The sequence below is a fragment of the Microbacterium sp. NPDC056057 genome (assembly GCF_042266945.1).
Taxonomy (GTDB): Bacteria; Actinomycetota; Actinomycetes; order Actinomycetales; family Microbacteriaceae; genus Microbacterium; species Microbacterium trichothecenolyticum_C.
In genome coordinates, this window is record NZ_JBHJWS010000003.1 from 1 (window position 1) to 56,487 (window position 56,487).

Here is a 56,487-nt window from a genome sequence, read left to right on the forward strand (position 1 = left end):
ATGGTACTGCAGGGGGGACCCTGTGGGAGAGTAGGACACCGCCGGACACCCATTCACGGAATGGCCACCCACACAGGGTGGCCATTCCGCGTTAACGGCCCATATTCGCGCTCGGTAGACTCGAGGGATGCTGGCGCTCGACCTGTCCCTGTCTTCTGTCGAACTCACTCGCGTCATCTGCGACATTCCGAGCGTCTCCGGTGAAGAGAAGACCCTCGCTGACGCGATCTTCGCCGAGATCTCCGCGCTCGAGCATCTCGACGTCTACCGCGACGGCGACACCATGGTCGCCCGCACCCACCTGGGTCGCGCGCAGCGCGTGGTCATCGCCGGGCACATCGACACGGTCCCGATCAACGGCAACGTGCCGACGAAGGACATCGACGTCGACGGGGAGCCGTACGTCTGGGGCCGCGGCACCGTCGACATGAAGGCGGGGGTGGCGGTGCAGCTGAAGCTCGCCGCAGAGCTTTCCGACCCCCGGGTCGACATCACATGGATGTGGTACGACCACGAAGAGGTCGACGCGGATCTGAACGGACTCACGCGACTCGCGCGCACGCGCCCCGACCTGTTCGCCGGCGACTTCGCAATCCTCGGGGAGCCCTCTGACGGTGCGGTCGAGGGCGGCTGCAACGGCAACCTGCGCGCGATCGTCCGCACCCACGGGGTGCGCGCGCACAGCGCGCGTGCCTGGATCGGCGAGAACGCGATCCACAAGGCGGCGCCGATCCTCGAGCGCCTCGCCGCTTATGTCCCGCGTGACGTCGCCGTGGAGGGCCTCGTGTATCGAGAAGGGCTCAATGCGGTGCGCATCAACGGCGGTGTGGCCGGCAACGTGATCCCGGATCTGTGCGAGGTCGAGGTCAACTACCGCTTCGCCCCCAGCCGTGACGTCGCGGAGGCGGAGAGCCACGTGCGTGACGTGCTCGCCGGGTTCGAGGTGGAGGTCGTCGATGCCGCTGCCGGCGCCCGTCCGGGCCTGGACGCCCCGCTCGCGCAGGAATTCCTGGCAGCCGTCGGCGCCGAGCCGCGGCCGAAGTACGGCTGGACCGACGTCGCCCGCTTCAGCGCGCTGGGCGTGCCGGCGGTGAACTACGGGCCTGGCGATCCTCACCTGGCGCACCACGACGAGGAGCGGGTGCCCGTCGCGCAGATCGAGGCGGTCGAGCAGGGTCTGCGCGCGTGGCTGGCGACCAGCTGACGCTGTCGCCGGTAGCGCGTCCGTCCGCTGCCAGGACTGCCGTGCGGGTCGCCGCGATCTACGTCGCCGCCCGAGTCGTCACCACGTTGTTCCTGTTCGCCGCCACCGAGCTCTCCGGCTTCACGTCGAGGATGGGCGCGGACGCCCGTCTCGGTGACACCGTGGTCGCGTGGGACGGCACGTGGTACTGGCTGGTCGCGGTCTCCGGCTACCCGAGTCAGCTGCCGCTCAATGACGCCGGGCAGGTCGCTGAGAACGCCTGGGCGTTCCTTCCGATCTATCCGTGGCTCGCGCAGTGGGTCTCCCTCCCGTTCGGCCTCTGGCACACCGGCGCCCTGATCGTGTCGCTGGTCGCCGGGTACGGGGCATCCGTCGCCCTCTACTACCTGCTGCGGATGCGGCTGGACGAGTCGGCCACGCTCTGGGCGGTGGCGTTCTTCGCCAGCGGTCCGCTCGCTGCGCTCTTCCACGTCGGATATGCCGAGGCCCTCAACCTGTTCTGGCTGTTCTGCGCACTGCTCGCGGTGGCACGCCGGCGGTATGTGTGGCTGTATGCCCTGATCCCACTGATGGCGTTCACACGCCCCGGCGTCCTGGCGTTCGCCCTGTTCCTCGCACTGTTCGGCATCTGGCGCTGGTTCACGCGCGCGCGTGAACCGCTGCGGGCTCCCGAGATCGCGCACATCATCGCCGCGGGCCTGCTCGCCGCGGTCGCGGGGTTCGCGTGGCAGTTCATCGCGGGATGGGTGACGGGCAACCCGGACGCATATCTCGTCACGGAGATGGCCTGGCGGCGCAACTGGATCCTCGGTGACGCGACGTTCACGCCCTTCGAGCCGTTCCGCGCGGGAATCTCGTACTGGTTCGAGACGATGTGGCACCTCCCGCTTGCGCTCGGGTACGCCCTCGTCGGCGGGGGACTGCTTATCATCGCGGTCGCCCTGATCGCGCTGCCGCAGGTGCGCCGGCTCGGCATCGAGATCCGCCTGTGGAGTGCCAGCTACCTCGTGTACCTCCTGCTCGTCTTCTTTCCGCAGTCGAGCATCTTCCGCCTGCTGGTGCCGCTGTCGCCGCTGTGGGGCGCGTTCGCCGTTCCACGCTCTCGCGCCTGGCGCATCGGCGTGCTGATGGCGTGTCTCGTGGGGCAGTGGTGGTGGATCTTCAACATGTATGCCCTGGGAAGTACGAACTGGCAGGTCCCATGACGCCGGATGACGGATGCCGCTTTCCCCAGGCGTGCCCGGGGCGTCGGCCCTCACGATAAACTTGACGTGCAGACCATCGATGAAAAGGAGCCGCAATGGCAGCCATGAAGCCGAGAACCGGAGACGGGCCGATGGAGGCCGTGAAGGAGGGTCGACTCATCATCGTGCGCGTGCCGCTCGAGGGAGGCGGTCGTCTGGTCGTCTCGGTGAACGACGCTGAGGCCAAGGAGCTCTACGACGTCCTGGGGGGCGTCGTCAACGCCGCGTAGTCGCTCGTTGCACGAACGGCCGGTCCGATCGGACCGGCCGTTCGCGTCTGCGTGCGGAGAAGTCAGGACGTGGAGACGGTGGTGAGCTGCAGCAGTCCTTCGCCCGTGATCGACAGTGCGCCGATGACAGCGGGGGAGGCCTGCGTCTCCTGGATGAGCGAGCGATACGCCGTGGTGACCGGGTCGCGGCGCACCGGGTCGGCGACGGCGCCACCGGCCAGCACGCGGGGGACGAGCACCGTCCCGCCGGCCCTGACCAGTCGCAGGCCGTGCTCGACGTACTCGATGACACCCTCGGGGTCGGCATCCACGAGCACGATGTCGTAGGACGCCTCGTTCATGCGCGGCAGCACTTCCGAGGCGCGGCCGGTGATGAAGCGGGCGCGAGCCGGAGGAATCCGGGCCTCGGCGAAGGCCTGGCGGGCGGCGCCGAGATGCTCGGGCTCTTTGTCGATCGTGGTGAGGGTCGCGCGAGGGGAGCCATGCAGCAGCCAGAGCCCGGAGACTCCGGCACCCGTGCCGATCTCGACGATGTTGAGCGCCTGCGACACCGCGGCGATGACCGCGCACTGGGCGCCGATCGCCGGGCTGATCGGTGCGGCCCCGAGCTCGAGCGCATGCGCGCGGGCACGCGCGATGTGCTCCGGCTCGCTCGTCGCCTCGTCGACGAACCGCTGGTTCGCGTTCTGCTCTCCCATCGGAATCCTCCGCCCGCCAGCCTACGCGGCCTCGCGGCGCTGGCCGCACAGGCACGGCGGTAATCTGAAGGCATGATCTTCGGCCTCACGATCGAGAAGCTCCTGCTGATCGGACTCGTCGCGGCACTCATCCTCGGACCCGAGCGGCTGCCCCGCTATGCGGAGGCCCTTGCCGGCCTGACCAAGCGGGCGCGGACCTGGGTGACGACCGCGCGGACGCGCGTGCGCGACGAGATGGGCGAGGACTTCGACGACGTCGACTGGCGCACGCTCGACCCTCGCCAGTACGACCCGCGTCGCATCATCCGTGAGGCGCTCCTCGACGACGCTCCGGTCGCGAGCATCGCGGCCCCCCCAGCGCCGTCCGCCCCTATGCCGCCGACGGAGCCGGTGCGGTCGCCCTACCGCAGCCCGATCGACGGCCCCACGCCCTACGACAGCGAAGCGACCTGACTCCGGCGCCGGTCAGCGCGGGCGGAACGGGAGCGAGCGGCCCGACAGTCCGCGCGGCGTCTGAGCCAGCGTCTCGGCGATGCCGGCGATGGCCCGCGCCGCAGGGTCGTCGGGGTGGACGATGACCGCCGGGGTCCCGGCATCCGCATCTGTCCGCAGCGTCGGGCTGAGCGGCACAGAGGCCAGCAGCGGCACCTCGGCGTCCGGCTGCGAGAGCGATTCCGCGACCGCGGCGCCGCCGCCCGCGCCGAACACATCGACCGTCGTGCCGTCGGGAAGCGTCATGGCGGCCATGTTCTCGACCACCCCGATGACACGCTGGCCGGTCTGACGTGCGACGACACCGCTGCGCACAGCGACGTCGGCCGCCGCCGCCTGCGGCGTCGTGACGACGAGCACCTCGGCGTTGGGCAGCAGCTGCCCCACCGAGATCGCGACGTCGCCGGTGCCGGGCGGCATGTCGAGCAGGAGCACGTCGAGGTCGCCGAAGTACACGTCGGTGAGGAACTGCTGCACGGTGCGATGCAGCATCGGTCCGCGCCACGCGACGGCGCCGACCGGCGCGTCGCCCTCGGCGCGGCGCAGGAACATGCCGATCGAGATCACCTTCACGCCGTAGGCGACGGGCGGCAGCATGAGGTCGTCGACGCGCGTCGGCTGCGGCACGGTGCCGTCCGCCGCGACGAGCCCGAGCTGGCCGGGGATCGAGAAGCCGTGCACGTCCGCGTCGATGAGCCCGACGGCGAGTCCGCGTGCGGCCAGCGCGGCGGCGAGGTTGGCGGTGACCGTCGACTTGCCGACGCCGCCCTTGCCGCTCGTGACGGCGATCACGCGCGTGAGCGTGCCGGGACCGAACGGCATCTCGCGCGCGCGTCCGCCGCGCAGCCGCTCGGTGAGCGCGTGCCGCTCGGCCGTCGTCATGACACCCACCTCGAGCGCGACGTCCGTGATCCCGGGAACGGATGCTGCGGCCGCGCGCACGTCGGAGGCGATCCGGTCCGCCGCGGGGCACCCCACGATCGTGAGGGCGATCCCGACGTGCGCGACGCCGTCGTCCACCGAGATGTCACGGACCATGTCGAGCTCGCCGATGGGGCGACGCAGCTCGGGATCGGAGACAGCGCCGACGGCGGCGCGGACCGCGTCCGCGGTGACGGCGCTCATCGTGCGGCGCCGTCCTCGGCCTCGGAGGAGTTCTCGAGCTTCTCGAGGAGGGCGCGCAGCTCGCTGCGGAGCACGTCGCGCGTGACGACCTGGTCGGCGAAGTCGTTGACCGCCATCCGCAGGGCGACGACCTCGCGGGCGAGGTACTCCGTGTCGGCGAGGTTGCGCTCGGCGCGCTGACGGTCCTGCTCGATCTGCACGCGGTCGCGATCGTCCTGCCGGTTCTGCGCGAGCAGGATGAGGGGCGCGGCGTACGACGCCTGCAGCGACAGGATGAGCGTCAGCAGTGTGAAGTTGGTCGCCGCCGGGTCGAACTGGAGTTGCGGCGGCATGAAGATGTTCCACGCCAGCCATACGGCGACGAAGATCGTCATGCCGATCAGGAAGCCCGAGGTGCCCATCGCGCGCGCGAAGGCCTCCGAGAAGCGACCGAAGCGGTCGCTGGAGGGCTGGGGGGAACGCTGCAGCATGCCCGAACGGCCACGGGGAGCGTCGAGCGACGGCTGGCGGGTGTTGCGTGCCATCATCATCGCCTCCTCGGAATGCTCGCGGTCGTGGTCGGGACGGACTCGGATGCCGGGCGTTCATCCTCCTCGGCATCGTGCGATCTCCAGTCCTCGGGGAGGAGATAGTCGAGCACGTCGTCGACGCTGACCGCGCCGACCAGCCGATGGGCGGGATCGACGACGGGGAGCGAGACCAGGTTGTACGACGCGAGCAGACGAGCGACTTCGGCGGCCGACGCGGTCGCCGGCACCGGGTCGAGCGTGTCGTCGATGATCGCGCCCAGGCGCTCGTGCGGCGGGTAGCGCAGCATGCGCTGGAAGTGCACGGTTCCGAGCAGGCGCCCCGTGGGGGTCTCGTACGGAGGAAGGGTCACGAAGACGGCGGCCGCGAGCGCGGGGTGCAGCTCGTGACGACGGATGAGCGCCAGGGCCTCGGCGATCGTCGCGTCGGCGGAGAGCACGATGGGCTCACTCGTCATGAGGCCGCCCGCGGTGTCGGGGCCGTACTTGAGAAGGGCGCGGACGTCTTCCGCCTCTTCGGGCTCCATGAGCTCGAGGAGCTCTTCGCGCTGGTCCTCGGGCAGCTGCCCGAGGACGTCGGCCGCGTCATCGGGCTCCATGGCGTCGAGGATGTCGGCGGCACGCTCGTCGTCGAGGGCCTCGAGGATGTGGACCTGCTCCTCTTCGGGCATCTCCTCGAGAGCGTCCGCGAGACGGTCGTCGGGAAGCTCGTCGACGACCTCGAGCAGCCGCTCCTCGGGCAGGTCGAGCAGCGTATTCGCGAGGTCGGCGGGTCGCAGCTCGGAGTACGTCGCCACCAGCTGCTCGGCGGACTGCGCCTCGCCGGGCACCTGGCTCTCGCGCACCGCGTCCCAGTTCGCGAACGTGGTGGGACCCTTGGCGAAGGGGGAGGCACTCGTCTTCGGCTTGCGCAGGAAGAGCTGACCGACGTCCCACTCGCCGAGGCGGTTGCGCTCGATCGCCACGTCTTCGATCACCGCGGTTCCGGAGCCGTCCGCGAAGAACACCTTGCGGCCGAGGAGCTCGGCCATGACGCGCACCTCGCCGCCGCGCTGCTGGAAGCGTCGGACGTTGATGAGTCCGGTGGTGATGACCTGGCCGGTCGCGATCGAGGTGACGCGGCCGATCGACACGAACACGTTCCGCCGGCCGGGGATCTCGACCATGAGCCCGATCACACGGGGCGGATCGTCTTTGCGGTAGATGACGACGACGTCGCGGACCTTGCCGAGACGGTCGCCGGCGGGGTCGAAGACCGAGCACCCGGAAAGGCGCGCGACGAAAACCCTCTGCGTGCTCACACGTCCCAGCGTAGTCCGCGTGCCGTGGGAGGATGGGGAGATGACCATGATGGGAGGGCGCTCTCCGCAGAGTTCCGATGCGGTCGGACAGACCGTCGCGAGCTTCCCCACGTACGAGGCGGCGCAGAAGGCGGTGTCGTCCCTCATCGCGGCCGACATCCCGGCACGCGACATCGCGATCGTGGGGCAGGGACTCCGCTCGATCGAGCGCATCACCGGCCGTCTGGGTTACGCGTCGGCCGCGCGGTCGGGCGCGGTGAACGGTCTCCTCCTCGGCCTCCTCTTCTCGGCGATCCTGGTGATCGGCTCGCCGTCCGTGCCGATCCAGGCATTCGTCGGCGTGCTGTTCGTCGGCATCGCGATCGGAATGCTGCTGAGCATCGTGGCGTACTCGTTCGTGCGTCGGCGCCGCGACTACGCATCCGTGATGCAGGTCGTCGCGGACCACTACGAGGTCACCGTCACCGACAACAGCGTCGGCCGCGCGCGTCAGGTGCTCGGCCCTCAGACCGCCGTCACGCCCGCGGCTCCCGCCGCTCCGGTCGCGCCGGCGGCGCCGGTCGCCCCAGACTCCGCGGTTTCGTCCGTCGAGCCGCCCAAGTACGGCGAGCGGGTCCCGCCGAAGCCGGATGCCGAGGGCGAGCCCGGCGATGAGACCGCTCCCGAAGCGCGTACCGTGCGTCCCGAACCGGCCCAGCGCCTCGGGGAGTCGACCGAGCCTCAGCCGTCGACCGACGCCGAGCAGGAGCACCTCGACGCGCCGCACGTGGACGACAGCAAGCGCGCATGAACGCAGACGGGGATTCCTCGCGGATCGCCGTCGCGCTCCCGAACGGGAGCGCCGAGGTATCGGCCGACCTCGTGATGCCGTCGTCGGCATGGGCGTTCGCGGCCGTGGCGCACGGTGCGGGCGCGGGGTATCGGCATCCGTTCCTCACCGGATTCGCCGACGCCCTCGCTCGAGAGGGCGTCGCCACGCTGCGGTTCAACTTCCCGTACGCGGAGGCGGGAAGACGGATGCCGGGACCCGCGGCCCACGCGATCGCGACGTGGGCGGCGGTCCACGCCGAGCTGGCAGAGCGCGCGGCGGGTGCACCGGTGTTCGCGATGGGCAAGTCGTACGGCGGACGCATGGCGTCGATGGCGGCGGCGGAGGGTGTGATCGCTCCTGCGGGCCTCGTGTACCTCGGCTATCCGCTCCATCCGCCGGGGAGCCCTGACAAGGCCCGCACCGCGCACCTGCCCGACATACCTCAGCCGCAGCTCTTCGTCGAAGGCGCGAACGACCCCTTCATCGACCCCCACGAACAGCTCGAAGAGGCCGTCGCGTCGTGCCAGGTCGCCGAGATCGCCTGGATCGACGGCGGTGGGCACTCCTTCGAAGTGAAGGGGCGCAAGCGTGCGCCGGCCGAGATCGCGGCCGACCTCGCACCGATGGTCGCGGAGTGGCTGCGCCGGACTCACTCCGGAGCAGGACCCACGTAGCGCCCGCGCGGTCGCAGGCGCATCGGGCGTTCGTCGTACTCGTCCACCGCGTGCGAGATCCAGCCGACGATGCGCCCGATCGCGAAGATCACCGACCCGGCGTCATCGGACATGTCGGCCCACAGGGTGAGGGCAGCCAGCGCGAGGTCGAGGTTCGGACGCACGTCCGCCCGGCGCCCCACCTCGTCGGCGACGGCGTCCACGGAGGCGAGGACATCCGCACCGTGCGGCGCGTCCCGCAGCAGCTCGAGGAGCACGCTCGCGCGCATGTCGCCCGCGGCATAGAGCGGCTGCCCGAACCCGGGGATGCCGCGACCTCCGTCGCGCACGGCGCGCGCGATCGCTGTCGACGGTGCCTCGCCGTCGCGGACGGCCCGCAGCAGCTGCGCGGCGGCCCGGCTCGCGGTGCCGTGCAGGGGTGCGTCGAACGCACCGAGCGCGGCGGTGACGACGGCGTATCCGGAGGCGCGGGCCGACGCCGCGACACGCGCGGCGAGGGTGGAGAGGGCGAGATCGTGGTCGATCACGAGCACCAGTGCCGCGTCGAGCAGGCGGGGTCCGCCGGGGAGATCGTGCGGAGCGAGTGCGCGCCACAGCGTCTGCGCGACGTCGGGATTCTGACCGGCGGGTGTGAGCGCAGCGGGCAGGCCCGTGACGAGTCGCGCTCCCACGCGCACCAGCTGCGACGCATCGGGGTCGTCGCGCAGGGGGTCGGTGGCCGCGAGCGCCGCCACCGCGACGATCAGCCGGTCGACGGGCGGCGCCGTCGGACCCATCGCCTCGATCGTGCGCCGGGCGACGGCGAGGTCGGCAGACGACGGGGAGCGGAGCACGGGCACGTCCCACAGCCAGGTCACGACCGCCTCGAACGACGACTCGCGGGCGAGCCGCGCCGCCGACCGCTCGCGATAGTGCAGTTCGTCGTCGTCGATGTGAGCGAGTCTCGTGTCGAGCACCATGAGCGGGGTGCCCGGAGCCGGCGAGCCGGGGACGGCGCTCGGGGAGCGCCGGCGCCGGCGCGCGAACGCCTCCACCTCCAGCGGATCGAACGACGAGCCCGCGGCATCGCGCTCTCGCGACAGCAGTCCCCGCGACACGTACGCGTACAGGGACTCCGGCTTGACGCCGAGACGAGCCGCCGCCTCAGCCGCGGTCAGGCGGGGAAGGTCGCTCACGATATTGATCCGATCAAGATTGACGAAAGCATGATCAAGTTCCGACACTGACTGTAGCGGGAACGATCGCCCAGGGGGTGGTCGACCTCCCGGAGACCTCGAGCAAGGAGCCGACATGACGACGACACGCCTCACCCCGATCGACGCGCCGCGGGGCCTCGCCGGCGTGATCGTCGCGGAGACCACCGTGAGCGACGTCCGCGGGGCGGAGGGCTTCTACCAGTACCGGGATCGGTCGGCGATCGAGCTGGCGGAGACGGCGAGCTTCGAAGACGCGTGGCAGCTCCTCGTCACCGGACAGGACGCGACGGATGCCTCCCGCCCGGGGTTCGCGGCCCGCGTCGCCGATGCCACCACCGGGCGGCACGGCGACCTCGGCCCCGTCGTCGACGCGGTGTCGGCGGCGACGCCGGACGTGCTCGCCGGGCTCGCGGCCGCCTGGCCGCTGCTCGGCGCGAGGCGCGGCATCCATCCGCTCTACGATCTCGACGAGGACGGACGTCTCGCCGATGCGATCGCCCTCGCCGCCGCGACTCCGGTGATCGTCGGTGCCCTCTGGCGGCGCGGTCGCGGAGAGCGCGAGCTGCCCGTGCTCGAGGACCGGGGCGTCGTCGCGAACTACCTCCGGCAGGTCACCGGGCTCGTTCCGGACGAGGCGACCGAGAGGGCTCTGACCGCCTACCTGATCGCCGTCATGGATCACGGCTTCAACGCCTCCACCTTCACCGCCCGGGTCATCGCCTCGACCGGGGCGGATGCCGCAGCCTGCCTCGTCGGCGCGCTCGGGGCACTCACCGGACCGCTTCACGGCGGCGCGCCGTCCCGTGCGCTCGACGGACTCGACGCCGTGGGCACCGACGACCGCATCGAGCCGTGGATCCGTGGCGAGCTCGCGGCCGGCCGGCGCCTGATGGGGTTCGGGCATGCGGTGTACCGCACCGCGGACCCGCGCGCCGAGCTGATGAAGCGCGTCGCGCTTCGCACGGGCGGGCCGCGGGTCGACCTCGCCCTGCACTTCCAGCAGAGCGCCGAGCGGCTGCTGGCAGATGCGAAGCCCGGCCGTGAGCTCCACGCGAACGTCGAGTTCTGGGCCGCACTCGTGATGGAGCAGTGCGGGATCCCGCGCTCGATGTTCACGCCGACCTTCGCGGTCGCGCGCACGATCGGGTGGACGGCGCACATCCTCGAACAGGCGCGCGACCCGAAGATCATCCGCCCGTCCGCGCGCTACGTAGGGCCCTCGGTGCGGGTGGCGGCGGCCTGAGCGGGACTATCGTCCGGCGGCGTACCCCTGCATCCCGCGCGGGTTCGCCGCACCCCACAGGACGCCGGTGCCGGCATCCCGTCCGACGGCCGATACGCGGCCGAGCGCCCAGTCGCCCGCCCGCGTGACGCGGTGGCCGCGGCGCTCGAGCCCCTCGATCAGCGCCTCGCCCAGCCGGTTCTCGACCACGGCGCCGGCGGGCGTCCAGGTGCGGGGCCAGAAGGACTCGGGCATCGACGTGGTGTGCAGCGCGGGGGCATCGATCGCCTGCTGCGGAGTGTGGCCGCCGACGATGATGCGCAGCAGGGCCAGCAGCTGCCACTGGTCCTGCTGATCGCCGCCGGGGGAGCCGATCGCGAACTCCGGTGTGCCGTCCCGAAGCACCAGCGTGGGGGTGAGGGTCGTGCGCGGGCGCCTCCCGGGAACGAGCGACGACGGATGCCCCGGCTCGAGCCACGTCATCTGCAGACGAGTGCCGAGGCAGAACCCGAGCGCCGGGACGGTCGGCGAGGACTGCAGCCACCCACCCGAGGGGGTCGCCGAGACGATGTTGCCCCATCGGTCGATGACGTCGAGGTGGCAGGTGTCTCCGCGCGTCTCGCCGGTCTTCGCGACCGTCGGCTCACCCGTGCCGACGGCGGGCGCGTCGTAGGTCGTGCGCAGCGGGGGACGGAACGGCGTCCGCCCGGGGAGCGCACCAGGGCGGAACTCGGCCGAGGCGTCCGAGGTGATCAGCGAACGACGCTCGTCGAGGTAGTCGGCCGACAGCAGCGTGTCGAGGTCGACGTCGTCGTCCCCGAACCAGGCGTCGCGGTCGGCGTACGCCAGCTTCTGCGCCTCGAGGACCGTGTGCGCGCCCGCCTCCTGTGACGGGTCGAGCAGGTCGTCGGCGAGGGGCTCGAGCAGGCCCAGCGTCTGCAGCAGCGCGGGGCCCTGCGTCCACGCACCCGCCTTGGCGATCGTACGGCCGCGGAACTCGCTGGTGACGGCAGGCTCGTAGCCGGCGTCGAAGCCGGCGAAGTCCTCTGCCGTGATCACCGCTGCGTGCATGCCGCCGCCGGAGTGCCGGTGCGGCTGCGACAGGAAGGCGGAGGCTTCGTGGGCGACGATCCCGGTCTTCCACTCGCGCCGCGCAGCGTCGATGCGGGCCGCGCGTCCGACCGGCCCGTCGTCGCGCACGGTGCACGACGCGTGGACCAGCGAGTCGAGCACATCGGCGTAGGCCGGGTTCCGCACGACCTGACCGGCGACCGGTAGGTCGCCCTCGGGCATCCACAGGTCGGCCGACGACGTCCAGTCGTCGCGGAAGAGCTCGGCGACGCGCGCGATCGTGGCGGCGGCGCCCGCCACGAGCGGGTGCCCGTCGCGCGCGTAGCCGATGGCGTACGCGAGGACGTCGGTGAGCTCCCACGTCCCGTGGTCGCGCAACAGCAGGAGCCATGCGTCCACGGCGCCGGGCACCGCGGCCGCCAGGCCTCCGGCGCCGGGCGTGAGGTCGAGACCCTCGCCGCGGTAGTGCTCGATCGTGGCGCCGGCGGGAGCAGGCCCCTGGCCCATGAGCACGGTCGGGGCCTCAGCATCCACCGGCTGGAAGATCGCCACGAGATCGCCGCCGGGTCCGTTGAGATGGGGCTCGACGACGTGGAGCACGAAGGCCGCGGCGACCGACGCGTCGAAGGCGTTGCCGCCCCGCTCGAGCACGGCCTGTGCGGTGGCCGTCGCGAGCCAGTGCGTGGACGCGGACATGCCGAACGTGCCCGTCAGCGTCGGTCGCGTCGTGAAGGACGACGGGGCGGTGTAGGCCACGGGTTCAGCGGCCGCCGCGGGCGATCCAGGCCTCGACCTCGTCGGCGGTGCGCGGGATCGCGGCGGACAGGTTGACCGGCCCGTCGGCGGTCATGAGGATGTCGTCCTCGATGCGCACGCCGATGCCGCGGTACTCCTCGGGGACCGTGATGTCGTCGATCTGGAAGTACAGTCCGGGCTCGATCGTGAAGACCATGCCCGCCTCCAGGATGCCGTCGTAGTACATGTCGCGGCGCGCCTGCGCGCAGTCGTGAACGTCGATGCCGAGGTGGTGGCTCGTGCCGTGCACCATGTAGCGACGGTGGTGGCCGCCCCTCTCGGCGTCGAGCGCCTCCTCGGCGGTGACGGGGAGGAGACCCCATTCGGCGACGCGCGTCGCGATGACCTGCATCGCAGCCTCGTGGATCGAGCGGAACTTCACGCCCGGCTTCGCCACGGCGAACGCGGCGTCGGCCGCCTCGCGCACGGTCTCATAGACCTTGCGCTGCACGTCCGTGAAGCGGCCGCTCACCGGAAGCGTACGCGTGATGTCGGCGGTGTAGAGGCTGTCGACCTCGACGCCGGCGTCGATCAGGATGAGGTCGCCGGGGACGACGGCGCCGTCGTTGCGCGTCCAGTGCAGGTAGCACGCGTGGGGCCCGGATGCGGCGATCGTGTCGTAGCCGACCGCGTTTCCGTCACTGCGCGCACGCTGGTGGAAGACACCCTCGACGACCCGCTCGCCGCGGGGGTGCTCGACGATCGCGGGGAGGTTCGCGACGATGTCGTCGAAACCGGATGCGGTAACCTGGACCGCGAGCTCCATCTGGCCGATCTCGTACGCGTCCTTCACGAGGCGCAGCTCCGAGACGAACCGGGTGAGGTCGTCGTCCTCGTCGAGCACGAGGTCCCCGTCGCCCGCCTCGAAGTCGTCGATGTGCGCCGTCTCGAGGCCGAGGTCGGAGGCGACGCCGGCCAGTGCGGGCCGCGGACCGATCCAGAACTCGCCGATCGAGGCATCCGAGTAGAACTCGCTCGTCGTGCGGTCGGCGCGCTCGCGGAAGTACAGCGTGACATCGTGGCCGTTCGACGAGCGGGGCTCGAAGACCAGCATGGCGCCGGGCTCGGCGTCCGAGGCCCACCCCGTCAGGTGCGAGAAGGCGGAGTGCGCACGGAACGGGTAGTCGGTGTCGTTGCTGCGCTGCTTGAGCTCGCCCGCCGGGATCACGAGGCGCTTGCCCGGGAAGGCCGCCGAGACGGCGTCGCGACGCGCCGCCGTGAACGCGGCCTGAGGGCGTGCCGGCGGAGCGGACTCGGGGCGTTCGGCCCATCCGGTCGAGATCGTGTCGAGGAAGCCCTGTCCGTACGGCTGACGGCGGTTCGTGCTGGTCGAGGTCGAGGTCGGGGTCGAGGTCTCGGTGGTGCTCGTGGCGCCGGGGGACTGCTCGCTGGCTGCGCTGCTCATGCCTCCCAGTCTCGCACGCGCGTGGGAGCGCGGACAGTTCAGCCGGCGGGGTCGTACTGGACGATGAGCGGGCGGTGGTCGGAGCCGGAATCATCGAGCGAGCGCAGCACGAGCGAGCCCGTCGCCCGCCACTGCGGCGTCGCCATCACGTGGTCGATCGGGGCGCCGAGGATGGCCGGCATGTCAGCCGACCAGGTGCCCAGCGCGCCGTTGCCGGTCTCGGTCGCGGCATCGGTGCAGTGGCCGAGCGTGGCGCCGTCGAGCCCGAGACCCGACATATGGTCGACAGTCGCGTTGAAGTCGCCGGCCATGATCACGTTGCCGTCGCCGCACTGATCGGCCAGCCACTGGAGGTCGTCGCGCCAGCTCTGCATGTAGCTCGGGCGCGGGGCGACGGCGTGCACCGCGACGACGGTGGGTCCGTCGCCCGAAACCGGCATGGCCACCGCGCTGGGCACGGTCGAGGTGTTGCTGCTGCCGTCGAGCGAGGACTCGATCACGGCGTAGTCACCGAGCTCGGGCGAGATCAGGAGCGTCGTCGAGCCGGCGTCCCATTCCGTCGAGGGGTCGGAGGCGTGATGCGCCCACATGCGGTGGCCGAGGTCGCGCATCGCGATGGCGACGCTCTCCCCGGTCTCGATGGTCGTCTCCGGCAAGGCGACGATGTCGGCGTCCATCGCGACCGCGATCTTCGCGATCGTCTCGGGCGGTGTCGCCGCGCCGGCGGTGTTCCACGTCATGACGCGGACGGACGCCTCGGTCTTCGCCGGGAGCGGGTCGCTGCCCAGGCCGCCGCGCGAGGACAGCACGGCGACGTTCGCGACGGTCGCGAGGCCCGCGACCACGGCGATCGAGAAGGCGAATGCGCGGATCGGGCGGGCGATCGCGAGGAGGAGCGCCAGCAGCGCTGCGGCGGCGAAGGCCAGCGCGAGGATGCCCCGGAACGACACGATCTGGGCGATGGGATAGAAGCGCTCGACGCGGAAGAAACCCGGGAAGGTCAGCACCGCGGCGGCGATGGCGCACAGCACGGTGAAGAGGATCCCGAGCAGGCGAAGCACGACGGCGACTCTATGCGAGCAGGCTGTGAGATCCGTCAGCGCGCGCGGGCGTCGCGCGATTCACGCGCGCTACGCTCAGAGGATGCCCAGGCCCCAACGGTTCGAAGGGCCGAGCGACCTGCATCTGCACTCGGCGAACTCCGACGGCACGCAGCCGCCCGCCGAGGTCATGGCGTCCGCCCACCGGCATGGCGTGCGGACGGCGGCGCTCACAGATCACGACACCACGTCGGGCTGGGCCGAGGCCGCCGAGGCCGCGACCTCCCTCGGCATGACGTTCATCCCGGGGATGGAGCTGTCGGCGCGGCACGAGTGGCGCAGCGTCCACGTGCTGGCGTACCTGCCCGACCCCGACGAGCCGGCACTGCGCGCCGAGACCGCGCGCATCCGGTCCTCGCGGCTGGATCGCGCCCGTCTGATGGCCGACCGCATCGCGCGCGACTACGACCTCGTGTGGGACGACATCCTCGAGCAGACCACCGACGGCGCGACCGTCGGCCGGCCGCACATCGCCGACGCGCTCGTGGCGCGGGGGCTCGTCCGCGATCGCGCCGAGGCCTTCGCGGGCATCCTGAGTCCGCGCGGCGACTACTACGTCGCGCTCTACGCGCCGGACCCGGTGACCGCGGTGGGACTCGTCGCGGGCGCCGGGGGAGTGGCCGTCATCGCGCATCCGGCCGGGCGTGCAGGCCTGCTTCCGATGCGCCTGATGGAACGGATGCTGGACGCCGGCCTCGCGGGCTTCGAACTGGGTCATCGCGAGAACCGCGACCCGGCTCTCACGACCCTGCGCGACCTGTGCCGTGAGCGCGATCTCGTGGTCACGGGATCCAGCGACTACCACGGTCTGGGCAAGCCGAATCAGCCGGGCGAGAACACCACCACCGACGAGATGGTGGCGCGCATCATCGCCCGCGCAACGGGAAGCGCCCCCGTCTACCCGTGAAGGGAGGACGAGGGCGCTTCGGACCGCGGATGCCGCGGGTCAGATGATGACGATCAGCCCAGGGCCTTGGCCTTGAGCGCGTCGTACTCGGCCTGTGTGATCGTGCCGGCGTCGAGGAGACCCTTCGCCTTGGCGATCTCGTCGGCCGGGCTGGCGCCTGCACCCGCGACGGACTTGATGTAGGCGTCCTGGGCGCTCTGCAGCTGCGAAGCCTCCTTGGCGCTGCGCTTGGCCATGCCGTTTCCGCGCGCGATCAGGTAGACCAGCAGCGTCAGGAAGGGCACGAAGATCAGGAAGATGATCCAGACGGCCTTCCACCAGCCGTTCAGCTTGTGGTCGCGGAACAGGTCGGCGATCACGGCGAACAGCGCGAACAGGTACGCCATGAAGAAGAAGATCCAGAGGAACCACCAGATGATGTCCCAGAAGGACCCCCAGAAGCCCTGGTACTCATAACCGGTGGTGACGGCCTCGATGATGCGCATCGTGTGCCTTTCGTGAATGCAAGGTACCGGCGCCCAGTGCGCCGTCTGCGCTCACCATAGCGCTGTCGCGGCGCCGGATGACGGCGCCGCGACAGGAGAAGGACGGATTCAGGCGCCGACGGTGGCGCCGCCCGCGGGGGCGGACCCGCCACCGCTGCCGCCGCGGCGGCGACGGCGGCGCCGCGGCGCGGGCTTGCCGTCGTGGTGCTCCTTGCCCCCGCCGTCGTGGGTCCCGCCCCCGTCGGTGGAGCGGTCGCCGTCGGCGCTCGCCGGCGCGCCGTGCTCCGCCGATCCGGCGGCACCCGCGTCGGCGGTCTGGAACGTGGAGCCGACCCGCTCGGACGAGCCCGACCGGCGACGGCGACGCCGGCTTCGCGGAGCCTGGCCGTTCGTCTCGACCTCGGCGGCAGCATCCGCCGCGCTCTCGGGCTGGACCCGGACCGCCTGGGTCTTCGGGGCCGTCACGATGCGGCCCTTCGTGCCCGCGGGGATGTCGAGGTCGGAGAACAGGTGCGGGCTCGACGAGTAGGTCTCGACGGGGTCGGGCTGGCCGAACTCGAGGGCGCGGTTGATGAGGGCCCACTTGTGCAGGTCCTCCCAGTCGACGAAGGTGACTGCGATGCCGGTCTTGCCTGCGCGGCCGGTGCGGCCGGCGCGGTGCAGGTACGTCTTCTCGTCGTCGGGGATCGTGTGGTTGATGACGTGCGTGACGTCGTCGACGTCGATGCCGCGGGCCGCGACGTCCGTGGCGATGAGGACGTCCTTCTTGCCGGCCTTGAATCCCGCCATCGAGCGCTCGCGCGACTCCTGGCTCATGTCGCCGTGCACGGCGCCGGCGTTGAACCCGCGGTCGTTGAGCTCGTCGACGAGCTTCTGCGCGGCGCGCTTGGTGCGCGTGAAGATCACGGTCTTGCCCCGGGCCTCGGCCTGCAGGATGCGCGCGATGACCTCGTCCTTGTCGAGCGAGTGCGCCCGGTAGACGAGGTGCTTGATGTTCGCCTGGGTGAGACCCTCATCCGGATCCGTCGCGCGGATGTGGATCGGATTCGTCATGAACCGCCGCGCGAGGGCGACGATCGGGCCGGGCATCGTCGCCGAGAACAGCTGGGTGTGGCGGATCGCCGGCACCTTGGAGAAGATCTTCTCGATATCGGGGAGGAAGCCGAGGTCCAGCATCTTGTCGGCCTCGTCGAGCACGACCTCGGTCGCGTGCGACAGGTCGAGCAGTCGCTGGTTGTTGAGGTCGATCAGGCGGCCGGGCGTGCCGACGACGATCTGCGCGCCTGCCTTGAGCTGGTCGATCTGGCCCTCGTACGCCTTGCCGCCGTAGATCGCGACGACGCTGGTCGAGCGGCCCGAGGTCAGCATGTCCATGTCTTCGTAGACCTGCACGCAGAGCTCGCGGGTGGGGACGACGATGAGCGCCTTGACCCCGTGAGCGGGGTCGGCGCCGAGACGCTGGACGACGGGGATGCCGAAGCCGAACGTCTTGCCGGTGCCGGTCTTGGCCTGGCCGATGATGTCCTGGCCGGGCAGGCCGAGGGGGATGGTCTGCTCCTGGATGGGGAACGCGTCGACGATGCCCTTTGCGGAGAGAGCGTCGACGATGTCCTGATCAACGCCGAGTTCGGCGAAGGTCGTCACGATGTGTGCCTGTCCGGCAGTGGGATGCTGCCTGGGTTCATGCCCTGGCGCGTGATCCGGCCTCTGATGAGGTCGCCGCGCGGGCGGAAAAGCGATCCACGCCCTTCTTTCCCACAGGCGCGGGCGCCCCGATCCGACGCCGGGGCCGACACCCACGATACCGGAGGACCCCGGCGCGAGCGTGGAGGCGGTGTCCCCTCGTAGGCTTTCGTCCATGGTGAAGTGGTTCTGGCAGCGTCGCGACACGGGGCGCAAGCTGCAGCTGCGCTCGCGTGACGAGCTGAGCGGCGGCAATCGCGTCGACTTCGAGGAGCTCGCGCCGGACATCGACACGTTCCTCGGCCAGGTGGCTTACCTGCAGCTCGGGTACTTCGAGACGCTCACCGAGCTGATCCAGTCGATCCCCGAGCTGGGCGAGAAAGAGGCGGTGTCCCGCGCCGCCGGTGCGGCCCTCACCAAGCACGAGGCGCTCGTCGCGCTGATCCGCGAGCGCGGTGACGACCCCACCGAGATCATGCGTCCGTTCCGCGAGCCGCTGGACGCCTTCCGGGCGGCCACGCACGGCGTGCGCACGCAGGAGACGATGCTCTCGGTGCACATCACGGCGGGCATGCTCGACGACTTCTACCTGGCCCTGTCGGCGAGCTACGGCGAGACGGGCGACCGCGTGGCGCACATCCTGCAAGCCGATGACGACCGCCAGGCCATCGTCGAGCTGATCTCCCAGGCCATCGCGAGCGACCCGGAGTGGAAGTCTCTGCTGGCGCTCTGGGGACGCCGCCTGGTCGGCGACACGCTGCTCATCGCGCGCGCCGCGCTGCGGCCGACCGACCTCGGCCCCGCGGCCGAAGAGAAGGTGGAGCCCGTCTTCACCGAGCTCATGGCCGCGCACTCGCGCCGCATGGACGCCATGGGCCTGGCGGCCTGACGCGCCGAGGGGATGCTGCGGCTGCGGGTCGCGGCGGTGTTCGGGGTGGCTCAGCCGGCGTGATCAGCCGATGCCGAGGCGTGCCTTCTCGCGCGCGTCGTGGGCGACGCGCGCACGCGACATGAGGGTGATCGCCGGGTAGGTGACGACCATCGGCACGACGAGCGCCGCGAGCCACGGCCACGGCGTGTCGATCCCGATCCCGAGCCACGTCAGGATCGACCACGCGGCACCGGCCGACACGGCGCCGATCATGGGCGCCAGGACGACCCCGCGCGTCAGGCGCTGGTGCAGCTGGAAATGGATGCCGATGCCGACGACCGCGCCGACGATGAACGCGATGAGGATCTGCATGTCCCGGGTCCGCTCAGGCGACGAAACCGACGCGGCGCGACTCCTCGGAGCCGAGCTCGATGTACGCGAGTCCCGCGGTGGGGACGATGTACGAGTTGCCCTTCGCGTCGGCGAAGGTGACGTGCGTGGCGCCGGCGTCGAGCGCCGCGGCGACGGACTTCTTCACGTCTGCCGCCGGCTCGTTGGTCTCGAAGTTGAGCTCGCGGCCGGTGTTCGCGATGCCGATGCGGATCTCCACGTGACTGACCTCCTGCGCGGGGCGATAGTTGTGTGCCAGATGGCTGAGGGCTCCTCCTGGCGGAAAGGCTGAGGGCTCCCCGGACGCATGGCAACTCTACGACACCGCGCAGGGGCATCCGCCCGCCGCCGGAACGCTCTGGGCGAACGGCCGATGTCGCGCCCTCGCGCTAGCGTCGGAGGGTGACTTCGGGCAGGACGGATCGTGCGGCGTGGACCCCGGACGCGGCGCAGCAGACGGTGCTGGCGCTGCCGCCGGAGGCGTCGGGGGTCGTGGTGGGCGCACCCGGCACCGGCAAGACCGAGACGCTCATCGCGCGCGTCGCCGCCGTGATCCAGGCCGGTGCGGATCCCGATGCCGTGCTCGTGCTCACCCCGTCGCGTCAGACCGCGACGGCGCTTCGCGACCGCCTGGGCCTCGCGGTCGGGGTCGCGACGACGGGGCCGCTCGCGCGGTCGGTCGCCTCGTACGCCTTCCAGGTCGTGCGGGCGCACGCCGTCGCGGCGGATGCCGATCCGCCGCAGCTCCTCACCGGCGGCGACGAGGACCAGATCATCCGCGATCTGCTCGAGGGCGACGACGAGGACGAGGCGGCCGGCGCCGTCCGCTGGCCGGACTGGCTGGGCCCGGCGATCCGCGGCACGGCAGGCTTTCGCACCGAGGTGCGCACGTTCCTCGCCGAGTGCACCACCCTCGGCATCGAGCCGCGCCGTCTTCGCGAGCTCGGCGAGCGCCATGAGCTGCCCGCCTGGGTGTCGCTGTCGTCGTTCTTCGGCGAGTACCTGCAGGTGCGGGGCGCCATGCGCGGGGCGCACCGGGACGCCGCGGGTCTCGTCCGCGAAGCGGTCGGGCTGCTGCGCACGGCACCGGCCGGAAGCCCTGCCGTCGACCGGGTGCGCGTCGTCATGGTCGACGATGCGCAGGAGCTCACCCTCGGCGGCGTCGAGCTGCTCGAGGCGGTGCGCGCCCGGGGCGCCGCCGTGCTCGCCTTCGGCGACCCCGATGTCGGGTCGGGATCGTTCCGCGGCGCGACGCCCGAGAACTTCGCCCGCCTCGCGGCGTCACTGGGTGGCGTGCACGTGCTCACCGCAGGGCATCGCGGGAGCGCGTGGCAGCGCGAGCTGGTCGGTCGCGTCACGCAGCGCATCGGCGCGGTCGGCGTCGTGGCCCACCGCGGTGCGGCGTCGGGCGCCGAGGCCGACGACTCCGTGCAGGTGCTGACTCTGCGCTCCGCGGCCGAGGAGTACGACGCCGTCGCGCGGGTGCTCCGCGAGCGCCACGTGCACGACGGCGTGCCGTGGAGCGGCTGTGCGGTCATCGCGCACGACACCCGGCAGGTCGCGGCGCTCGAGGCGGAGCTGTCGGCGCGAGAGGTGCCGGCGCGCTCGAGCGGCCCGGGGCGCGCCCTCGGCGCGGTGCGGCCGGTCGCCGACCTGCTGCGGCTCATCGAGCTCGCGTCGCGCGACGAGTGGACGTTCGAAGAGGTTTCGGCGGCGCTCGTCGGCACGTACGGACGACTCGACGTCATCGAGCTCCGCCGGCTGCGATCGGCACTGCGGCACGCCGAGCTGCGCCGGATCTTCGAGAGCGCGGCGGACGCCTCGGACACCCCGGCTGCCCGCGAGAGCGACGAGGGCGAGGGCGTCGCCGAGCGCTCGGGTCGCGACCTCGTGCTCTCGGCGATGCGCCGGCCGCTCGAGTTCGACCTGCTCGACACGCGTGAGGCCCGGCGCGCGGCATCGCTGGCGCGCACGCTCGAGGTGCTCCGCGAAGACCTCGACCGCGGTGCCACGGCGCACGAGCTGCTCTGGACCGCGTGGGATCGCAGCGGACTCGAGCGCACATGGGGCGAGCTCGCTCGCGGCAACGGTCCGCTGGCAGAGCAGGCGCACCGCGACCTCGACGCCCTCGTCGCGCTGTTCCAGGCCGCGAAGCGATTCGTCGAGCGCTCGCTCGACGCCGATCCGCGCGTGTTCGCGCGGTCGATCCTCGACAGCGGCGTCGCCGAGGACCGTCTCGAGGCGCCGACGCGCGACGACAGCGTGCGAGTCATGACGCCTGCCGGAGCACTCGGGCTCGAGTTCGACACCGTGGTCGTGGCCGGCGTGCAGGACGGTGTCTGGCCGAACACGAGAGTGCGCGGCAGCCTTCTCGACACGTGGCGTCTCGCAGACGCGGCCACCCGTGCCGACGGTGAGACGCTCGGCGCGTTCGACCGCCGCCGCGGGGCGATGCACGACGAGCTCCGCCTGCTCGCTCGCGCGTTGTCGCGGGCGACGGCCCGCGTGATCGTGACGGCCGTCGACGACGACGACACGGGCCCGAGCGTGTTCTTCGAGCTGCTGCCCGACCCCGAGCCCTTCGAGCTCGACCACCCGGTGTCCCTTCGCGGACTCGTGGCACGGCATCGGCGCACCCTGACGGCCGCCGGTCCACGGGCGGCCGCCGCCGGGTCGCTCGCCGCGCCAGCGGCGCGCGCCGCAGAACAGCTCGCGCTGCTGGCGGATGCCGGGGTGCCGGGCGCGTCGCCGCGCGAATGGTACGGCGTCGCCGGGCCGACATCGACCGGCCCGCTGCGCGACCTCTCGAAAGAGGACGTCCGCGTCTCGCCTTCCCGGCTGCACGCCCTGGAGGAGTGCGAGCTCAACTGGGTCATCGCCGATCTCGGCGGCGACCCCGGCGGCACCACCGCCGGCCTCGGCACGATCATCCACGCGGCGCTCGAGCACGCTGCCGGCCACGATGAAGCGGCGCTGTGGGCCGAGGTCGAGTCCCGCTGGGGCGAGCTGACGTTCGAGGCGGCGTGGCGCGACCGCGCCGAGCTGACCCGTGCACGCGATCTGGTGCGGCGCCTGCACCTCTACCTGCGCCGCTTCGACGACGCGGGCGGCACGCTCATCGGTGCCGAGCCGCACTTCGAGGTCGTGATCCCGCTGGCGGACGAGACTCCGACGGCCGCGACCGAGGCTTCCGAGCACCGCGTCATCCTGTCGGGCTACATCGATCGCGTCGAGCTCACGCCGGAGGGAACCGTCGTCATCATGGATCTCAAGACCGGCAAGCGGGAGCCGCAGACCGACGCCAAGGTGCTCGACAACCCCCAGCTGGGTGCGTACCAGCTGGCCTTCGAGTCGGGCGCGATCGCCGAGGCGAACGGCCATGCGCCCGGTGGCGCGAAGCTCCTCGTGCTGCGGCCGACCGCGACCAGGTCCGACTACGTCACCCCGTGGCAGCCGCCGTTCGACGACGAGCGCCGTGACGCGTTCGTCGGCCGGATCCGCACAGCCGTCGCCGTCATGCGCGGCGAGAGCTTCACCGCACCGTTCGAGGAGCACTGCCGCGACGAGCACTCCTACGGGCTGTGCCGGATCCACACCGTGGGCGCGGTGAGCGCCTCGTGACCATCGTGCAGGGAGCGAGTCCGCAGCCTGTGGCGCCGGCATCCGTGTCCCCGACTCCGCGGCTGTCGGCGCGCGTGATCGCGTCCGCACTCGGGCAGTTCCCGCCGACCGACGAGCAGATCGCGGTGATCGAGGCGCCCCTGACGCCCGCCCTCGTCGTCGCCGGGGCCGGCAGCGGCAAGACCGAGACGATGGCGGCACGGGTCGTGTGGCTCGTGGCGAACGGCATCGTCCGCCGCGACGAGGTGCTCGGCCTCACGTTCACACGCAAGGCCGCAGGCGAGCTCGCGGAGCGCATCCAGAAGCGCCTCGGACGCCTGGCGGAGTTCGAGCGCCGCGGCCTCCTGCCGGCGCTGCCCGCGTTCGCGGGTGAGGGGCGGCTCGACGTGTTCGGCGAGCTCGAGCGGTCCGGCGCCGACGGCGCGCGGGCGACCGCGGAGCGCCACCGCCTGCTCGACGCGCTCGCGCAGACGGTCGGCGCCGTCCCGCAGGATTCCGTCGACGACGCGCTGCTGCACCGGCCGAGCGTCGCGACCTACAACAGCTTCGCCGACCAGATCGTGCGCGAGCATGCGCTCCGGATCGGACGCGATGCCGAGGCCGCCGTCCTCTCGGAGTCCGCGGCCTGGCTCCTCATGCGTCGCGTCGTGTTCGCCTCCGACGACCCGCGCCTCGAGGACCGCGGCGAGGCGGTGCGCACGATCGTCGACGCGGCCCTGCGGATCGCGCGGGACGGCGTCGACAACCTCGTCGACTTCGACGCGCTGGCCGCCTTCCCCGAGCGCTTCCGCACCGTGCGGGAGCTGCCGTCGACGAATCGGCGCACTACGGTGTACGCCGACGTCGCCGATGCCGCCGACCGCGTCGATGCGCTCGCGCTGCTCGCCGACCTCGCGCGCGAGTACGCCGCGGAGAAGCTCCGTCTCGGGGTCATCGACTTCTCCGATCAGGTCGCCGGCGCGCTGGAGGTGGTCGCGAGCCACCGCGCGGTCGCCGAAGAGCTGCGCGACCGCTACCGCGTCGTCCTGCTCGACGAGTACCAGGACACCTCCGTGGTGCAGACCGACCTGCTGGCCACCCTTTTCGCCGGCACCGGGGTGATGGCGGTCGGCGATCCGCACCAGGCGATCTACGGCTGGCGCGGTGCCAGCGCCGGAAACCTCGGCGGCTTCTCAGCGGCCTTCGCACCGGGCGCGGCATGCGCGCAGTATTCGCTCCTGACGAGCTGGCGCAACAGCGCCGCAGTGCTCACGGCGGCGAACGCGGTGCTCGCGCCGCTCGCCGCATCCGCCTCCGTCGCGGTCGGCGAGCTGCAGCCACGGCCGGGAGCACCCGCGGGCATGGTCGAGCTCGGCTTCGACGGAGACCTCGACACCGAGGCCGACCGCGTCGCGGAGTGGTTCGCACGGGTGCGCGCCGAGCGCGCCGACGACGGACGGTCGACCACGGGGGCGATCCTCTTCCGCAGCAAGAAGCACATGGTGCGCTTCGGCGACGCGCTCGGGCGCCGCGGCATCCCGCACCGCATCCTCGGACTCGGCGGCCTGCTGTCGACGCCCGAGGTGGTCGACGTCGTCTGCACGCTGCGCGTCATCAGCGACCCATCTGCCGGATCCGCGCTCATCCGGCTGCTGTCGGGGCCGCGGTGGGCGATCGGGCTCCCCGACCTGCGCGAGCTCGCGGCGCTGTCCCGCCGCCTGGCACGCCACGACACCGCGCTGCAGCCCCTCTCACCAGAAGTGGTCGAGCGCATCCGGGGCAGCGCAGGCGACGACGACGGGTCGCTCGTCGATGCCCTCGACTTCGTGCTGCGCCAGAAGCCGGATCACGGCTGGCTCGAGGGCTTCACACCCGGGGCGCGCGAGCGGCTGCGGGACGCGGCATCCGTCTTCGCGGGACTCCGTCAGGCGAGCGGCATGCCGATCCCCGAGCTGGTGCGGCTGATCGAGCTCGAGTTGCGGCTCGACATCGAGCTCGCGGCGAACGAGTCACGCGGCCCCGCGCGCGTCGCGTCGGCGCAGCTGCGGGCGTTCGTCGACGAGGTGCACGCGTTCCTCGCCGCCGACGAGACCGGGTCGCTGTCGAGCCTGCTCGCGTGGCTCGACCACGCCGAGCAGCTGGACGAGTTCGCGCCGCGCACCGAGCCGCCCGAGGACGACGTCGTGCAGCTGCTGACGATCCACGGATCCAAGGGCCTCGAGTGGGACGCCGTCGCCGTCGTTCGGCTCGTCAAGGACGAGCTGCCCAGCGCACCCCGTGACACGAAGGCGTGGCTGGGCTTCGGCGTCCTGCCGTACGCGTTCCGCGGTGATGCGGCCTGGCTGCCGGCTCTCGGCTGGCAGTCGGCCGAGACGCAGCAGGATCTCAAAGAGGCGATCGAGACGTTCGTCGAGGCGAATCGGGCCCGGCAGCTCGAAGAGGACCGCCGTCTGGCGTATGTCGCCGTCACCCGCGCCCGCGATCACCTGCTGCTCACCGGTGCGACGTGGTCGGGCACCAAACGCCCCCGCACCCGCAGCACGTTCTTCGCCGAGATCGCCGAGGCACTCGAGGTGCCGCTCGCCGACGACGAACCCGGCGACGATCCGTACCAGGGGGAGCGACGCGTGCTCCAGTGGCCGATCGATCCGCTGGGTGCCCGCAGGGCGGCGGTGGCCGGTGCTGCGGCCACGGTCGAAGCCGCGCTGGGCGCACCGCGTGCCGAGATCGATCCCCAGGCGGCGCTGCTGCTCGCCGAGCGCGAGGCGCGCCGTGCGCGCCCGGTGCACACGGCGCCGACGCGCATCGCGGCGTCGCGCTACAAGGAGTACGTGGCGGACCTCGAGGGCACCCTCGCGGGTATCGCCCGGCCGATGCCCGAGCGACCCTTCCGCCAGACCCGCCTCGGCACGCTGTTCCACGCCTGGGTCGAACAGCGCTCGGGCCGCGCGGGACTCGGCGGCTCGCTCGACGACGCGCTGTGGGAGACCGACGAGGACCTTCCCGGGACGGAGGCCTCGGTCGAGGACGCCGCCGCGCTCGCGGCCCTGCGGGAACGCTTCCTCGCGTCGGAGTGGGCGGCGCTGCAGCCGATCGAGGTCGAGACCGAGATCGACTTCACCACCATCGGTCCCGACGGTCTGCCGCACATCGTGATCTGCAAGCTCGACGCCGTGTACCGGCGCGACGACCGCGGCGGGCGCATCGAGATCGTCGACTGGAAGACCGGCGTGGCGCCGCGCACCCCGGCCGAGAAGGACGAGCGGATGCTGCAGCTCGAGCTGTACCGACAGGCCTATCACTCGAAGCACGGCGTGCCGCTCGACGAGATCGATGTCGCGCTCTACTACGTCGCCGAGGACGTCATCCTCCGAAGCTGAGTCCCCGATGCGGGGCCCGGTCGGGGCCGCGCAATGTCGCGGCGTCGCGTCAGTCGGCCAGCCAGCGGCGCAGCGCCGCCTCGGATGCGCGCTCCGCTTCGGCTGCGGCATCCAGACCGCCGTCGCGGTCGTCGTCTCGGGAACCGGACCCGTTCGCGGCGGCGCCCGTCGGCAGCGTGATGGGCGCGGTGGAGAGGTCGTCGTCCGGGTGGATCGCGGGCAGTTCCACCGCGGCCGGATCGAGATCGACGGGCCGGAAGGCGGCGAGCTCCTCGGCGGTGATCTCCTGCGTGTCGAAGGACTCCGGCGCGGGTGGCACCGGCCCCGTCTCGCGTCGCGCGTCGTCCTCGTCGGCGACCCACTGCGCCAGCTCCTCGGGGTCGTACGCATCGGTCTGCATCGACGTGTCGATGGTCGGCGCGCCCGCGCCGGGCGTGCGCTCGAGCAGGGCGATCGCGTCGTCGACGTCGAGTGCGGCCGACGAGAGGATGTCGTCGCCGGCGACCCCGCCGGCGAGGGATTCGAGCAGTTCGACGGCGTCGGCGACGATGTCGTCGCGGTCGGCGTCGTGGCCGTGCACGAGCCACTTCGCGAACTCGAGCTCGGCGTAGAGGCGTGCGCGCTCGCGCGACCGGGCGTCGGGAGCGCGGCCGCTGCCGGCGACGTAGGCGGCGTAGACGTCATCGGCGGCGTCGGGGGCCGACGCGAGCCACTGCAGGTCGGTCGCGGGGTCACCGATCGACAGCCCGTGCCACTCGAGCAGTCCGGTCACGGTCGGAACGCCGTCGAGGTCCTCGAACAGGAACGAGGCGGCTCCCGCGCCGCCGAGCACGACGGCGGACTCGAAGCGCCACAGCTCGTCGGCGTCGACGGCCCGGTGCCAGCGCTCGGCGAGGCTCACCGGCAGTCGGCGGGTCGCGACGGCGCGTTCGATCATTCGCGTGACGTCGGCGCGCACCTGCTGCGGGGTGCGCGCCGGCAGGCCCTCGCTCTTGACGATCGAATGCGGGAGCGCGTGCAGCGCCGCGAGCGCGGCACCGAGCGAGGTCGCCGCGCCGCGTCCGGGCGGCAGGTGCGCCGCATCGACGCGGTAGCCGGGAAGGAAGTCGACGACGACGACACGCGTGTCGCCGAGGCCCGCCTCGCCGAGGAGTTCGGGCGCGCGGAAGGGGAGGAGGCCCCTCACACCGGGGGTCAGCGCGCGCAGCGCGCGCACTTCCGCGGCGAGTTCAGGAGCGGACGAGGCGTCGGCAGGGACACGTACGACCACCCGCCGCCCATCGTCGAGATCGGCGACCGCCGCGTCGAATCGGCCGGCCGCTCCCTCGGTGAGGGTGCCGACTCCGACGACGCCGACCCGCGGGAGAGCCGACGTGACCGACGCGGCTAGAGTGAGGGGTGAGCGTGCCATGTGCCCAGGGTAGGTCGGTCGCGCTCGTCCGTCCCCGCGCCACGCCCGGCCCTGAACGACGAAGCGGAGCATGTTCGATGACGGCGCACGACAGCACCAGCCTCAATCCGCTGGCGCACCCCGGACTCGATCGCGCGGCCGATGAGAGGCTGATTCCGGACCTCCTCGAGACGGCGAAGAAGGATGCTGCGTCCTGCGTCCTCGTCGTGGTCGGCGACTCCGCACCGCTCGCCGCACCCGATGCCCTCGAATGGCGCACCCCCGCGGACGTGCCCGACGGAGCCGAGTGGGCCTTCCTGGGACGTGATGACGACGGCGCGGCTCTGCTCGCCGCAGTGTTCGCGTCGCAGGACGACGACCTGTTCGCCGCCCCGGCGGGCTGGGCGGGCCTGCGGACGGTGGGGGCTCTGCTGTCGCCCCGCGACGCCGGTGCGTTCGTCGAGGCGCTGAGCCTCGGACGCTGGCTCGTCGACGCGCCGTTCTGCCCGGCGTGCGGCACCCGCACGATCCTCGGTGACGCGGGCTGGTCGCGCCGCTGCCCGAACTGCGGGCGGCAGCACTTCCCGCGCACCGATCCCGCGGTGATCGTCGCGATCACGAGCACGGCGGACCCTGATCTGCTGCTCCTCGGCTCGAACGCCCTGTGGGGTGCCGATCGGTTCTCGTGCTTCGCAGGCTTCGTCGAGGCCGGCGAGTCGCTCGAGGCGGCCGCGCGCCGCGAGGTGGCCGAGGAGTCCGGCATCGCGGTCGGCGCGGTGACCTACCGCGGGTCTCAGGCATGGCCGTACCCGCGCTCGCTCATGGTCGGCTTCCTCGCCGAGTCCCGCGACGATGCGGCGGCGCGTGCCGACGGCGAGGAGATCGCCGCGGTCCGGTGGTTCACGCGCGACGAGATCGGCCGGGCGCTCGCCGGCGAGGGCGACGTCGTGCTTCCCGGGCGGGCGTCCATCGCGCACCGGCTCATCGCCGACTGGCACGCGGAGCGGGCGTGAGCGCCCTCGCAGGGCTGGACGAGCATCAGCTCGAGGCGGCGACCGCCCTGCGCGGACCCGTTGCGGTGCTGGCCGGCGCCGGCACGGGCAAGACCCGCGTCATCACGCACCGTATCGCCCACGGCGTCGACACCGGCGCGTACTCGCCCGGACGCGTCATGGCGGTGACCTTCACGACCAAGGCCGCCGGTGAGATGCGAGGGCGTCTGCGCGCGATGGGCGTCGGCGGGGTGTCGGCCCGTACGTTCCACGCGGCCGCGCTCGCGCAGCTCAACTTCTTCTGGCCGACGCTCGCGGGGGACACCGCTCCGGGCATCGTCGACAACAAGGTGAGGATGCTCGCTCACGCGGCCGACGGAATCGGGCTCGCGCCCGACGTGGCGACGCTGCGCGACGTCGCCTCCGAGATCGAGTGGCGCAAGGTCTCAATGCTGAGCGTCGACGCGTACGCGGCGGCCCGCCCGAACGGCGTCGGTCGCCTCGGGGTCGAGCGCGTGGTGGCGCTGCAGCACGCCTACGAGAAGCTGAAGGACGAACGCCGCCAGCTCGATTTCGAGGACGTGCTGCTCGCCTGCGCCGGCATGCTCGAGGCCGAGCCCCAGGTCGCCAAGGCCGTTCGCGAGCAGTACCGCCACTTCACGGTCGACGAGTTCCAGGACGTCTCGCCCCTGCAGAACCGCCTGCTCGAGCTGTGGCTGGGGGACCGCCGCGACCTCTGCGTCGTCGGCGACGCGAGCCAGACCATCTACTCGTTCGCCGGCGCCGATGCGGCTTACCTCCTCGATTTCCCCTCGCGCTTCGAAGGCGCCCGCGTGGTGCGTCTCGAGACGAACTATCGATCGGATGCCCCGATCCTGGCAGTCGCGAACGAGCTGATGCGCGGTCGTCCCGGGGCGCTGCACCTCTCAGCGGCCGCCGATCGCGACGCCGACATCGAGTCGGCCCCCGTTCCGACGGTGACCGCATTCGAGGACGACCGCGACGAGGCGCGCGCCGTGGCGGCGCGGATCACCGCACAGATCGCCGACGGCGCGGACCCGCGCCACATCGCCGTGCTCTACCGCGCTCATGCGCAGTCCGCAGAGCTCGTCGCCGCCCTCTCCGACGCGGGGATCGCGACCACGGTCCTCGGCGGCCGCCGCTTCTTCGACATGCCCGAGGTGCGGCAGGCGGTGATGGAGCTCCGTGCGGCCTCGGTGGCACCCATCGAGAGCGGCTTGGTCGACACCGTGCGCGACATCCTGCGCTCGCGAGGCCTCACGGACGAGCCGCCGGAGGCGGGCGGCGCTCTCCGCGACGCGTGGGAGGCTCGAGCGGCTCTGCTGCGTCTCGCCCAGGAGGCGCCCGAGGGGACCACCCTCCGGGCGTTCGCAGACGAACTCACCGCCCGGGCAAAGGCGCACGACGAGCCTGCGATGCGGACGGTGACGCTGGCGACATTGCACGCTGCCAAAGGCCTGGAGTGGGAGCACGTGCACCTCATCGGCGTCGCGGAAGGCCTTCTTCCGATCTCGTACGCCACGACGTTCGAGCAGGTCGACGAGGAGCGGCGCCTCGCGTACGTCGGCATCACGCGGGCTGGGCGAACGCTGTCGCTGTCGTGGGCTCGAGGCGTACGGGAGCGGCAGCCGTCGCGGTTCCTGCGAGAGATCGGCAACGGCACTCTGCGTGCGGGAGGTGCGACCGCACGTGCCGGTGCAGCGAGCCGGCGCGCAGGGTCACCGACCGGGTCCGGTCGGCCGAGGGGTTCCGCGCGCGCTCCGCGATGAGGCGTCCGGCCACCATCCCCGCCTCCCACAGCACCGAGGGCTCACTCTCGACGGGGCGCCCGAGCAGCTGTGCAGCGACAGCCGGCCACGAGGGATCGCTGTCGCGACGGTGAGCCGCGACGCAGGCGACGCACGCGCTGCGGCCGGGCTCCACGACGGGTCCGACCTCCGCGCCCGAGCCGGTGAGTGCGATCGGCACGTGATCGACGTCGGCGGCCATGAGTGCGGCGGCCGCACCGGGCGCCACGACGCGATGCACGAGGAAGACGACGGCCGCGGCATCCGTGCCGCCGCCGATGCCGTCGAAGCGGTGAGCGGCGCGGACGTCGTACCCTTCTGCGGCGAGGCCCGCGGCGACCGCGTCACGATGGCGGTCGGGCACCTCCGCGGCGCACTGGATCGTGACGCGGGGACGTGCCGCCGCGGCATCCGTCATGAGCGCCCGGCGGATACGCGACAGGAACCGCGAAGCGGCGGCCGCGTCCGGCGCACCGAGCGCCTGCGCCAAAGGGACCGCGGCGCCGTCGGGGATGCCGCGCTCCAACTCGCGGAGGAGGCGCTGCTGCCAGGGGTGCGGATCGTCGAGGACCACGACCGGCTCGGCGCCGAACTGGATCGTCGAGTCGGTCCGCCACACCGGGGGATACGAGGGGTCGAGTCGCAGCATGCGCCCGATCCTGTCGGAAGTCCCGGGTCCGCAACGGGTATCCACAGGCCGCGAGGCGCCTTCGCTGCGCCGGGACAGCCTGGGGAGGAGCCGGCGACCCGACCCCGATCCGCCGCTTACACGGGCCGGTGGTCGTCGGGCGCGCCGCTCTCGCCGTCGTCGCCGGATCCGTCGGACTCGGAGGGGGGATCGGATGCCTCGTCCGCGGACGAGCCGCCGGGCTCCTCGCCCGCGAGGAGGCGCGCCAGGGCGTCGTCCATCTCATCGCGCACCGGCTCCTCGCCGCGGGCGCGAGCCTCCAGGCGGGCGACGAGCGCTGCGGGATCGTCGATGTCGGACGCGCTCGGCATGAGGTCGGGGTAGTCCCACAGCGCGTCGCGCGCGGCGGGGCCGACGGCATCGGTCACGGCGCGCCACATCGCGGCGGCCTCGCGCATGCGGCGCGGCCGGATCTCGAGGCCGACGAGCGAGCCCAGCGCACGCTCGGCCGGACCGCCGACGGCGCGGCGACGGCGAACGGCCTCCGAGATGCGCTGTGCCGAGGGGAGGCGCGAGGTGGCGTCCTCGGTGACGACCTCGACCCACCCTTCGACCGTCGCGAGGAGGTTCTCCAGGCGGGCGAGGGCGGCCTCCTGGGCCTCGGAGCGGGCGGGCAGCAGCGCGCCGCTCTCGATCGCACGGCGGAGCTCCTCGGGCTCGGACGGGTCGAAGCGCGTGGCGAGATCCTCCAGGGCATCCGTGTCGACGTGCACGCCCCGCGCGAAATCGGTGACCTGCGAGATCACATGCAGGCGCAGCCACCGTGCGTGACGGAAGAGGCGCGCGTGCGCGAGCTCGCGCGTCGCGACGTACAGCGCGAGCTGGTCTTCGGGCACCTCGAGGTCGCGCCCGAAGTCGGCGAAGTTCTGGGGAAGGATCGCGGCCTGGCCGTCGGGCATCAGCGGGATGCCGACATCGCCGCCGCTCACGACCTCCTTGGACAGGTTGCCGACCACCTGACCGAGCTGCGACGCGAAGAGCGAACCGCCGACCGTGCGCATGAGGCGCCCGGCGCCCTGCACGAGCCCCTGCATGTCTTCGGGCGCCTGCTCGCTCAGCGCTGACGTGAGCGCGTCGGCGATGCTCGTGGCGACCGGAGCGGCGAGCTCCTGCCAGACGGGCAGCGTCGCCTCGACCCAGGCGCCGCGCGTGAGCGTCGCCGGAGGAGCGGGCAGCTCCGCGATCGTGGTCGCCTCGCTCAGCCACAGCGTCGCCAGCGCGAACGCCTGGTCGAGGTCCGTGCGCTGACCCGCGGTCACACCCAGGCCCTCCTGGTTGGCGATGTGCAGCGCCTGGCGCTTCGCCATGTCCCACGAGATGCCGTTCTCATCGGCGCCCTCGAAGGCCCCCTGCAGCTGGCGCATGACCGCCTGCATCATCGCGGGGTCGATGTTCATGCCAGACAGCCGCGACAGCTGCTCGGGGTCGAAGTCGCCCGCCGCGCCGCCGAACAGCTGGCGGATGAGTTCCTGGAAGTCGTCCTCGGGGCTGGGGTCGCCCCCGCCAGTGACGTCGTCTGCCACTTCAGCCGCCTTTCAGCCGGTCGATGAGGTTGCGTCCTACGCTAGTCCCAGCATCCGTCGCACTTCCCGGCAAGGACCCGAACGCCTTACGCCGGTCGCGAACGACCAGGCGCATCACCGACAAGGCACGGAAGAGAGGTCCCGCGTGGCCCTGTTCGACGAGAACACGACGATCGAGCCCGCCCCACGGCCGCGGATGTCCCGCCGCACGCTGGCAGGCGTATGGGCGCTCGCCGTCGCGATGGTGGTGCTCCTCGTCATCACGTTCCTGCCGACCTCGTACGTCATCCAGCGACCGGGTCCGGTGTACAACACGCTCGGCACGGCGCAGAACGCAGACGGGGAGGAGGTGCCCCTGATCTCGGTCGAGGGCGCCGAGACCTACCCCACGGACGGTTCGCTCGACCTCCTCACCGTGCAGGTGCAGGGCAATCGCGAGCACACCCCGTCGTGGTTCGAGCTCGCCATGGCGTGGTTCGACCCGAGCCGGGCCGTCATGCCGATCGACGCGATCTTCCCGGCTGATCAGACCACCGACGAGCGCAACGAGGAGAACGCCCAGATGATGGTCGACTCCCAGCACGAGGCGACCGCCGCTGCTCTGACCGAGCTCGGCTACGACGTGGGCGGGACCCTGTCGGTCTACTCCGTCATCGACGGCGCCGCCGCGGAAGGGATCCTCGAGCAGGGTGACCTCATCCTCGAGGCGAACGGCGAGGAGCTCACGGATGTCTCGACGCTGCGCTCGGTCATCAACGAAGGGGAGGGCGCTCCTGTCGAGCTCCTCATCGAGCGCGACGGCGAGCAGCAGACGGTGGAGGTCACCCCGAAGGAGACCACCGACGAGGCGGGGAAGACGACCTGGATCCTCGGCGTCAACCTCACGACGGACTACGACTTCCCGATCGACGTCACCATCCAGCTGAACAACGTCGGCGGACCCAGCGCCGGCATGATGTTCGCGCTCGGGATCATCGACACGCTCACCCCGGGGGAGCTCAACGGCGGGCAGCAGGTCGCCGGCACGGGCACGATAACCGCCGACGGCGAGGTCGGGCCGATCGGAGGCATCCGTCAGAAGATGTGGGGTGCGCTCGATGCCGGCGCCCAGTGGTTCCTCGCTCCCGAGGCGAACTGCGACGAGGTCGTGGGTCACATCCCGGGAGATCTCCGCGTGTTCTCGGTCGAGGATCTGGACGATGCGCTGGCGGTGCTCGACGCGGTGAGCTCGGACGGCGATCTCGACGCGCTCCCGACCTGCACGCTCAAGTGACCGCGCCGATCGTGCCCGAAACGTTGCGAGTTTCTTAGAGTTCGCCCAGGGAGGACAAGGCGGGCGCCGAGAATCGCGCGCCTAGGATGGGAACGTGACCACGACCTCCGCGCCGACTCCGGCCACACCCTCCCGCACCCGACGCGTCATAGCCATCACCCTGGCGATCATCGCCGCGCTCGTGGTGGCCTTCTTCATCTTCGCCAGCCTCTACGCGGACTGGCTGTGGTACGACCAGCTCGGGTTCTCGGAGGTGCTGCTCACCCAGTGGGTCGCGCGCGTCGTGATGTTCGCGGTCGGCTTCCTCGGGATGGCGGTGCCGGTGTGGCTCTCCATCCAGCTCGCCTACCGGCTGCGCCCCGTCTACGCACGGCTGAGCTCGCAGCTCGACCGCTACCAGGAGGTCGTCGAGCCGCTGCGCAGGCTCGCGATGTGGGGCATCCCGATCTTCTTCGGCTTCTTCGCCGGCTTCGCCGCCTCGGCCCAGTGGGAGACCACGTGGCTGTGGTTCAACGGCGTCGCCACCAAGACGACCGACCCCGAGTTCGGGCTCGACACCGGCTTCTACATGTTCGCCATGCCGTTCTGGAGCTCGCTCATCGGCTTCGTCTCGGCGGTCCTCCTGATCTGCCTGCTCGTCACGGCGCTCGTCTCGTACCTCTACGGCTCGGTGCGCATCGGCCAGCGGGAGCTCCGCATCTCCAAGTCGGCGCGCATCCAGCTCGCGGTGACCGCGGGTCTGTACCTGCTGGTGCAGGGCGCGAGCCTGTGGCTCGACCGCTACAAGACCCTCGTCGAGCCCGGCGACCGCATCACCGGCCCTGGCTACACGGGCGTCAACGCGATCATCCCCGGCCAGACGATCCTCGCCTTCGCGGCGGTCATCGTCGCCATCCTGTTCTTCGTCACCGCGATCATCGGCCGCTGGCGCTACCCGCTCATCGCGACCGCACTGCTCGTCGTGTCGGCGATCGTCGTCGGGGTCGGCTACCCGTGGGTCGTCAACACCTTCCAGGTGCAGCCGAACCGTTTCGCCCTCGAAGAGGACTACTACCAGCGCAACGTCGACATGACGCACGAGGCGTACGGCGTCGACAACCTCGACCAGCAGGACTTCACGGCCGTGACCGACGTGGAGGCCGGCCAGCTGCGCGACGACGCGGCCACCACCGCCCAGGTGCGCATCATGGACCCCGCGATCATCTCGCCGAACGTGCGCCAGCTCGAGCAGTACCGGTCCTACTACCAGTTCGCCGACCCGCTGGACGTCGACCGGTACGACATCGACGGCGTCTCGCAGGACACCGTGGTCTCGGTGCGCGAGCTGAACCTCGCGCAGCTCGGCAACGCCGCCGACTGGCAGAACTCGGCGGTCGTCTACACGCACGGCTACGGCCTCGTCGCCGCGAAGGGCAACGACCGCACGAACGAGGGCGACCCCGTGTTCCTCGAGCGCGGCATCCCCGCCTCGGGGTTCCTCTCCGACCAGGAGGACTTCCAGCCGCGGGTGTACTTCGGCGAGTACTCGCCGACGTACTCCATCGTCGGGGCACCTTCCGGGGCCGAGCCGGTCGAACTCGACTACCCGTCGGGCGCGGACGGCTCCGGCGAGACCAAGACCACGTTCGACGGCGAGGGCGGCCCGAGCCTCGGCAACGTCTTCAACAGGCTGATCTACGCGCTCAAGTTCCAGGCCGAGCAGATCCTGTTCTCCGACTACGTCAACGAGGACTCGCAGATCCTCTACGACCGCAACCCGCGCGAGCGCGTCCAGAAGGTCGCGCCCTACCTGACGCTCGACAACGATGCCTACCCGAGTGTCGTCGACGGACGCATCGTGTGGATCATCGACGGCTACACGCTGAGCGCCAACTACCCGTACTCGTCGACCGTGAGCCTGACGTCGGCCATCTCGGACTCGTCGAACCCGGCTCCGCGCTTCGCCCTCGACGACATCAACTACATCCGCAACTCGGTGAAGGCGACCGTCGACGCGTACGACGGCTCGGTCACGCTGTACGCGTGGGACGAGAGCGACCCGGTGCTGGAGTCGTGGCAGAAGGTCTACCCGTCGACGATCAAGCCGATCAGCGACATGTCGGCCGACCTGATCAGCCACGTGCGGTACCCGACCGATCTGTTCAAGGTGCAGCGCACGATCCTCGGGGTCTATCACGTCGACGACGCGCGCTCGTTCTACCAGAGCGACAACCGCTGGCAGACGCCGAACGACCCGCAGGAAGAGACTGCGCTGCAGCCGCCCTACTACCTGACGATGCAGATGCCCGACCAGGATCAGCCGACATACTCGATGTTCACGTCGTTCATCCCGGCGGCGACGGCGGGCAACACCCGCAACGTCCTGATGGGCTACCTCGCGGTGGACTCGAACGCGGGAAGCGAAGCGGGCGTCAAGAGCAAAGACTACGGAAAGCTCCGGATGCTGGTGATCGACGCCGAGACGACGGTGCCCGGTCCCGGCCAGGTGCAGAACACGTTCAACTCGGATCCGCAGATCTCGGCGCAGATCAACCTGCTGAAACAGGGACAGTCCGAGGTGCTCAACGGCAACCTGCTCACCCTGCCGGTCGGTGGCGGTCTGCTGTACGTCCAGCCGGTGTTCGTGCAGTCGTCGACGGGCACGAAGCTGCCGAAGCTCCAGAAGGTGCTGGTCTCGTTCGGCGACAAGATCGCCTTCGAAGACACACTGAACGAGGCTCTCGACACCCTGTTCGGCGGTGATTCCGGCGCCGACGCGGGTGACACCGACGTGCAGCCGACGCCGGGCGCCACGCCGGCGCCGACTCCCGAGCCGACGCCGGGCGCCACGCCGGCGCCGACGCCCCAGCCGACGCCGACCGACGAGTACCAGGCGGCGCTGCAGGACGCGCAGCAGGCGATGCTCGATCGCCAGGCGGCGCTCGAGAAGGGCGACTGGGCCGCGTATGGAGCGGCCGACGAGCGCCTGACCGCCGCGGTCGAGAAGCTCATCCAGCTCGGCGAGCAGCCGTAAGCCGGTAGCACGAAGGCCGGTCCCCGCGGGGGCCGGCCTTCGGCGTTCCGGGGCTATGCCGTGAGGATCGCGTACCAGATGAGCAGCAGCGTGACTGCGAAGCCCGAGAACTGGTTGAGCCACAGGAACCGGCGCCATCCGGTGGTCGCGGCCGCCGCGTCGGCGTCGGCGATCGAGCGGTACGGCCACACCGTCACGAGGTAGGGCACCACGAGCACTGCCGCGAGCGGTCCCGGCCAGGCCGTCGCGAGCATCGCGAGCCCCGCCGCGGCGTAGCACGCGAGGGAGAAGCGCACTGTCCATCGTGCGCCGCGCGCCGTCGCGATCGATGCGATCCCCGCGTCGCGGTCGGCGACGACGTCCTGCACCGCTCCGAACGCGTGGGAGGCGATGCCCCACAGCGCGAACGCGCCGATGAGCGCCACGAGCGCAGGCGTCCACGCGGCTTCCGCCAGGACCAGCCCGTACACGGCGGGGGAGAAGAAGTGGATGCTGCTGGTCACGGAGTCCAGGAAGGGCCGCTCCTTCAGCCGCAGCGGCGGCGCGCTGTAGAACACGACGAAGAACAGGCTCGCGGCGAGGATGAGCCACGACACCGCGGACCCGATCACCACGAGATAGGCCACGAACGGCAGGCACAGGAGCGCGGAGGCCCACAGGGTCACGCGGTGCATCCGCCGATCGAGCACGGCACCGTGGGCGCCGCCCTTGCGCGGGTTGCGGAGGTCCGACTCGTAGTCGAACACGTCGTTGATGCCGTACATCGCGAGGTTGTACGGCACGAGGAAGAACAGCGTGCCCAGCACGAGGGTCAGGTCCACTTCGCGCGTGGTCATGACATACGCGGCGGCGAAAGGGTACGCGGTGTTGATCCAGCTCACGGGCCGTGAGGCGATGAGCAGCTGCCGGACGACGGTGCTCGCGCGAAGGGGCGCCGCAGTGGTCACGAGGCCACCTCCTCACGATGCGAGCGCGACGGCCCGAGCAGCGTGAAGACCGCAGGTACGAGGAACGCCGCGCACACCGGGTAGGCGAAGTCCTCGATCGGGGCGAGACCGATGCGCACCCCCGAGATCAGCGTCTCGGGGTACGTGAAGAGCCCCGCGGCGATCATGATGTTGTCGAACACGGCGGTGAGCACGACGAGGATGCCGGCGGCGATGACGGATGCCGTCATCCTGCGCCCGAACGCCGCGCGGCGGGCTGTCAGCAGCACCACGATCGCGGTGATGAGGACGAACGGCACGACGATGAGGGAGTAGGTCATCGGTTCGCCTCCGAGCGCGGGGAGGCAGCATCCGTCCTCCGCCGTTCTGTGAGGCGCAGAGCGCCGGACCAGGCGACGAGGGCCAGGTAGCTCAGGAAGGCGAGGAACACGGGCTCTTCGAGCGGGAGGTGGGGGGCGAGGTCGACGCCCAGCAGCAGGGCGCTGTCGCCCTTGACGAAGACACCGGTGGCGATACCGACGGCGTCCCACGCGAGGAAGAACGCGGTGCCGATGCCCACTGCGAGAGCCGTGCGTCCGGGCGCCTGCCACGCCGCGAGGCGCCAGCGCCGGTCGATCAGCAGCACGCCCACCGCAGAGACGAGGATGGCTGCGAGGTAGAGTCCCGGCACCGTCACACCCTCGCCGGCTCTGCGAGGGGACCGGGGGAGCGATCCCCTCGCAGACGCTTGACGACGAGCTCGGCCGAGATGAGGCACATCGGCAGGCCGATGCCCGGCAGGGTGGAGGCGCCGACGTACGACAGACCCTCGACCTCGCGCGAAGCGTTCCGGGGCCGGAAGACCGCGCTTTGACCCAGCGTGTGCGCGAGGCCCAGCGCGTTGCCGCGCCAGGCGCCGAAGTCGTCGGCGAAGTCGCCGGGGGCGACAGTGCGGCGCACCACGATGCGCTCCGCCAGGTCGGGGATGCCGCACCACTCGGCGATCTGCGCGATCACCACGTCGGCCGCCGCCTCGATCGCCGCGTCGCCTCCGCCGTCGATGCCCCCGTGCCCCAGCTGGGGGTCTGCGGGCACGGGGACGAGCACGAAGAGATTCTCGTGCTCCGGCGGCGCCACGCTGGGGTCCGTGGCGCTGGGACGGCAGATGTAGAGCGAGGCGGGGGCGGGGATGCGCGGGCGGGCGCCGAAGATGTCGGTGAAGTTCGCGCGCCACTCCCGGGCGAACAGCAGCGTATGGTGGGCGAGCTCCGGAAGCCGCCCCTCGACGCCCAGCATCACCAGCAGCGCGCCGGGGCTCGGCGTGCGCGAACGCCACCACTCCTCGGGATACGTCTGCTCGGCGCGGGGGAGCAGACGGGTCTCGGTGTGGTGCAGGTCGGCGCCCGACACCACGAGGTCGGCCGGCACGCGGTGTCCGCCGGCGAGTTCGACGCCGGTCGCGACCCCGGCCTCCGTGGTGATCGCGGTGACCCGTGCGCCGGTCTCGATCGCGACTCCGGATGCCTCGGCCAGTCGCGCGATCGCGCCCACGAGTTCGGTGAACCCGCCGCGCGGGTAGAGCACCCGATCGCCCAGGTCGAGATGGCTCATGAGGTGGTACAGACTCGGCACGCCGTAGGGCGAGCCTCCGAGGAAGACCGCGGGGTACTCGAGGATCTGACGCAGCCGCGGATCTGTGAACCGACGCTCGACATGGCGGGCGAGGCTGCGGGTCAAGAGGGGCGCGAGCCGCGGCATCCGTTTCAGCAGTGCCGGGTCTCGAAGGCCCGCGGTCGTCTCATAGGTGTCGTAGAGGAATCGCGAGACCGCGAGGTCGTACGCGTCGGCGGCGGAGTCGAGGTACGCGTCGAGGCGGGCGCCCGCGCCGGGCTCGACGCTCTCGAAGAGCGCGGCGGCCTCGGTGCGGCCGGAGCGCACGTCGAGCGGGGAGAGGCCGGTCGACGGATCCGAGTACACACGGTACGCCGGATCCAGCGGCACGAGGTCGAGTTCGCGCTCCGCCGTCGTGCCGAGCAGCCGGAAGAAGTGCTCGAACACCTCGGGCATGAGATACCAGCTGGGGCCCGTGTCGAACCGGAAGCCGTCGCGCTCCCACGACCCTGCGCGCCCGCCGAGTTCGTCGCGCGCCTCGAACACGGTCGTGTCCCAGCCTTCGGACGACAGCAGCGCCGCCGCGGCGAGCCCGCCGACGCCGCCGCCGATGACGACCGCGCGGCGCTGTCCGTCGACGAGCGTCATGCGCGCACCTCCCGCGGGGCGAAGCCCAGCAGCGCGCGGGCCGCCAGGCGCGCCTTCACGGCGTCGGGCACGCGCACCCGCTGCTCGGACCCGTCGCACGCGCGCAGGCGCACGGCGAGCTCGGCGAAGAGGTCGTGCGCGGCGGTCACCGCGCGGCGGCAGTCGGCGGGAAGCGCCGGGATGGCGCTCGCCGCGACGGCAAGATCGCCGTCGATGCGATCGAGCACCGCAGCGCGCTCCCCGTCGGAAGAGGACAGACCGAGGTAGTCGCGTCCGAGCACGGCTTCGTCGTGGTGGAGATCGCGCAGGAAGTTCACGTCCTGGAAGGCGGCGCCGAGGCGCCGGGCTCCGTCGACGAGCTCCGGAGAGGGGGCGAGCGGATGCTGCGCCCCGGCGTTGACGAACACCTGCAGGCACATCAACCCGACGACCTCCGCCGAGCCGTACACGTAGGCGTCGTGGGAGGCCGCGTCGTGACTGTGCGTGCCGAGGTCGGTGCGCATGGACGCGAAGAAGGGCCGCACGAGATCCTCGCCGATGCCGCACTCACGCGCCGTCCCGGCGAACGCGTGGACCACCAGGTTGGAGCTGAAGCCGCGCGCGATCGCCGAGAGCGTCTCGCGTTCGAGCTGGTCGAGGATCTCGCCGGCGACCTCCGGAGGCAGACCGGCCTCCTCGGCAGGACCGTCGACGATCTCGTCGGCGATGCGCACCAGGGCGTAGACGTTGCGCACATGCGGTCGCGGTCGCGGCCCGAGCAGCCGGCACGCGAGCCCGAACGACGTCGAGTACCGCGCGATCACGGTTGCCGCAGCATCCGCCGCCACCTGATCGTAGAGGGCGAGTCCCGTGGGAGTCGCGGTGCGCACGGTGCTCATGGGATCCGTCCTTCGATGCCGTCGGCGAGCGTGCGCAGGAGTGCGCCGGCCCGGTCAGGGAGCGCGGGGTCGTGCGACGCCGCCCGCACAGCGGACAGCGTCTCTTCGATGAGTCGCACCAGGCGCTGCCGCGCCCCGGTCTCCTCCAGCACGACCTGCGCCTCGCGCACGGCGACGGGGCCGGTGCGAGCGAGGGCGAGCGCCTCGTCGACGCGCGGCGCGGCGCCCGACTCACGGGCCAGTGCGACGAGCGGGGTGCGCTTGTTCTCGCGGAGATCGGGCCCGGTGTCGCGCCCCGTCTGCGCCGTGGTCCCGAACGCGCCGATGAGGTCGTCGACGAGCTGGAAGGCGAGCCCGAGGCGCCCGCCTGCCTCGCCGAGCACGCGCAGAGCGTCGCCGTCGGCGCCCCCGAGGAGCGCGCCCGCCTGGAGCGGCGCGCGGAACGTGTACACCGCGGTCTTGTTGAACGCCGTATCGAGCGTCGAGAGCCGAGACGGATGCCGCGCCGCGACGCTGTTCTCGACGTCGGCGAGTTCGCCGGCCGCCGAGATCAGGACGGCGTCGTCGAGCAGGGTCAGGAGCCGGTCCCGCGTCGCGTCCTCCGTGGGGGCCATCGCGATCAGGCGGAAGGCCTCGTGGAGCAGGATGTCGCCGGCCAGGATGGCGGCGGCGTCGCCCACCAGGGCAGCCCCGTCGGGGTCGGCGCCGTCGTCCTCTGCCCGCCGGCGGAACTCGCCGCCGATGTTGGGCACGCCGCGCCGCATCGTGTCGTGGTCGATCACGTCATCGTGCACGACGAACGCGGTGTGCAGCAGCTCGAAGGCCGCCGCGACCGAGAGGACGGCGGACGTGTCGGCGTCGCCGGTGCGGAACGCGTCGAACGATGCTGTGACCAGGGCGGGACGCAGACGCTTTCCGCCCTGCGCCGCACGGGTGATCGCGTCACCCAGGGCGCCGAACGCGGGGCCGAGCTCCGACGCGCGCTCGCGGATGCGCGCGAGCGCCCCGTCGATCGCGATCCGCAGGTCGGGGTCGGCTGCCGCGGGGATCATGACGCGCGTCTCTCGCGCGATGGCGTCTCGAACAGGTGGAGCTGCTGGGCCTGGAGCACCAGCCACGGACTGAACGCCCACGGGGTCGCCTCGAGCGAGACGGCGAGCGCCTCCGGTTCGACCCACTGCGCGTCGACGACTTCGAGCGGGTTGAGCACGGGCTCGTCGTCGGTGTAGGCGGTATAGACCGGGCACACCTCGTGCTCGACGATCCCGTTGGCATCGGTGGCGCGGTACCGGAACAGCGGGAGGGCGACGCGGAGGTCGGTCAGCGTGAGCCCGAGTTCGAAGTCCGCGTGGCGACGGACCGCCGAGAGCACCGGCTCGGCAGGGCGCGGATGTCCGCAGAACGAGTTGGTCCAGACGCCGGGCCATGTGCGCTTCGTGAGAGCCCGGCGGGTGATGAGCACCTGGCCGTCGCTGTTGACCACGTGGCAGGAGAACGCGAGATGCAGGGCGGTATCGGGGCCGTGCACGCTGGATTTCGGGGCCGTGCCGATGGCGCGGCCGTCGTCGTCGAGCAGGACGACGTGGTCGGTGTCGGGCATCCCATCATTCCTCTCAGATTGCTAGCTAAACTAGCAATACCTCTTGTGCGATGCTACAACGGGTCGGAAGGAACTTCCACGATGTCCGAACGATGGCTGCCACAGACGGAACATGAGCACGCGGTGATGCGTGTGCTCACGTCCATCCGCGCCGTCAGCGACGCCATGGAGCGCATGCACAGCGGCATGAAGGGCGACATGGACATGAACGCCTCGGATGTCGCCGCCCTTCGGCTGCTCATCATCCGCGAGCGACAAGGACGCTCGGTCAGTCCGCGCGACATCGCCCGCCACCTGCGCATCTCGACGGCATCGACCACGAAGCTGCTGGATCGACTCGTGGATTCCGGGCATGTCCAGCGCCGACCGCATCCCAGCGACGGGCGGGGGCGCGTGGTGGTGCTCACGGAGGACGCGCGCAATGCGTTCTTCCGGGTCTTCGGCGACCGGCTGCGGGCGATGCGAACCGTCGCGCTGGACTACGACGAGGCGGAACTCGCGGTGATCGCGCGGTTCCTCGACGATCTCTGCGGTGCGATGGACCCGGAGGACTGAGACGCCCTGATGAGCTCGGCGCGCACGACCGTGCCGTAACACGAAAGAAGGAAGGGCGCCCCTCGACGGGACGCCCTTCCTTCGTTTTCTGTTGCGGGGACAGGATTTGAACCTGCGACCTCTGGGTTATGAGCCCAGCGAGCTACCGAGCTGCTCCACCCCGCGGCACAAGGAATAGCCTAGCACGGGGTTTGGGGTGCTCGTGACACAGGGGCGGTCCGCTTGCCCCGATCGCAGGCGGCGGGCGAGGATGAACCCATGTCCACAGCGCGCGACGCCGGCCCTCGAGACGACCGCGTCGACGGCCGCGACGAGACGCCGGAGGAGCGCGCCGACCGCAACTGGAGCGAGGTGCTGCAGGAGGTGCGCGTCCTGCAGACGGGCACGCAGATCCTCACGGGCTTCCTGCTCGCGCTGGCCTTCCAGCCGGCCTTCGGCGAGCTCACGTCGGCTCAGCAGTCCTTCTACCTCGCGCTCGTCGTCCTCTCCGCCCTCAGCTCGATCATCGCGCTGGCTCCCGTCGCCCTGCATCGGGCACTGTTCCAGCAGCGGGCCAAGGCCGAGGTGGTGCACTACGGGCACTATGCGCTCGTGACCGCGCTCGGGACCGTCGCGGTGCTCCTCGTGGGCGTCGTGGCGTTCGTCTTCGACGTCGTCCTGGGCGGCTCGGCATTCTGGTGGGCGCTGATCCCGCTCGGACTGCTTCTCTTCGCGCTGTGGCTGGTCGTGCCCGCGATCCTTCGAGCGCGACGCCGGACGAACGGAGCACGACGATGACCGAGACCCTCCCCATCGGGGTGGCGCAGTTCGCGCCGACGGCCGACACCGCGGTGAACCTCGAGTCCATCGCGCAGCTCGTGGCCACGGCATCCGATCGCGGAGCGCGGGTCGTCGTGTTCCCCGAATACTCGAGCTACTTCGTCGACCCGTTCGACGAGTCGCTCGCCGCCAACGCCCAGGAGCTCGACGGCCCCTTCGTGCAGGCGCTCACGCGACTCGCGGCGCAGCACGACCTGACGATCGTCGCCGGACTGCTCGAGCGCGCCAGCGACGGCGAGCGCGTGCGCAACACCGCGGTCGCGGTCGATGCGACGGGCCTGATCGCGCACTATCGGAAGCTGCACCTGTATGACGCGTTCGGCCAGCGGGAGTCGGACTGGGTCGAACCCGGCGAGCCCGCTGAACCGCAGACATTCGAGCTCGGCGGACTCCGGTTCGGTCTCATGACCTGCTACGACCTCCGGTTCCCCGAAGTCGGGCGGCTGCTCGTCGACGCCGGGGCCGATGTGTTCCTGGTGCCGGCGGAATGGGTGCGCGGTCCGCTCAAGGAGCACCACTGGCGCACCCTGCTGCATGCCCGCGCGATCGAGAACACGGTGTTCGTCGCCGCTGCGGACCATCCGCCGCCCCTCGGCGTGGGCAACTCGCTCGTCGTCGACCCGCAGGGCGTGGAGCTCGCCGCCGTCGGCACGTCGACCGACGTCGCGGTCGCCCACCTCGACGTCGGCGCGATCGAGCGCGTGCGCCGTGTCAACCCCGCGCTGACGCTCCGCCGCTTCGGCGTCGGCCCGCGCTGACGCCGAGGCTCACCCGAGGCGGGCGAGGCGGGATGCCGCGTCCTCGAGCACCTCGACGCGTTTGCAGGCGGCGAAGCGCACGAGCGTCGCGTACTCCTCGCGCCGCTCCGGCGTCGCGAAGGCGGTGAGGGGGATCGCCACGACCCCGGCGCGCTCGGGGAGGGCGCGGCAGAAGGTCGCGGCATCCGTCGCTCCGAGCGGCGCGGCGTCCACGACGGTGAAATAGGATCCGGCGGGCATCGACACGTCGAACCCGGCTGCGCGCAACCCTGCGCCGAGCAGGTCGCGCTTCGCGCGCAGCGTGCCGGCGATGCCCCGGAAGAACTCATCGCCCAACCGGAGTCCGGCGGCCATCGCGGGCTGGAACGGGCTGCCGTTGACGTACGTGAGGAACTGCTTGACCGCGAGCACGGCGTCGACGAGCGGTGCGGGACCCGAGATCCAGCCGATCTTCCAGCCGGTCGTCGAGAACGTCTTGCCGCCTGACGAGATCGTCAGCGTGCGCTCCCCGGCGCCGGGGAGAGTCGCGATCGGCACGTGCGGCTCGTCGAAGACGAGGTGCTCGTACACCTCGTCGGTCACGATGACGGCGTCGTGGCGCTCGGCGAGACGCACGACCTCGTCGCGCACGTCGGCGCCGAAGACGGCCCCGGTGGGATTGTGGGGATCGTTCACGAGGATGACGCGCGTCCGGTCGCTCACGGCGGCACGCAGCTCGTCGAGGTCGGGCTGGAAGTCGGGCCACCGCAGCGGCACCGTCACGAGCCGCGCGCCGGCGAGAGCGACCACCGCCGCGTACGAGTCGTAGTACGGCTCGAACACCACGACCTCGTCGTCGGGACCGTCGATGAGGGCGAGAAGCGCCGCGGCGAGCGCCTCGGTCGCGCCCGCCGTCACGAGCACCTCGCGCGCGGGATCCAGGCGCAGTCCGTAGAACCGCTCCTGATGCTCGGCGACGGCCGAGAGGAGATCCGGGATGCCGCGACCCGGCGGGTACTGGTTGACGCCGTTCGCGATGGCCGAGCGCGCTGCCTCGAGCACCTCGGCCGGGCCGTCCTCGTCGGGGAAGCCCTGCCCGAGATTGATCGCGCCGGTACGCGCCGCAAGGGCGGACATCTCGGCGAAGATGGTGGGGTGGATCGACCCGTCGGAACCGACGAGTCCGGCGCCCGCGGCTGTGCGGCGCCATGCTCCGGGGATCTGTCGCATCGCTTCACCGTAATACCGGGCGGGCTCATCCCCGTTGCATAGGCGAGTCCCATTCGCGACATAAGAAACGCACAGCATCGGTGGGCACAGTGGTGAGTGCTTGGCAGAAGGAGCAACCATGAGCGACATCCAGGGCGATCGCCCGGAAGACCAGACCCCCGCCGTCCCCTCGCAGTCGGCCGCGGAGGCCGCCGCGCAGACGCCCGCCCAGCCCGAGACCCCGGCCCCCGCCGCGGCCGCGCCGGAAGCCGTCGAGCCCGCGCAGCCCGCCGCGCCCGCGCAGCCCGCACCGCCCGTGACCCCGGCCGCGTCAGCCGCCGCACTGCCCCCGGTTCCGCCGAGCGCACCCGCCGCGCAGCCCGCGGCCCACGTGCAGCCGACCGCGCCGACCCGGCCCGTGCCGCCCGCCGGCTACCCGGCAGGGGCGTACGCGTACGCCCGTCCGCAGGGTTACGCCGGCCAGCCCGCGCCCTATCCCCACTCCTACGCGGGCCAGCCGGCGCCCGGCGCCCCTGGTGCCGCGTTCGGCGTAGCCGCTGCGGACGCCCAGCCGACGCTGCCGATCGCCGGCTCGACCGGCGCCGTGCCGACCGCGACCAAGGCGCCCAAGAAGTCGTCCGGCGCGGGCAAGGTCGTCGGCCTCATCGTCGCCGCCGCGATCGTCGGCGGAGCTGCGGGCCTCGGCGGTGCGTACGCCGGCGTCACCTGGTTCGCCCCGGTGAGCGCATCGCCCGCCGCGGGACCGTCGACGGTCACTGTCAACGACACCGACTCCGTCAACCAGACCACCGCGATCGCCGCGAAGGTCGTGCCGAGCGTCGTCACGATCGAGGCGACCGGCTCGTCGGCGGCCGGCACCGGCTCGGGCGTCGTGCTCACGAAGGACGGGTACGTCGTCACCAACACGCACGTGGTGACCCTCGACGGCGCGACCGGTGACGCGACCATCCGCGTGACCACCTCCGACGGCCGCGTCTACGACGCCGAGGTCGTCGGCACCGACCCGACCTACGACCTCGCCGTCATCAAGCTGAAGGACGCCGAGGACCTCACCCCGATCGAGATCGCAGACTCGAGCAAGCTCAACGTCGGTGACACGACCGTCGCAGTGGGCGCGCCGCTGGGTCTCGCGAACTCGGTGACCGAAGGCATCGTGAGCGCGCTCAACCGCTCGATCTCGATCGCGTCGTCGGCGGCGCCCGACTCGGGCGGCGACAGCCAGGACCAGCAGGACCAGAACAATCAGGAAGGCCCGTTCCGCTTCGACTTCGGTCAGGGCGACCAGCAGTCGACGGCCACCGAGAGCATCTCGATCTCCGTCATCCAGACCGACGCCGCCATCAACCCCGGCAACTCGGGCGGCGCGCTGGTCGACTCCGACGGCAAGCTGATCGGCATCAACGTGGCGATCGCGACCGCGGGCGGCTCGTCCTCCGACGGCTCGGGCTCGATCGGCGTCGGCTTCTCGATCCCGTCCGACATCGTCAAGCGCATCACCGGCGAGATCATCGACAACGGCGCGGCGACCCACGGTCTGCTCGGCGCGAACGTGAAGGCCGCGGCATCCGTCGAGGGCTCGACCATCACCGGCGCCTACATCGACGCCGTCACCGACGGCGGTGCGGCCGCCGCCGCCGGCCTGCAGAAGGGCGACATCGTCACCGCCTTCAACGGCGTTCCCGTCACCGACGCCACCGACCTCACGGCGCAGGTGCGCGCCGCCGCGGCCGGCAGCGACGCCGAGGTGACCTACGTCCGCAACGGCAAGACGCAGACCGTCCAGGTCACGCTGGGGTCGCTCCAGTAGTCCACACCTCACAGGGACGCCATTCCGCAGCGGGTAGGCTCGCGGGATGGCGTCCTTCTCGTTCGGCGCGGGGAACGCCCGGAAGCTCGCGACGATCCCGCTCTACGCCGCCGGACGCCTCCTCACCCTCCTCGTGCCCCGCTCGCGCGACGAGTGGGTCATCGGCTGTGCGGTCGGCATCGGCGACGGTGCACTGGCGCTCTGGGAGGTGGCGGCCGCCGACGGACGCCGTCCCGTGTGGCTGGTCGGGTCGGCGAAGGAGGCGACGGATGCCGCGGCCCGCGGCATCCGCACGGTTCCCAAGCGCTCCCTGCGCGGGCTGTGGCGCACCGCGCGCGCCCGGGTGGTCGTCGTCACGCACGGATTTGGGGACGTCAACCGCTACGCCGTGTCGGGCGCTTTCGTCGTGCAGCTGTGGCACGGCATCCCGCTCAAGCGGATCGGGGTCGATTCGCCCGAGACGCTGCGGGTGCCGGGCGTCGTCGCCGCCACACCCGCCGCCGGAACGGTGCGCGGGCTCCTGAGATCGATGTACCGCGGTGCCGCGCGCCGCATCCGCGTGATTCCGGCGGCCTCGCACCTCGTCCGCGGCCGTCTCGAATCCGCCTTCGCACTGCGCGACGAGAGCGTGCCGGTGACCGGCGAACCTCGCGTCGACGTGCTCTCCCGCGGCACCGCCGAGGACCGTCGCGTGCAGGCCCGCGCCGCGATCGGGCGCGCGGCTGCCCGCGTGGAGCCCTCGAGCCGCTTCGTGCTCTATGCGCCCACCTGGCGCGACGGCGCGCTCGACCCCGCGGTGCCGACCACCGAGGAGTGGTCGCAGATCGTCGACGTGCTGAGGCGCCACGACGCGACGCTCCTCGTCCGGTCGCACCCGCTCGGCGCGGGCGACTACGCCCCGCCGTTCCCGACGGACCGCGTGCAGTCGCTCGGCAGCGACCTGGTCGCAGACGTGACCCCCTTGCTCCCCGGCCTCGACGCCCTCGTCACCGACTACTCGTCGCTCGCATTCGACGCCTCGCTCGTGCCGCTTCCCACGCTGTTCCTCGCGCCCGACGTCGACGAGTATGCGCGCAGACGCGGCTTCTACGGCACCTATGCCGACGTGGCGGGCGACGACTGGGCGATCGACTGGACGCAGGCAGCCACCCAGCTGGACGCGGTGCTCGGCGACGATGCCGAGCGCGCGCGCCGCGTCGAACGGGCGGTCGCGCTGGACGCGCGGGTGCACGCCTTCCGCGACGGGCGCAACGCCGAGAGGGTGTACCGTGCGATTCTGGCCGGAACGGTCCACGACGGCCCGAGGGAAGGAACCGGATGACCGACGCGCGCTTCACGACGGAGGGGAGCCCGGCTCTCGTGCTCTCGGGCGAAGGGGAGCGGCCCGATTCCGTCGAGATCGTCGGCGCCCGCGCCCGCGTCACCGCGCGCCTCACCGGCCGTGGCAAGACGTGGACGGCGACGCTCCCGCTGCGCGCCGCGCGCTGGGGCGGCCCGGAACTGCCACTGCCTGCCGGGTCCTACGAGGTGCGCATCGCGGATGCCGGGGGCCGAGGCATCCGTCCCCCTGACGTGCTCCCGCTCACGCAGCTCGGAACGCTCAGAGCGAGCCTCGAGGGGTGGACCCTGCGTGTCGGGCCCCCGATCGACCCCGCGTACGACTCGGGTGAGGGGCAGGACGCCCTCGAACGCCGCTACGCGACCCGACCCGCCACGGGGTTCGAGAACGCGGTGTTCTTCGAGAGCTTCTATGGCCGCAACGCCAGCTGCAACCCTCTCGCGATCGACCGGGAGGTCGCGCGCCGCGCGCCGGACGTGACCCGCTACTGGAGCGTCGTCGACCTGTCGGTCGCCGTGCCGGACGGCGCGATCCCCGTGGTCGAGGGCAGCCCCGAATGGTGGCGCGCTCGCGGTGCCGCGCGACTGCTCGTGGTCAACGACTGGCTGCGTCGCCGGTTCGCCCGGCGCAAGGGCCAGGTCGTGCTGCAGACCTGGCACGGCACGCCTCTCAAGCGCCTCGCGCTGCACCGGCCAGGGTTCGACCCGCGCCGGACGGCGGCGGTCGTCCGCGAGTCCCGCCGCTGGAACATCCTGCTGGCGCAGAATCCCTATGCCGCGCGCATCCTCGGCAAGGCGTACGCGTTCCTCACGCGTCCGGTCTGGGTCGAGGGGTATCCGCGCAACGATGTGCTGACCGCGGGCGACGGCACGGCGACGCGCGAGGCCCTCGGCATCCGTCCCGGCGAGCGCGTCTTGCTGTACGCGCCGACGTGGCGTGACGACCGCGACCAGATCGTGGACTTCATCGATCCGGTCTCGCTCGCCGCGGCCGCCGATGCTGTCGTGCTCGTGCGCGGGCACTCGCGTACGCTGCTGCCCGGGCGTGACGCGGAAGGCCCCCGGGTGATCGACGTCACCGGCTTCCCCGACACCTCGCTGCTGCTGCTCGTCGCCGATGCGCTCATCACCGACTACTCGTCCGTGATGTTCGACTACTCGGTGACCGGGAAGCCGATGTACTTCCTCGTGCCCGACATGGAGCACTACCGAGGGGAACTGCGGGGGTTCTACTTCGACCTCGCCGCGCACGCACCAGGTCCGATGGTGCGCACGCAGGAGGAATTGGTGGCCGCGCTCGCCGCGGACGACACCGAGAAGTACGCATCGCGCTACGCGCAGTGGCGCGACAAGTTCAACGCCCGCGACGACGGCCACGCCGCCGAGCGGGTCGTGGCACGCATCCTGGACCAGGGCTTCATCGACGCCTGACGGCCGGCCGCCCGCCGGGTGTCACGGCAGCGGCGTGTTGCGGCTTCCGAGGCGGGAGGTGTCGACGGTGTCGTGCGCGCCGCCGATCACTCCGAGGAGGAAGCCCCACCCCCACGCGAGGTGCATGGAGGGAAGGACGGCCGCTGTCCACAGCTTGTCGCGCCATCCGTGCCCGCCACCCCGGCCGAGAGCGACGACGGCGATGAGGACCGCGTACGCGAGCACGGGGAGGTAGACGACGGATGCCGCCACCGACCACCATCCCTGCAGCAGACCGGTGAGCTGGAGCACGCCGACGATGATCCCGAGCAGGATCGTCAGCACGAGCGCCGGCGGCGCGAAGAACCGCAGCGAGTTGCCGCGCCCGAAGCGGCGGACGAGCTCCCCTCGCCACCGGCCCGTCGCGGAGAACTGACGGACCAGGCGCGCCCAGCTCTCGCGCGGCCAGTAGGTCACGGCCAGGGTGGGATCGAACCAGACGCGGTAGCCGGCGCGACGGATGCGCAGATTCAGCTCCCAGTCCTCGCCGCGCCGGATGCTCTCGTCGAACAGCCCGACCTCTTCGAGCACGTCACGGCGCATGACGCCGAGGTAGGCGGACTCCGCCTCGCCCTCCTGAGTGCCGCCGTGGTAGGCGCCGCCGCCGAGGCCGATGGGGGAGTTGTAGGCGCGCGCGACGGCACGCTGGAACGGCGTGCGGCCGTCGGCGCGCATGACGCCGCCCACGTTCGCGGCGCGCACGCGGGCGAGGGTCGCGAGCGCCCGTCGCGCGTATGTCGGATCCAGCTCGGAGTGCGCGTCCACGCGCACCACGGTGGGATGCCGCGCGGCGCGGATCGCCAGGTTGAGGCCGATCGGGATGTCGGCGCCCGGGTTCTCGACGAGCACGATGCGATCGTCGCCGGCGGCGAGTTCCGCCGCCAGCGCGTTGGTGCCGTCCGTCGAGGGGCCGAGAGCCAGGACCAGCTCGGTCGGGCCGGGGACATCCTGTGCGAGCACCGTCTCGACCGCACGGCCGAGGTAGTCGCGCTCATTGAGCACCGGCATCACGAAGCTCACGCCGGAGCCGGGGGGAGGGACTGGAGCGTCCCTGCGCCCGTGTTGCTCGACATGCACGCGTCGATCATGTCATGAGAGCCCTGGGTAGGCTGGAAGCGTGGGTCTGGTCTCGGATGGAAAGAAGGCGGTCGCTCTCGTCCGCAAGGCGGTGCGCAATCGTTCGGCCGTGATCGATGTGCGGCGCACCCTCGCGGGCCGGGCGCCGCACCCGCCGTTCCAGTACCGGGTGGCCGTCTACTTCGCCGACGGCGCGGTCAACATGTACCAGATGCGGCAGTGGTACAAGCCGCTCGCGGACCTCGCCAAGACCTGGCCGGTCGTCGTGCTGAGCCGCGCCGCCACCGGCGCCGAGGCGCTGCTGGCCGACGGGGCGCTTCCGGTGGCGTTCGTTCCGACGGTGCGCGATCTCGAACGCTTCATCGCCAAGCAGGACATCCGCGTCGTGCTGTACGTCAACCAGAACACGCGCAACTTCCAGATGTTCCGGTACGGGCGTCGCTGGCACGTGTTCATCAACCACGGCGAGTCCGACAAGATGTACATGACCACGAACCAGTACAAGGCGTACGACTACGCGATGATCGCGGGCGACGCCGCGCGCGAGCGGCTCTCGCGGGTGCTGTGGGACTACGACATCGCGCGCCGCACGATCGAGATCGGGCGCCCGCAGGCCGACCACTACTCGGGCACCCTGCCCTACACGCCCGACGCGCGCACGGTCGTCCTCTATGCGCCCACGTGGGAGGGCGACCGCCCCTCGGCCCACTACGGCTCGATCGCCACGCACGGCGAGGCGCTCGTGACCGCACTCCTGGCCACGGGGCGCCATCGCGTGATCTACCGCCCCCACCCGCGCTCGGGAGTCGTGAACCACGAGTACGGGGCCGCGAACAAGCGCATCATCGCGGCCCTGAACGCAGCGAATGCCGCGGATCCCTCTGCCCAGCACGTCTTCGACGACGGGCCTGAGCTCGGCTGGCAGCTGGCCGCCGCGGACGTCGCGATCGTCGACATCTCGGCGATGGTCTACGACCGGCTCGCGGCCGACAAGCCGCTCATGATCACCCGGCCGGCCGACCCCGCCGCCGCGATCGACACGCACGGGTACCTGTCGGCCTGCGAGTGGCTCGACGTGGCTGCGGCTCCCGACATCGTCGCCCAGACCGAGCGCGTGCTCTCAGACCCCGACGCCGTCGCGCGCCTGGAGGAATGGGTGACGCACTACTTCGGCGACACCGCACCGGGCTCGGCGACGGCGAGATTCCACGGGGCCGTGCAGCGCCTCATGGAGGACTGGGACTCCTGGTACGCGCGGTCGGTCGCCGATGCCGAGGACGACGAGCCCGAGGACGAAGCGGACCTCGACGACGAGGGCTGAGTCCGCGACGCCCGGCCGAGGGCGTCAGGCCACCGGGGCAGGACGCTCGACCAGCCGCGCGATCGCGCGCAGCGGGATCGCGACCCACGTCGGCCGGTTGCGGGCCTCGTAGATCGCCTCGTACACCGCTTTGTCGAGCTCGAGCGCGGCGAGGAGCGGATGCCGGGGGTCGAGCCCGCCCGCCGACGCGGCGTATCCGTCCACGAACGCCCTGCGGGCGTCACGCGCCCACGCGCGCACGGCGTCGGCGGAGCGATCCGGGTCGTCCAGGCGCAGCGAACCCGCGACGTAGTCGAACGAGCGGAGCATGCCCGCCACGTCGCGCAGCGCGAGATCGGGTTGCGTGCGCTCGGCCATCGGGCGCAGCGGCTCGCCCTCGAAGTCGACCATGATCCAGCCGCGGTCGGGGGAGTGCAGCACCTGCCCGAGGTGGAAGTCGCCATGGATGCGCTGCAGCGGCGGCCATGGCACCTGGAGCGCGCGACGGTACACCGCCGCGGCGGCATCCCGCTGACCGGCGATCTCGGGGACCTCCGCGATGGCGATCGCGAACCTCCGCTCCCACGTGGCCGCCGTCGCCTCGCGGTCGGCGTCCGTCGCCGTGCGGGTCGGGAAGCACTCCGCGAGGGCGACATGCACCTCGGCGGTCGCGGTGCCGAGCGCGCGCGCCGCGTCGCGGAAGTCGTCACCCTTCGCTGCTGCCTGCAGCGCGACGCGCCATGCGTCCTCGACGCCCGGCAGGAACTCCTGCGCGGAGGCGAGGGACCCGCGCACGGTGCCGTGCGCGGTGGTGAGGTCCGGCCACGTCCCTTCGATCGAGCCGACCGGGCGCGGCACATGGGGCGATCCGGCCCCGGCCAGCGCTTCCTGCAGCTCGATGTCGGGGTTGAGGCCCGCGTGCAGCTGCCGGTAGACCTTGCAGATCACCGGGGCGCCGTCGCCTTCGAAGATGAGCGACGTGTTCGACTGCTCTCCGCTGATCACCCGCGACGTCGCCCGAGACGGGGCTCCGCCCGAGCCTGCGACCCGCCCGATCGCCGTGGTCTGCGGTCCGTGTGCGGTGCCCCCGACCGTGATGAGGCGCAGCAGAGCCTGGGCGTACGCGGGGTCGAAGGGGCCGTCGATGAAGGTCGTTCCCGGCACCGGACTGCCGATGACATGGTCGGGGTCGGCGTCGACGTTCTCCGTCGCGCGCTCGACGACCGGGATCTGGTACAGCACGGCCGGTAGAGCGCCCTCATCCGCGACGAGGAATGTGCGGATGCGTGCGCCGGGGTCCGCGTCGTCGGCGTCGCCGGACTCCGCGCTCAGATCCCACCACGAGAGCAGGCGCAGGCTGGGTGGGCGCCCCTTCGCGGCGTACCAGCGCTGCCGCGGCATCCATGCCGCGAGGCACGCCAACGTGCTGTCCATACCTGTGAGCGTATGCCCGTCGTCGTGCGCGTGTCGAGGACGCGCTGCAAGCGCTTACAGAACGTGGCGGAATTCGCCCGCTACTCGTCCTCGCCCGATTCCTGATACTCCGCGATCTCGATGACCGGCGCCACCGGGATGACGATGGATTCGACGGCTCCTCCGCCGACGGCGAGGTCGCCGAGGCCGAGGCCGCCGACATCGATGGATGCGGCATCCGTCAATCGTTCGGCCTGCGTCTCGGTGCGGGCAGGCTCTGACGGCAGACCCGCCCACTCGACAGGCTCCTCGGGAAGCTTGCTGAACAGACCCATACCGCCATTGTCACCCCGCCGGCGGGGAGGAGGCTCCGTCCTCGGTCGGAACGGGCGCTTCGATCGCCTCCGGCGTGCGCCGGATCACGCGGGCGGTGATGCGGCGGGCCCCGGACGCCCCGCGCGTGACGCCGCCGACGACCGCCTCGCCGGCGCGACGGATGCCGCGTCCGGCGAGCCGCTCGATCCTGTCGGCGCCGGGGCGCGGTTCGAGCTCGGGAGGCAGCACGTGGGGAGGCACCCCGAACGCCCGCCGGGAGCCGGTGAGCACCCGCCGCCCGAGGATGTTGTTGCCGGCGCCGCCGATGGCCGCGCCGATGCCGAACGGCAGCGCTTTGCCGATCCACGAGGCGCCGCCCCGCGCGGCGAACTGACGGATGAACGTCGTCTTGAGCCGGTCGACGAGCGGTCCGACGGCCGCGCGGGGGAGCGACTTGGTGATCAGCTCGCCCCAGTAGCCCGAACGGGAGGGACCGCGCCCGGCGGCCTGCCCGGCGAGCTGCGCGACGAGGTCGACACCCTCCTTGCCGAGCATGAGCGTCAGCACCAGAGCCCGTGCCCGATCGGGATCCGACACCGGGATGCCGTGCACCTCGGCCACCGACTGCGCGAACAGCGTGGTCGCCTCGAGGAACGCGACCGTCTCGACGCCGCTGAGCGCCAGCGTCACGCCCGTGCCGATCCCGGGGACGACCGCGGTCGCGCCGACCGCGGCGCCGCCGGTGGTCACCGCAGCGAGATAGCGCCGCTCGAGGATGCGGACGATGTCCGCGGGGGAGGAGTCCGGATGCCGGAGACGGATGCTGCGCAGGTGCGCGAGGACGACCGGCCGCTGGATCGCGAGCACCCGGTCGAGCGCACGGATCGTGAAGGGATGCTCGTCGGACCCTGCGGGCGGAAGGCCTCCCTGCCACGGCGCGTCGCCTGACAGGGAGTGGATCTGGTGAACCTTGTCGGTCATCGCGCCGAGTCTATGCGCCCGACTCTGAGCGCAGGCTCGGGGTTGACAGCCTCGGAGCGATCCGTCAGACGAAGAGGTTGGCGCGCTCGAGATCCTCGGCGAAGTCCACCTCGACGGCGTACAGGTCCGAGATGTCGAGAGGCTCGAGCAGCACGCCGTCCTCGGCGATCGCGAGCTCGAGGCCACGCTCGAAGTAGTCCTGGTCGTCGACGCGCGTGAGGTGGCGCATGAACGCCTTCTTGTCGCGGCTCGAGATGTAGTTGATGCCGACGGCCTCGCCGATGCCGCCCTTGACGGTCTTCGACAGCTCGTTGATGAAGCCCTCCGGCGTCACCGTGTACTTGACCTCTTCGTCGCTCACCTTGGAGGTGTTGACCGTGACGAACGACTGGTCGCGCTCGATCAGCTCGATGGCGCGGCCGAGCACGCGCGGGTCGAAGACCACGTCGCCGTTCATCCAGAGCACGCCGCCCTTGCCCGTCTTGGCGAGGGCGCGCAGCAGGCTCTTGGAGGTGTTGGTCTGGTCGTAGCGGTCGTTGTACACGTAGTCGACGTCGGGGAACGCCTCGACGATGGTCTCGGCGCGGTAGCCCACGACGGTGGTGATCTTGGCTTCGCGGCCGAAAGCGGCACGGATGTTGTCGTGCTGCTGCTGCATGATGCTGCGGCCGTCGCCGAGCTCCG

49 protein-coding genes and 1 tRNA gene (1 of these 50 only partly in view) are annotated in these 56,487 nt (G+C 71.6%); 22 read left to right on the top strand and 28 right to left on the bottom strand.

The window, feature by feature from the left end:
• The first annotated feature begins 127 nt into the window (after positions 1–127).
• The 3 genes from dapE (at position 128) to ACFC1K_RS12060 (ending at position 2,678) form a co-directional block, all read left to right on the top strand.
• Positions 128–1,204, top strand: a complete 1,077-nt coding sequence (gene dapE, locus ACFC1K_RS12050; RefSeq protein ID WP_375871822.1) for a succinyl-diaminopimelate desuccinylase — start codon at positions 128–130, stop codon at positions 1,202–1,204.
• Complete coding sequence (locus ACFC1K_RS12055) at positions 1,186–2,409, top strand: hypothetical protein (RefSeq protein WP_375871823.1); 1,224 nt, start codon at positions 1,186–1,188, stop codon at positions 2,407–2,409. The genes dapE and ACFC1K_RS12055 overlap by 19 nt, the downstream gene beginning before the upstream one ends.
• Positions 2,410–2,504: 95 nt before the next feature.
• On the top strand, positions 2,505–2,678 hold the full coding sequence (locus ACFC1K_RS12060; protein ID WP_019179788.1) for a DUF3117 domain-containing protein: 174 nt from the start codon (positions 2,505–2,507) through the stop codon (positions 2,676–2,678).
• Between the two features lie 62 nt (positions 2,679–2,740).
• Here ACFC1K_RS12060 and ACFC1K_RS12065 read toward each other — a convergent pair whose 3' ends face one another.
• Positions 2,741–3,376, bottom strand: coding sequence for a class I SAM-dependent methyltransferase (locus ACFC1K_RS12065; RefSeq protein WP_310291740.1), 636 nt, complete (start codon positions 3,374–3,376; stop codon positions 2,741–2,743).
• Positions 3,377–3,448: 72 nt separating this feature from the next.
• Here ACFC1K_RS12065 and ACFC1K_RS12070 point away from each other — a divergent pair, with 72 nt between their 5' ends.
• Positions 3,449–3,829, top strand: a complete 381-nt coding sequence (locus tag ACFC1K_RS12070; RefSeq protein ID WP_310291738.1) for a Sec-independent protein translocase TatB — start codon at positions 3,449–3,451, stop codon at positions 3,827–3,829.
• 12 nt (positions 3,830–3,841) lie between these two features.
• On the opposite strand, the gene ACFC1K_RS12075 is transcribed toward ACFC1K_RS12070, so the two are convergent.
• Genes ACFC1K_RS12075 through ACFC1K_RS12085 form a run of 3 tightly spaced genes read right to left on the bottom strand, consistent with a single transcriptional unit; the run spans position 3,842 to position 6,821 of the window.
• On the bottom strand, positions 3,842–4,993 hold the full coding sequence (locus tag ACFC1K_RS12075; protein ID WP_375871824.1) for a P-loop NTPase: 1,152 nt from the start codon (positions 4,991–4,993) through the stop codon (positions 3,842–3,844).
• Positions 4,990–5,517, bottom strand: a complete 528-nt coding sequence (locus tag ACFC1K_RS12080) for a DUF1003 domain-containing protein (RefSeq protein ID WP_310291732.1) — start codon at positions 5,515–5,517, stop codon at positions 4,990–4,992. The genes ACFC1K_RS12075 and ACFC1K_RS12080 overlap by 4 nt, the downstream gene beginning before the upstream one ends.
• A 2-nt stretch (positions 5,518–5,519) precedes the next feature.
• Positions 5,520–6,821, bottom strand: coding sequence for a magnesium transporter MgtE N-terminal domain-containing protein (locus ACFC1K_RS12085; protein ID WP_310291728.1), 1,302 nt, complete (start codon positions 6,819–6,821; stop codon positions 5,520–5,522).
• Positions 6,822–6,861: 40 nt separating this feature from the next.
• On the opposite strand from ACFC1K_RS12085, the gene ACFC1K_RS12090 reads away from it, so the two are divergent.
• Both ACFC1K_RS12090 and ACFC1K_RS12095 read left to right on the top strand, forming a co-directional pair.
• Complete coding sequence (locus ACFC1K_RS12090; protein WP_375871825.1) at positions 6,862–7,611, top strand: general stress protein; 750 nt, start codon at positions 6,862–6,864, stop codon at positions 7,609–7,611.
• Complete coding sequence (locus ACFC1K_RS12095; protein ID WP_375871826.1) at positions 7,608–8,306, top strand: alpha/beta family hydrolase; 699 nt, start codon at positions 7,608–7,610, stop codon at positions 8,304–8,306. The genes ACFC1K_RS12090 and ACFC1K_RS12095 overlap by 4 nt, the downstream gene beginning before the upstream one ends.
• Here the strand turns inward: ACFC1K_RS12095 and ACFC1K_RS12100 are convergent.
• On the bottom strand, positions 8,282–9,481 hold the full coding sequence (locus tag ACFC1K_RS12100) for a citrate/2-methylcitrate synthase (protein ID WP_375871827.1): 1,200 nt from the start codon (positions 9,479–9,481) through the stop codon (positions 8,282–8,284). The genes ACFC1K_RS12095 and ACFC1K_RS12100 overlap by 25 nt on opposite strands.
• A 115-nt stretch (positions 9,482–9,596) precedes the next feature.
• Between ACFC1K_RS12100 and ACFC1K_RS12105 the strand changes: the two genes are divergently transcribed.
• Positions 9,597–10,745, top strand: coding sequence for a citrate/2-methylcitrate synthase (locus ACFC1K_RS12105; RefSeq protein ID WP_375871828.1), 1,149 nt, complete (start codon positions 9,597–9,599; stop codon positions 10,743–10,745).
• A 6-nt stretch (positions 10,746–10,751) separates the two neighbouring features.
• Here the strand turns inward: ACFC1K_RS12105 and ACFC1K_RS12110 are convergent, their stop codons facing one another.
• Genes ACFC1K_RS12110 through ACFC1K_RS12120 form a run of 3 tightly spaced genes read right to left on the bottom strand, consistent with a single transcriptional unit; the run spans position 10,752 to position 15,056 of the window.
• Positions 10,752–12,551, bottom strand: a complete 1,800-nt coding sequence (locus ACFC1K_RS12110; RefSeq protein WP_375871829.1) for a gamma-glutamyltransferase family protein — start codon at positions 12,549–12,551, stop codon at positions 10,752–10,754.
• Positions 12,552–12,555: 4 nt separating this feature from the next.
• A complete protein-coding gene (locus tag ACFC1K_RS12115) occupies positions 12,556–13,995 on the bottom strand; it encodes an aminopeptidase P family protein (protein ID WP_375871830.1) in 1,440 nt (479 codons plus the stop codon).
• A gap of 38 nt (positions 13,996–14,033) precedes the next feature.
• The gene (locus ACFC1K_RS12120) at positions 14,034–15,056 is read right to left on the bottom strand and encodes an endonuclease/exonuclease/phosphatase family protein (protein ID WP_375871831.1); all 1,023 of its coding nucleotides are present in this window, start codon (positions 15,054–15,056) and stop codon (positions 14,034–14,036) included.
• Positions 15,057–15,138: 82 nt separating this feature from the next.
• Here ACFC1K_RS12120 and ACFC1K_RS12125 point away from each other — a divergent pair, with 82 nt between their 5' ends.
• The gene (locus ACFC1K_RS12125; RefSeq protein WP_310291709.1) at positions 15,139–16,002 is read left to right on the top strand and encodes a PHP domain-containing protein; all 864 of its coding nucleotides are present in this window, start codon (positions 15,139–15,141) and stop codon (positions 16,000–16,002) included.
• Between the two features lie 53 nt (positions 16,003–16,055).
• Here the strand turns inward: ACFC1K_RS12125 and ACFC1K_RS12130 are convergent, their stop codons facing one another.
• Together ACFC1K_RS12130 and ACFC1K_RS12135 are read right to left on the bottom strand one after the other, a co-directional pair.
• The gene (locus ACFC1K_RS12130) at positions 16,056–16,487 is read right to left on the bottom strand and encodes an SHOCT domain-containing protein (RefSeq protein ID WP_310291706.1); all 432 of its coding nucleotides are present in this window, start codon (positions 16,485–16,487) and stop codon (positions 16,056–16,058) included.
• Between the two features lie 108 nt (positions 16,488–16,595).
• Positions 16,596–18,131 carry a DEAD/DEAH box helicase gene (locus ACFC1K_RS12135; RefSeq protein ID WP_375871832.1) on the bottom strand — a complete coding sequence of 512 codons (1,536 nt, stop codon included), beginning with the start codon at positions 18,129–18,131 and terminating at the stop codon, positions 16,596–16,598.
• A gap of 214 nt (positions 18,132–18,345) precedes the next feature.
• Between ACFC1K_RS12135 and ACFC1K_RS12140 the strand changes: the two genes are divergently transcribed.
• Positions 18,346–19,059 carry a ferritin-like fold-containing protein gene (locus ACFC1K_RS12140; protein WP_375871833.1) on the top strand — a complete coding sequence of 238 codons (714 nt, stop codon included), beginning with the start codon at positions 18,346–18,348 and terminating at the stop codon, positions 19,057–19,059.
• Between the two features lie 63 nt (positions 19,060–19,122).
• Here ACFC1K_RS12140 and ACFC1K_RS12145 read toward each other — a convergent pair whose 3' ends face one another.
• Both ACFC1K_RS12145 and ACFC1K_RS12150 read right to left on the bottom strand, forming a co-directional pair.
• Positions 19,123–19,413 carry a hypothetical protein gene (locus ACFC1K_RS12145; RefSeq protein WP_310291698.1) on the bottom strand — a complete coding sequence of 97 codons (291 nt, stop codon included), beginning with the start codon at positions 19,411–19,413 and terminating at the stop codon, positions 19,123–19,125.
• A gap of 13 nt (positions 19,414–19,426) precedes the next feature.
• Complete coding sequence (locus ACFC1K_RS12150) at positions 19,427–19,651, bottom strand: DUF3107 domain-containing protein (protein ID WP_045296833.1); 225 nt, start codon at positions 19,649–19,651, stop codon at positions 19,427–19,429.
• Between the two features lie 182 nt (positions 19,652–19,833).
• On the opposite strand from ACFC1K_RS12150, the gene ACFC1K_RS12155 reads away from it, so the two are divergent.
• Together ACFC1K_RS12155 and ACFC1K_RS12160 are read left to right on the top strand one after the other, a co-directional pair.
• A complete protein-coding gene (locus tag ACFC1K_RS12155; RefSeq protein ID WP_375871834.1) occupies positions 19,834–23,052 on the top strand; it encodes a PD-(D/E)XK nuclease family protein in 3,219 nt (1,072 codons plus the stop codon).
• Between the two features lie 5 nt (positions 23,053–23,057).
• Positions 23,058–26,411 carry an ATP-dependent DNA helicase gene (locus ACFC1K_RS12160; protein ID WP_375872401.1) on the top strand — a complete coding sequence of 1,118 codons (3,354 nt, stop codon included), beginning with the start codon at positions 23,058–23,060 and terminating at the stop codon, positions 26,409–26,411.
• 49 nt (positions 26,412–26,460) lie between these two features.
• On the opposite strand, the gene ACFC1K_RS12165 is transcribed toward ACFC1K_RS12160, so the two are convergent.
• The gene (locus ACFC1K_RS12165) at positions 26,461–27,822 is read right to left on the bottom strand and encodes a phosphotransferase (protein ID WP_375871835.1); all 1,362 of its coding nucleotides are present in this window, start codon (positions 27,820–27,822) and stop codon (positions 26,461–26,463) included.
• A gap of 77 nt (positions 27,823–27,899) precedes the next feature.
• On the opposite strand from ACFC1K_RS12165, the gene nudC reads away from it, so the two are divergent.
• Both nudC and ACFC1K_RS12175 read left to right on the top strand, forming a co-directional pair.
• On the top strand, positions 27,900–28,814 hold the full coding sequence (gene nudC, locus ACFC1K_RS12170; protein WP_375871836.1) for an NAD(+) diphosphatase: 915 nt from the start codon (positions 27,900–27,902) through the stop codon (positions 28,812–28,814).
• Positions 28,811–30,583, top strand: a complete 1,773-nt coding sequence (locus ACFC1K_RS12175; protein ID WP_375871837.1) for an ATP-dependent helicase — start codon at positions 28,811–28,813, stop codon at positions 30,581–30,583. Before nudC ends, ACFC1K_RS12175 begins: the two co-directional genes overlap by 4 nt.
• A 783-nt stretch (positions 30,584–31,366) precedes the next feature.
• Here the strand turns inward: ACFC1K_RS12175 and ACFC1K_RS12180 are convergent.
• The gene (locus tag ACFC1K_RS12180) at positions 31,367–32,812 is read right to left on the bottom strand and encodes a zinc-dependent metalloprotease (RefSeq protein ID WP_375871838.1); all 1,446 of its coding nucleotides are present in this window, start codon (positions 32,810–32,812) and stop codon (positions 31,367–31,369) included.
• Between the two features lie 145 nt (positions 32,813–32,957).
• Here ACFC1K_RS12180 and ACFC1K_RS12185 point away from each other — a divergent pair, with 145 nt between their 5' ends.
• Together ACFC1K_RS12185 and ACFC1K_RS12190 are read left to right on the top strand one after the other, a co-directional pair.
• On the top strand, positions 32,958–34,085 hold the full coding sequence (locus tag ACFC1K_RS12185; protein ID WP_375871839.1) for a PDZ domain-containing protein: 1,128 nt from the start codon (positions 32,958–32,960) through the stop codon (positions 34,083–34,085).
• A gap of 94 nt (positions 34,086–34,179) precedes the next feature.
• A complete protein-coding gene (locus ACFC1K_RS12190) occupies positions 34,180–37,098 on the top strand; it encodes a UPF0182 family protein (protein WP_310291676.1) in 2,919 nt (972 codons plus the stop codon).
• Between the two features lie 53 nt (positions 37,099–37,151).
• Here ACFC1K_RS12190 and ACFC1K_RS12195 read toward each other — a convergent pair whose 3' ends face one another.
• The 7 genes from ACFC1K_RS12195 to idi are packed head-to-tail and all read right to left on the bottom strand — an operon-like array spanning position 37,152 to position 42,761.
• The gene (locus ACFC1K_RS12195) at positions 37,152–38,045 is read right to left on the bottom strand and encodes a prenyltransferase (protein ID WP_375871840.1); all 894 of its coding nucleotides are present in this window, start codon (positions 38,043–38,045) and stop codon (positions 37,152–37,154) included.
• Positions 38,042–38,365: a lycopene cyclase domain-containing protein gene (locus ACFC1K_RS12200; RefSeq protein WP_375871841.1), complete on the bottom strand. Its 324-nt coding sequence runs from the start codon at positions 38,363–38,365 to the stop codon at positions 38,042–38,044. The genes ACFC1K_RS12195 and ACFC1K_RS12200 overlap by 4 nt, the downstream gene beginning before the upstream one ends.
• A complete protein-coding gene (locus ACFC1K_RS12205; RefSeq protein ID WP_310291667.1) occupies positions 38,362–38,715 on the bottom strand; it encodes a lycopene cyclase domain-containing protein in 354 nt (117 codons plus the stop codon). Before ACFC1K_RS12205 ends, ACFC1K_RS12200 begins: the two co-directional genes overlap by 4 nt.
• A 2-nt stretch (positions 38,716–38,717) precedes the next feature.
• On the bottom strand, positions 38,718–40,283 hold the full coding sequence (crtI, locus tag ACFC1K_RS12210; protein ID WP_375871842.1) for a phytoene desaturase family protein: 1,566 nt from the start codon (positions 40,281–40,283) through the stop codon (positions 38,718–38,720).
• Positions 40,280–41,161 carry a phytoene/squalene synthase family protein gene (locus ACFC1K_RS12215; protein ID WP_375871843.1) on the bottom strand — a complete coding sequence of 294 codons (882 nt, stop codon included), beginning with the start codon at positions 41,159–41,161 and terminating at the stop codon, positions 40,280–40,282. The genes crtI and ACFC1K_RS12215 overlap by 4 nt, the downstream gene beginning before the upstream one ends.
• The gene (locus tag ACFC1K_RS12220) at positions 41,158–42,213 is read right to left on the bottom strand and encodes a polyprenyl synthetase family protein (protein WP_375871844.1); all 1,056 of its coding nucleotides are present in this window, start codon (positions 42,211–42,213) and stop codon (positions 41,158–41,160) included. The genes ACFC1K_RS12215 and ACFC1K_RS12220 overlap by 4 nt, the downstream gene beginning before the upstream one ends.
• Positions 42,210–42,761, bottom strand: coding sequence for an isopentenyl-diphosphate Delta-isomerase (gene idi / locus ACFC1K_RS12225; RefSeq protein WP_310291656.1), 552 nt, complete (start codon positions 42,759–42,761; stop codon positions 42,210–42,212). The genes ACFC1K_RS12220 and idi overlap by 4 nt, the downstream gene beginning before the upstream one ends.
• Before the next feature lie 126 nt (positions 42,762–42,887).
• Between idi and ACFC1K_RS12230 the strand changes: the two genes are divergently transcribed.
• Positions 42,888–43,316, top strand: a complete 429-nt coding sequence (locus ACFC1K_RS12230) for a MarR family winged helix-turn-helix transcriptional regulator (RefSeq protein WP_375871845.1) — start codon at positions 42,888–42,890, stop codon at positions 43,314–43,316.
• A 91-nt stretch (positions 43,317–43,407) separates the two neighbouring features.
• Here the strand turns inward: ACFC1K_RS12230 and ACFC1K_RS12235 are convergent.
• Positions 43,408–43,481: transfer RNA gene (locus tag ACFC1K_RS12235), tRNA-Met, on the bottom strand.
• Positions 43,482–43,574: 93 nt separating this feature from the next.
• Here ACFC1K_RS12235 and ACFC1K_RS12240 point away from each other — a divergent pair.
• Together ACFC1K_RS12240 and ACFC1K_RS12245 are read left to right on the top strand one after the other, a co-directional pair.
• Positions 43,575–44,093 carry a DUF6328 family protein gene (locus ACFC1K_RS12240; protein ID WP_375871846.1) on the top strand — a complete coding sequence of 173 codons (519 nt, stop codon included), beginning with the start codon at positions 43,575–43,577 and terminating at the stop codon, positions 44,091–44,093.
• Positions 44,090–44,893, top strand: a complete 804-nt coding sequence (locus ACFC1K_RS12245) for a carbon-nitrogen hydrolase family protein (protein WP_375871847.1) — start codon at positions 44,090–44,092, stop codon at positions 44,891–44,893. The genes ACFC1K_RS12240 and ACFC1K_RS12245 overlap by 4 nt, the downstream gene beginning before the upstream one ends.
• A gap of 9 nt (positions 44,894–44,902) precedes the next feature.
• On the opposite strand, the gene ACFC1K_RS12250 is transcribed toward ACFC1K_RS12245, so the two are convergent.
• Positions 44,903–46,102 (bottom strand): aminotransferase class I/II-fold pyridoxal phosphate-dependent enzyme, encoded by a 1,200-nt coding sequence (locus ACFC1K_RS12250; RefSeq protein WP_375871848.1) that lies wholly within the window; start codon positions 46,100–46,102, stop codon positions 44,903–44,905.
• A gap of 118 nt (positions 46,103–46,220) precedes the next feature.
• On the opposite strand from ACFC1K_RS12250, the gene ACFC1K_RS12255 reads away from it, so the two are divergent.
• Genes ACFC1K_RS12255 through ACFC1K_RS12265 form a run of 3 tightly spaced genes read left to right on the top strand, consistent with a single transcriptional unit; the run spans position 46,221 to position 50,678 of the window.
• Positions 46,221–47,909, top strand: coding sequence for a S1C family serine protease (locus ACFC1K_RS12255; protein WP_375871849.1), 1,689 nt, complete (start codon positions 46,221–46,223; stop codon positions 47,907–47,909).
• A 46-nt stretch (positions 47,910–47,955) separates the two neighbouring features.
• Entirely contained in the window at positions 47,956–49,230 is a 1,275-nt protein-coding gene (locus ACFC1K_RS12260; protein WP_375871850.1) for a CDP-glycerol glycerophosphotransferase family protein, read from the top strand.
• On the top strand, positions 49,227–50,678 hold the full coding sequence (locus ACFC1K_RS12265) for a CDP-glycerol glycerophosphotransferase family protein (RefSeq protein ID WP_375871851.1): 1,452 nt from the start codon (positions 49,227–49,229) through the stop codon (positions 50,676–50,678). Before ACFC1K_RS12260 ends, ACFC1K_RS12265 begins: the two co-directional genes overlap by 4 nt.
• A gap of 21 nt (positions 50,679–50,699) precedes the next feature.
• On the opposite strand, the gene ACFC1K_RS12270 is transcribed toward ACFC1K_RS12265, so the two are convergent.
• Entirely contained in the window at positions 50,700–51,725 is a 1,026-nt protein-coding gene (locus ACFC1K_RS12270) for a glycosyltransferase family 2 protein (RefSeq protein WP_375872402.1), read from the bottom strand.
• 109 nt (positions 51,726–51,834) lie between these two features.
• On the opposite strand from ACFC1K_RS12270, the gene ACFC1K_RS12275 reads away from it, so the two are divergent.
• Positions 51,835–53,115: a CDP-glycerol glycerophosphotransferase family protein gene (locus ACFC1K_RS12275; protein WP_375871852.1), complete on the top strand. Its 1,281-nt coding sequence runs from the start codon at positions 51,835–51,837 to the stop codon at positions 53,113–53,115.
• 24 nt (positions 53,116–53,139) lie between these two features.
• On the opposite strand, the gene ACFC1K_RS12280 is transcribed toward ACFC1K_RS12275, so the two are convergent.
• From ACFC1K_RS12280 to ACFC1K_RS12295, 4 genes are all read right to left on the bottom strand, one after another.
• Positions 53,140–54,528, bottom strand: a complete 1,389-nt coding sequence (locus ACFC1K_RS12280; RefSeq protein ID WP_375871853.1) for a phosphotransferase — start codon at positions 54,526–54,528, stop codon at positions 53,140–53,142.
• Between the two features lie 80 nt (positions 54,529–54,608).
• Positions 54,609–54,842 carry a hypothetical protein gene (locus ACFC1K_RS12285; RefSeq protein ID WP_310291624.1) on the bottom strand — a complete coding sequence of 78 codons (234 nt, stop codon included), beginning with the start codon at positions 54,840–54,842 and terminating at the stop codon, positions 54,609–54,611.
• Between the two features lie 10 nt (positions 54,843–54,852).
• Entirely contained in the window at positions 54,853–55,803 is a 951-nt protein-coding gene (locus ACFC1K_RS12290) for a hypothetical protein (protein ID WP_375871854.1), read from the bottom strand.
• 64 nt (positions 55,804–55,867) lie between these two features.
• On the bottom strand, positions 55,868–56,487 hold the 3' portion of the coding sequence (locus ACFC1K_RS12295; protein ID WP_056367826.1) for an NTP transferase domain-containing protein. 73 nt of this gene lie beyond the right edge of the window; the window shows 620 of its 693 coding nt (coding positions 74–693); the start codon falls outside the window, past its right edge — the gene reads right to left on this strand; it ends in the stop codon at positions 55,868–55,870.

What these genes read in the sequence shown, in the direction of transcription:
- ACFC1K_RS12115 (WP_375871830.1), bottom strand. Translation starts at nt 13,995, where the DNA reads ATGAGCAGCGCAGCCAGCGAGCAGTCCCCCGGCGCCACGAGCACCACC.
- ACFC1K_RS12240 (WP_375871846.1), top strand. Translation starts at nt 43,575, where the DNA reads ATGTCCACAGCGCGCGACGCCGGCCCTCGAGACGACCGCGTCGACGGC.
- dapE (WP_375871822.1), top strand. Translation starts at nt 128, where the DNA reads ATGCTGGCGCTCGACCTGTCCCTGTCTTCTGTCGAACTCACTCGCGTC.
- ACFC1K_RS12220 (WP_375871844.1), bottom strand. Translation starts at nt 42,213, where the DNA reads ATGATCCCCGCGGCAGCCGACCCCGACCTGCGGATCGCGATCGACGGG.
- ACFC1K_RS12095 (WP_375871826.1), top strand. Translation starts at nt 7,608, where the DNA reads ATGAACGCAGACGGGGATTCCTCGCGGATCGCCGTCGCGCTCCCGAAC.
- ACFC1K_RS12060 (WP_019179788.1), top strand. Translation starts at nt 2,505, where the DNA reads ATGGCAGCCATGAAGCCGAGAACCGGAGACGGGCCGATGGAGGCCGTG.
- ACFC1K_RS12145 (WP_310291698.1), bottom strand. Translation starts at nt 19,413, where the DNA reads ATGCAGATCCTCATCGCGTTCATCGTCGGCGCGGTCGTCGGCATCGGC.
- ACFC1K_RS12075 (WP_375871824.1), bottom strand. Translation starts at nt 4,993, where the DNA reads ATGAGCGCCGTCACCGCGGACGCGGTCCGCGCCGCCGTCGGCGCTGTC.
- nudC (WP_375871836.1), top strand. Translation starts at nt 27,900, where the DNA reads ATGACGGCGCACGACAGCACCAGCCTCAATCCGCTGGCGCACCCCGGA.
- crtI (WP_375871842.1), bottom strand. Translation starts at nt 40,283, where the DNA reads ATGACGCTCGTCGACGGACAGCGCCGCGCGGTCGTCATCGGCGGCGGC.
- ACFC1K_RS12090 (WP_375871825.1), top strand. Translation starts at nt 6,862, where the DNA reads ATGACCATGATGGGAGGGCGCTCTCCGCAGAGTTCCGATGCGGTCGGA.
- ACFC1K_RS12165 (WP_375871835.1), bottom strand. Translation starts at nt 27,822, where the DNA reads ATGGCACGCTCACCCCTCACTCTAGCCGCGTCGGTCACGTCGGCTCTC.
- ACFC1K_RS12125 (WP_310291709.1), top strand. Translation starts at nt 15,139, where the DNA reads ATGCCCAGGCCCCAACGGTTCGAAGGGCCGAGCGACCTGCATCTGCAC.
- ACFC1K_RS12265 (WP_375871851.1), top strand. Translation starts at nt 49,227, where the DNA reads ATGACCGACGCGCGCTTCACGACGGAGGGGAGCCCGGCTCTCGTGCTC.
- ACFC1K_RS12280 (WP_375871853.1), bottom strand. Translation starts at nt 54,528, where the DNA reads ATGGACAGCACGTTGGCGTGCCTCGCGGCATGGATGCCGCGGCAGCGC.
- ACFC1K_RS12200 (WP_375871841.1), bottom strand. Translation starts at nt 38,365, where the DNA reads ATGACCTACTCCCTCATCGTCGTGCCGTTCGTCCTCATCACCGCGATC.
- idi (WP_310291656.1), bottom strand. Translation starts at nt 42,761, where the DNA reads ATGCCCGACACCGACCACGTCGTCCTGCTCGACGACGACGGCCGCGCC.
- ACFC1K_RS12260 (WP_375871850.1), top strand. Translation starts at nt 47,956, where the DNA reads ATGGCGTCCTTCTCGTTCGGCGCGGGGAACGCCCGGAAGCTCGCGACG.
- ACFC1K_RS12130 (WP_310291706.1), bottom strand. Translation starts at nt 16,487, where the DNA reads ATGCGCATCATCGAGGCCGTCACCACCGGTTATGAGTACCAGGGCTTC.
- ACFC1K_RS12270 (WP_375872402.1), bottom strand. Translation starts at nt 51,725, where the DNA reads ATGCCGGTGCTCAATGAGCGCGACTACCTCGGCCGTGCGGTCGAGACG.
- ACFC1K_RS12290 (WP_375871854.1), bottom strand. Translation starts at nt 55,803, where the DNA reads ATGACCGACAAGGTTCACCAGATCCACTCCCTGTCAGGCGACGCGCCG.
- ACFC1K_RS12215 (WP_375871843.1), bottom strand. Translation starts at nt 41,161, where the DNA reads ATGAGCACCGTGCGCACCGCGACTCCCACGGGACTCGCCCTCTACGAT.
- ACFC1K_RS12245 (WP_375871847.1), top strand. Translation starts at nt 44,090, where the DNA reads ATGACCGAGACCCTCCCCATCGGGGTGGCGCAGTTCGCGCCGACGGCC.
- ACFC1K_RS12285 (WP_310291624.1), bottom strand. Translation starts at nt 54,842, where the DNA reads ATGGGTCTGTTCAGCAAGCTTCCCGAGGAGCCTGTCGAGTGGGCGGGT.
- ACFC1K_RS12070 (WP_310291738.1), top strand. Translation starts at nt 3,449, where the DNA reads ATGATCTTCGGCCTCACGATCGAGAAGCTCCTGCTGATCGGACTCGTC.
- ACFC1K_RS12255 (WP_375871849.1), top strand. Translation starts at nt 46,221, where the DNA reads ATGAGCGACATCCAGGGCGATCGCCCGGAAGACCAGACCCCCGCCGTC.
- ACFC1K_RS12250 (WP_375871848.1), bottom strand. Translation starts at nt 46,102, where the DNA reads ATGCGACAGATCCCCGGAGCATGGCGCCGCACAGCCGCGGGCGCCGGA.
- ACFC1K_RS12140 (WP_375871833.1), top strand. Translation starts at nt 18,346, where the DNA reads ATGGTGAAGTGGTTCTGGCAGCGTCGCGACACGGGGCGCAAGCTGCAG.
- ACFC1K_RS12065 (WP_310291740.1), bottom strand. Translation starts at nt 3,376, where the DNA reads ATGGGAGAGCAGAACGCGAACCAGCGGTTCGTCGACGAGGCGACGAGC.
- ACFC1K_RS12230 (WP_375871845.1), top strand. Translation starts at nt 42,888, where the DNA reads ATGCGTGTGCTCACGTCCATCCGCGCCGTCAGCGACGCCATGGAGCGC.
- ACFC1K_RS12105 (WP_375871828.1), top strand. Translation starts at nt 9,597, where the DNA reads ATGACGACGACACGCCTCACCCCGATCGACGCGCCGCGGGGCCTCGCC.
- ACFC1K_RS12080 (WP_310291732.1), bottom strand. Translation starts at nt 5,517, where the DNA reads ATGGCACGCAACACCCGCCAGCCGTCGCTCGACGCTCCCCGTGGCCGT.